At 72.1% G+C, this 55,580-nt stretch carries 55 protein-coding genes and 2 pseudogenes (1 of these 57 running past the window's edge); 28 read left to right on the top strand and 29 right to left on the bottom strand.

Going from position 1 to position 55,580, the window contains the following annotated elements; genetic code table 11:
- Positions 1-117: 117 nt before the first annotated feature.
- Positions 118-942 (bottom strand): purine-nucleoside phosphorylase, encoded by an 825-nt coding sequence (locus J7I94_RS01380; RefSeq protein WP_215164574.1) that lies wholly within the window; start codon positions 940-942, stop codon positions 118-120.
- Positions 943-1,050: 108 nt separating this feature from the next.
- Entirely contained in the window at positions 1,051-1,488 is a 438-nt protein-coding gene (locus J7I94_RS01385; protein WP_215164575.1) for a gamma-glutamylcyclotransferase, read from the bottom strand.
- Positions 1,489-1,572: 84 nt separating this feature from the next.
- On the opposite strand from J7I94_RS01385, the gene J7I94_RS01390 reads away from it, so the two are divergent.
- Together J7I94_RS01390 and J7I94_RS01395 are read left to right on the top strand one after the other, a co-directional pair.
- The gene (locus J7I94_RS01390; RefSeq protein ID WP_215164576.1) at positions 1,573-3,021 is read left to right on the top strand and encodes an NAD(P)H-quinone dehydrogenase; all 1,449 of its coding nucleotides are present in this window, start codon (positions 1,573-1,575) and stop codon (positions 3,019-3,021) included.
- A 145-nt stretch (positions 3,022-3,166) separates the two neighbouring features.
- Positions 3,167-4,141, top strand: coding sequence for a DeoR/GlpR family DNA-binding transcription regulator (locus tag J7I94_RS01395; RefSeq protein WP_215164577.1), 975 nt, complete (start codon positions 3,167-3,169; stop codon positions 4,139-4,141).
- A 260-nt stretch (positions 4,142-4,401) separates the two neighbouring features.
- On the opposite strand, the gene J7I94_RS01400 is transcribed toward J7I94_RS01395, so the two are convergent.
- The gene (locus J7I94_RS01400) at positions 4,402-6,177 is read right to left on the bottom strand and encodes a biotin carboxylase N-terminal domain-containing protein (RefSeq protein WP_215164578.1); all 1,776 of its coding nucleotides are present in this window, start codon (positions 6,175-6,177) and stop codon (positions 4,402-4,404) included.
- 377 nt (positions 6,178-6,554) lie between these two features.
- Here J7I94_RS01400 and J7I94_RS01405 point away from each other — a divergent pair, with 377 nt between their 5' ends.
- The gene (locus J7I94_RS01405) at positions 6,555-6,995 is read left to right on the top strand and encodes a hypothetical protein (RefSeq protein WP_215164673.1); all 441 of its coding nucleotides are present in this window, start codon (positions 6,555-6,557) and stop codon (positions 6,993-6,995) included.
- Here the strand turns inward: J7I94_RS01405 and J7I94_RS01410 are convergent.
- From J7I94_RS01410 to J7I94_RS01420, 4 genes are all read right to left on the bottom strand, one after another.
- Entirely contained in the window at positions 6,964-7,584 is a 621-nt protein-coding gene (locus J7I94_RS01410) for a nucleoside triphosphate pyrophosphatase (protein WP_215164579.1), read from the bottom strand. The genes J7I94_RS01405 and J7I94_RS01410 overlap by 32 nt on opposite strands.
- Positions 7,585-7,616: 32 nt before the next feature.
- Positions 7,617-7,745: a morphogenic membrane protein MmpB gene (gene mmpB / locus J7I94_RS38930; RefSeq protein WP_285442377.1), complete on the bottom strand. Its 129-nt coding sequence runs from the start codon at positions 7,743-7,745 to the stop codon at positions 7,617-7,619.
- A gap of 135 nt (positions 7,746-7,880) precedes the next feature.
- Positions 7,881-8,084 (bottom strand): acyl-CoA carboxylase epsilon subunit, encoded by a 204-nt coding sequence (locus J7I94_RS01415; protein ID WP_215164580.1) that lies wholly within the window; start codon positions 8,082-8,084, stop codon positions 7,881-7,883.
- Between the two features lie 18 nt (positions 8,085-8,102).
- Complete coding sequence (locus J7I94_RS01420) at positions 8,103-9,692, bottom strand: acyl-CoA carboxylase subunit beta (RefSeq protein ID WP_215164581.1); 1,590 nt, start codon at positions 9,690-9,692, stop codon at positions 8,103-8,105.
- Positions 9,693-9,801: 109 nt separating this feature from the next.
- On the opposite strand from J7I94_RS01420, the gene J7I94_RS01425 reads away from it, so the two are divergent.
- The 4 genes from J7I94_RS01425 (at position 9,802) to J7I94_RS01440 (ending at position 13,920) form a co-directional block, all read left to right on the top strand.
- Positions 9,802-10,665 (top strand): biotin--[acetyl-CoA-carboxylase] ligase, encoded by an 864-nt coding sequence (locus J7I94_RS01425; RefSeq protein WP_215164582.1) that lies wholly within the window; start codon positions 9,802-9,804, stop codon positions 10,663-10,665.
- Between the two features lie 108 nt (positions 10,666-10,773).
- Positions 10,774-11,892, top strand: a complete 1,119-nt coding sequence (locus J7I94_RS01430) for an adenylate/guanylate cyclase domain-containing protein (RefSeq protein ID WP_215164583.1) — start codon at positions 10,774-10,776, stop codon at positions 11,890-11,892.
- A 23-nt stretch (positions 11,893-11,915) separates the two neighbouring features.
- On the top strand, positions 11,916-12,716 hold the full coding sequence (locus tag J7I94_RS01435; RefSeq protein ID WP_215164584.1) for an enoyl-CoA hydratase/isomerase family protein: 801 nt from the start codon (positions 11,916-11,918) through the stop codon (positions 12,714-12,716).
- A gap of 52 nt (positions 12,717-12,768) precedes the next feature.
- Complete coding sequence (locus tag J7I94_RS01440) at positions 12,769-13,920, top strand: diguanylate cyclase domain-containing protein (protein WP_215164585.1); 1,152 nt, start codon at positions 12,769-12,771, stop codon at positions 13,918-13,920.
- Here J7I94_RS01440 and J7I94_RS01445 read toward each other — a convergent pair.
- Positions 13,917-15,164 carry a hypothetical protein gene (locus J7I94_RS01445; protein ID WP_215164586.1) on the bottom strand — a complete coding sequence of 416 codons (1,248 nt, stop codon included), beginning with the start codon at positions 15,162-15,164 and terminating at the stop codon, positions 13,917-13,919. The two genes, J7I94_RS01440 and J7I94_RS01445, sit on opposite strands and share 4 nt — an antisense overlap.
- Positions 15,165-15,297: 133 nt before the next feature.
- On the opposite strand from J7I94_RS01445, the gene hutH reads away from it, so the two are divergent.
- The gene (gene hutH / locus J7I94_RS01450) at positions 15,298-16,836 is read left to right on the top strand and encodes a histidine ammonia-lyase (RefSeq protein WP_215164674.1); all 1,539 of its coding nucleotides are present in this window, start codon (positions 15,298-15,300) and stop codon (positions 16,834-16,836) included.
- Between the two features lie 140 nt (positions 16,837-16,976).
- On the opposite strand, the gene J7I94_RS01455 is transcribed toward hutH, so the two are convergent.
- The gene (locus J7I94_RS01455; RefSeq protein WP_215164587.1) at positions 16,977-17,291 is read right to left on the bottom strand and encodes a hypothetical protein; all 315 of its coding nucleotides are present in this window, start codon (positions 17,289-17,291) and stop codon (positions 16,977-16,979) included.
- A 109-nt stretch (positions 17,292-17,400) separates the two neighbouring features.
- Between J7I94_RS01455 and J7I94_RS01460 the strand changes: the two genes are divergently transcribed.
- The 5 genes from J7I94_RS01460 (at position 17,401) to J7I94_RS01480 (ending at position 25,237) form a co-directional block, all read left to right on the top strand.
- Positions 17,401-17,808: a hypothetical protein gene (locus J7I94_RS01460; protein WP_215164588.1), complete on the top strand. Its 408-nt coding sequence runs from the start codon at positions 17,401-17,403 to the stop codon at positions 17,806-17,808.
- Positions 17,809-18,030: 222 nt separating this feature from the next.
- A complete protein-coding gene (locus tag J7I94_RS01465) occupies positions 18,031-19,278 on the top strand; it encodes an Ig-like domain-containing protein (RefSeq protein ID WP_215164589.1) in 1,248 nt (415 codons plus the stop codon).
- A gap of 153 nt (positions 19,279-19,431) precedes the next feature.
- A complete protein-coding gene (locus J7I94_RS01470; RefSeq protein WP_215164590.1) occupies positions 19,432-20,940 on the top strand; it encodes an ABC transporter permease in 1,509 nt (502 codons plus the stop codon).
- A 51-nt stretch (positions 20,941-20,991) separates the two neighbouring features.
- The gene (locus J7I94_RS01475; RefSeq protein ID WP_215164591.1) at positions 20,992-21,675 is read left to right on the top strand and encodes an ABC transporter ATP-binding protein; all 684 of its coding nucleotides are present in this window, start codon (positions 20,992-20,994) and stop codon (positions 21,673-21,675) included.
- A gap of 223 nt (positions 21,676-21,898) precedes the next feature.
- On the top strand, positions 21,899-25,237 hold the full coding sequence (locus tag J7I94_RS01480) for a S8 family serine peptidase (RefSeq protein WP_251074506.1): 3,339 nt from the start codon (positions 21,899-21,901) through the stop codon (positions 25,235-25,237).
- 81 nt (positions 25,238-25,318) lie between these two features.
- Here the strand turns inward: J7I94_RS01480 and J7I94_RS01485 are convergent, their stop codons facing one another.
- The 4 genes from J7I94_RS01485 to J7I94_RS01500 all read right to left on the bottom strand — a co-directional run bounded on the left by J7I94_RS01485 (position 25,319) and on the right by J7I94_RS01500 (position 27,412).
- Positions 25,319-26,191, bottom strand: a complete 873-nt coding sequence (locus J7I94_RS01485; protein ID WP_215164593.1) for an alpha/beta fold hydrolase — start codon at positions 26,189-26,191, stop codon at positions 25,319-25,321.
- A gap of 76 nt (positions 26,192-26,267) precedes the next feature.
- Complete coding sequence (locus J7I94_RS01490) at positions 26,268-26,756, bottom strand: hypothetical protein (RefSeq protein WP_215164594.1); 489 nt, start codon at positions 26,754-26,756, stop codon at positions 26,268-26,270.
- A gap of 45 nt (positions 26,757-26,801) precedes the next feature.
- Complete coding sequence (locus tag J7I94_RS01495) at positions 26,802-27,194, bottom strand: ATP-binding protein (protein WP_215164595.1); 393 nt, start codon at positions 27,192-27,194, stop codon at positions 26,802-26,804.
- Complete coding sequence (locus tag J7I94_RS01500; protein ID WP_215164596.1) at positions 27,191-27,412, bottom strand: hypothetical protein; 222 nt, start codon at positions 27,410-27,412, stop codon at positions 27,191-27,193. Before J7I94_RS01500 ends, J7I94_RS01495 begins: the two co-directional genes overlap by 4 nt.
- Before the next feature lie 117 nt (positions 27,413-27,529).
- Here J7I94_RS01500 and J7I94_RS01505 point away from each other — a divergent pair, with 117 nt between their 5' ends.
- Positions 27,530-28,378: a helix-turn-helix transcriptional regulator gene (locus J7I94_RS01505; protein ID WP_215164597.1), complete on the top strand. Its 849-nt coding sequence runs from the start codon at positions 27,530-27,532 to the stop codon at positions 28,376-28,378.
- A gap of 139 nt (positions 28,379-28,517) precedes the next feature.
- Here the strand turns inward: J7I94_RS01505 and J7I94_RS01515 are convergent, their stop codons facing one another.
- Positions 28,518-29,483 (bottom strand): hypothetical protein, encoded by a 966-nt coding sequence (locus J7I94_RS01515; RefSeq protein WP_215164599.1) that lies wholly within the window; start codon positions 29,481-29,483, stop codon positions 28,518-28,520.
- 128 nt (positions 29,484-29,611) lie between these two features.
- Between J7I94_RS01515 and J7I94_RS01520 the strand changes: the two genes are divergently transcribed.
- Entirely contained in the window at positions 29,612-30,448 is an 837-nt protein-coding gene (locus J7I94_RS01520; protein WP_215164600.1) for a helix-turn-helix domain-containing protein, read from the top strand.
- A gap of 73 nt (positions 30,449-30,521) precedes the next feature.
- On the opposite strand, the gene J7I94_RS01525 is transcribed toward J7I94_RS01520, so the two are convergent.
- Both J7I94_RS01525 and J7I94_RS01530 read right to left on the bottom strand, forming a co-directional pair.
- Positions 30,522-31,088 carry an ester cyclase gene (locus J7I94_RS01525; RefSeq protein ID WP_215164601.1) on the bottom strand — a complete coding sequence of 189 codons (567 nt, stop codon included), beginning with the start codon at positions 31,086-31,088 and terminating at the stop codon, positions 30,522-30,524.
- Between the two features lie 238 nt (positions 31,089-31,326).
- On the bottom strand, positions 31,327-32,190 hold the full coding sequence (locus J7I94_RS01530) for a helix-turn-helix transcriptional regulator (RefSeq protein WP_215164602.1): 864 nt from the start codon (positions 32,188-32,190) through the stop codon (positions 31,327-31,329).
- Positions 32,191-32,322: 132 nt separating this feature from the next.
- Here J7I94_RS01530 and J7I94_RS01535 point away from each other — a divergent pair, with 132 nt between their 5' ends.
- Entirely contained in the window at positions 32,323-33,228 is a 906-nt protein-coding gene (locus J7I94_RS01535) for an oxidoreductase (protein ID WP_215164603.1), read from the top strand.
- 41 nt (positions 33,229-33,269) lie between these two features.
- Here the strand turns inward: J7I94_RS01535 and J7I94_RS01540 are convergent, their stop codons facing one another.
- Both J7I94_RS01540 and J7I94_RS01545 read right to left on the bottom strand, forming a co-directional pair.
- Positions 33,270-34,175, bottom strand: coding sequence for a DUF5829 family protein (locus J7I94_RS01540; protein ID WP_215164675.1), 906 nt, complete (start codon positions 34,173-34,175; stop codon positions 33,270-33,272).
- 319 nt (positions 34,176-34,494) lie between these two features.
- On the bottom strand, positions 34,495-35,406 hold the full coding sequence (locus J7I94_RS01545; protein WP_215164604.1) for a helix-turn-helix domain-containing protein: 912 nt from the start codon (positions 35,404-35,406) through the stop codon (positions 34,495-34,497).
- 207 nt (positions 35,407-35,613) lie between these two features.
- Here J7I94_RS01545 and J7I94_RS01550 point away from each other — a divergent pair, with 207 nt between their 5' ends.
- Together J7I94_RS01550 and J7I94_RS01555 are read left to right on the top strand one after the other, a co-directional pair.
- Positions 35,614-36,654: an NAD(P)-dependent alcohol dehydrogenase gene (locus J7I94_RS01550; protein WP_215164605.1), complete on the top strand. Its 1,041-nt coding sequence runs from the start codon at positions 35,614-35,616 to the stop codon at positions 36,652-36,654.
- 281 nt (positions 36,655-36,935) lie between these two features.
- Positions 36,936-37,127: a hypothetical protein gene (locus J7I94_RS01555; RefSeq protein WP_374198345.1), complete on the top strand. Its 192-nt coding sequence runs from the start codon at positions 36,936-36,938 to the stop codon at positions 37,125-37,127.
- A 31-nt stretch (positions 37,128-37,158) separates the two neighbouring features.
- Here the strand turns inward: J7I94_RS01555 and J7I94_RS01560 are convergent, their stop codons facing one another.
- Positions 37,159-37,752: a DUF4291 domain-containing protein gene (locus J7I94_RS01560; protein ID WP_215164606.1), complete on the bottom strand. Its 594-nt coding sequence runs from the start codon at positions 37,750-37,752 to the stop codon at positions 37,159-37,161.
- Positions 37,753-37,947: 195 nt separating this feature from the next.
- Here J7I94_RS01560 and msrA point away from each other — a divergent pair, with 195 nt between their 5' ends.
- A complete protein-coding gene (msrA, locus tag J7I94_RS01565; RefSeq protein WP_215164607.1) occupies positions 37,948-38,460 on the top strand; it encodes a peptide-methionine (S)-S-oxide reductase MsrA in 513 nt (170 codons plus the stop codon).
- 20 nt (positions 38,461-38,480) lie between these two features.
- Here the strand turns inward: msrA and J7I94_RS01570 are convergent, their stop codons facing one another.
- The 4 genes and pseudogenes from J7I94_RS01570 to J7I94_RS01585 all read right to left on the bottom strand — a co-directional run bounded on the left by J7I94_RS01570 (position 38,481) and on the right by J7I94_RS01585 (position 41,798).
- A complete protein-coding gene (locus J7I94_RS01570; RefSeq protein WP_215164608.1) occupies positions 38,481-39,494 on the bottom strand; it encodes a MerR family transcriptional regulator in 1,014 nt (337 codons plus the stop codon).
- A 3-nt stretch (positions 39,495-39,497) separates the two neighbouring features.
- The gene (locus tag J7I94_RS01575; protein ID WP_215164609.1) at positions 39,498-40,172 is read right to left on the bottom strand and encodes a HEAT repeat domain-containing protein; all 675 of its coding nucleotides are present in this window, start codon (positions 40,170-40,172) and stop codon (positions 39,498-39,500) included.
- A 139-nt stretch (positions 40,173-40,311) separates the two neighbouring features.
- Positions 40,312-40,505 (bottom strand): annotated as a pseudogene (locus J7I94_RS01580) (DUF4291 family protein); the annotation flags it as partial.
- Between the two features lie 174 nt (positions 40,506-40,679).
- Complete coding sequence (locus tag J7I94_RS01585) at positions 40,680-41,798, bottom strand: hypothetical protein (protein WP_215164610.1); 1,119 nt, start codon at positions 41,796-41,798, stop codon at positions 40,680-40,682.
- A gap of 122 nt (positions 41,799-41,920) precedes the next feature.
- Between J7I94_RS01585 and J7I94_RS01590 the strand changes: the two genes are divergently transcribed.
- Positions 41,921-43,075 carry a cystathionine gamma-synthase gene (locus J7I94_RS01590; protein ID WP_215164611.1) on the top strand — a complete coding sequence of 385 codons (1,155 nt, stop codon included), beginning with the start codon at positions 41,921-41,923 and terminating at the stop codon, positions 43,073-43,075.
- Positions 43,076-43,079: 4 nt separating this feature from the next.
- Here the strand turns inward: J7I94_RS01590 and J7I94_RS01595 are convergent, their stop codons facing one another.
- From J7I94_RS01595 to J7I94_RS01605, 3 genes are all read right to left on the bottom strand, one after another.
- Positions 43,080-43,328: a hypothetical protein gene (locus tag J7I94_RS01595; protein ID WP_215164612.1), complete on the bottom strand. Its 249-nt coding sequence runs from the start codon at positions 43,326-43,328 to the stop codon at positions 43,080-43,082.
- Positions 43,329-43,395: 67 nt separating this feature from the next.
- A complete protein-coding gene (locus tag J7I94_RS01600) occupies positions 43,396-43,908 on the bottom strand; it encodes an RNA polymerase subunit sigma-70 (protein ID WP_215164613.1) in 513 nt (170 codons plus the stop codon).
- A 108-nt stretch (positions 43,909-44,016) separates the two neighbouring features.
- On the bottom strand, positions 44,017-44,541 hold the full coding sequence (locus tag J7I94_RS01605) for a MarR family winged helix-turn-helix transcriptional regulator (protein ID WP_215164614.1): 525 nt from the start codon (positions 44,539-44,541) through the stop codon (positions 44,017-44,019).
- Positions 44,542-44,687: 146 nt separating this feature from the next.
- Between J7I94_RS01605 and ilvA the strand changes: the two genes are divergently transcribed.
- The 5 genes and pseudogenes from ilvA (at position 44,688) to J7I94_RS01625 (ending at position 48,811) form a co-directional block, all read left to right on the top strand.
- The gene (ilvA, locus tag J7I94_RS01610) at positions 44,688-45,917 is read left to right on the top strand and encodes a threonine ammonia-lyase (protein WP_215164615.1); all 1,230 of its coding nucleotides are present in this window, start codon (positions 44,688-44,690) and stop codon (positions 45,915-45,917) included.
- Between the two features lie 235 nt (positions 45,918-46,152).
- The gene (locus J7I94_RS01615) at positions 46,153-47,136 is read left to right on the top strand and encodes an ATP-binding cassette domain-containing protein (RefSeq protein WP_215164616.1); all 984 of its coding nucleotides are present in this window, start codon (positions 46,153-46,155) and stop codon (positions 47,134-47,136) included.
- Positions 47,137-47,191: 55 nt separating this feature from the next.
- Positions 47,192-47,998: an ABC transporter permease gene (locus tag J7I94_RS01620; protein WP_215164617.1), complete on the top strand. Its 807-nt coding sequence runs from the start codon at positions 47,192-47,194 to the stop codon at positions 47,996-47,998.
- Positions 47,999-48,183: 185 nt separating this feature from the next.
- Positions 48,184-48,320 (top strand): annotated as a pseudogene (locus tag J7I94_RS38080) (ATP-grasp ribosomal peptide maturase); the annotation flags it as partial.
- Positions 48,321-48,565: 245 nt separating this feature from the next.
- Positions 48,566-48,811 (top strand): hypothetical protein, encoded by a 246-nt coding sequence (locus tag J7I94_RS01625; protein WP_215164618.1) that lies wholly within the window; start codon positions 48,566-48,568, stop codon positions 48,809-48,811.
- A gap of 91 nt (positions 48,812-48,902) precedes the next feature.
- Here J7I94_RS01625 and greA read toward each other — a convergent pair whose 3' ends face one another.
- Together greA and J7I94_RS01635 are read right to left on the bottom strand one after the other, a co-directional pair.
- The gene (gene greA / locus J7I94_RS01630) at positions 48,903-49,400 is read right to left on the bottom strand and encodes a transcription elongation factor GreA (RefSeq protein WP_215164619.1); all 498 of its coding nucleotides are present in this window, start codon (positions 49,398-49,400) and stop codon (positions 48,903-48,905) included.
- A 177-nt stretch (positions 49,401-49,577) separates the two neighbouring features.
- Positions 49,578-49,976, bottom strand: a complete 399-nt coding sequence (locus J7I94_RS01635; protein ID WP_215164620.1) for a DUF4307 domain-containing protein — start codon at positions 49,974-49,976, stop codon at positions 49,578-49,580.
- 203 nt (positions 49,977-50,179) lie between these two features.
- Here J7I94_RS01635 and mca point away from each other — a divergent pair, with 203 nt between their 5' ends.
- Both mca and J7I94_RS01645 read left to right on the top strand, forming a co-directional pair.
- Complete coding sequence (mca, locus tag J7I94_RS01640; RefSeq protein WP_215164621.1) at positions 50,180-51,061, top strand: mycothiol conjugate amidase Mca; 882 nt, start codon at positions 50,180-50,182, stop codon at positions 51,059-51,061.
- A complete protein-coding gene (locus tag J7I94_RS01645; protein ID WP_215164622.1) occupies positions 51,054-51,311 on the top strand; it encodes a hypothetical protein in 258 nt (85 codons plus the stop codon). The genes mca and J7I94_RS01645 overlap by 8 nt, the downstream gene beginning before the upstream one ends.
- A gap of 43 nt (positions 51,312-51,354) precedes the next feature.
- On the opposite strand, the gene J7I94_RS01650 is transcribed toward J7I94_RS01645, so the two are convergent.
- Entirely contained in the window at positions 51,355-54,558 is a 3,204-nt protein-coding gene (locus J7I94_RS01650) for a tetratricopeptide repeat protein (protein WP_215164623.1), read from the bottom strand.
- A gap of 167 nt (positions 54,559-54,725) precedes the next feature.
- Here J7I94_RS01650 and J7I94_RS01655 point away from each other — a divergent pair, with 167 nt between their 5' ends.
- On the top strand, positions 54,726-55,580 hold the start of the coding sequence (locus J7I94_RS01655) for a thioredoxin domain-containing protein (protein ID WP_215164624.1). Its footprint extends 1,152 nt past the window's final position; the window shows 855 of its 2,007 coding nt (coding positions 1-855); the start codon lies at positions 54,726-54,728; the stop codon falls past the right edge of the window.

Raw genomic sequence — 55,580 nt, forward strand, 5'->3', positions numbered from 1 at the left:
GGGGGACCCCCATCGCGTCGACTCCCTCCTCCGCCTTGCAGCTGCACGCACCAGACCCCGCTCACCGGCATGGACAAGTCCCGCCGGTGTCCTGCGTCCTGATCCAAACGACAGGCCCTAGAGCCGACCCAGCACCTGCGTCAGCAGCGACCCCATCCGCGCCGCCGAATCCCGCCCGGCCTGGAGTACTTCCTCATGGTTCAGCGGCTCCCCGGTCATCCCCGCGGCGAGGTTCGTCACCAGGGAGATCCCCAGCACCTCCGCCCCCGCCTCCCGCGCCGCGATGGCCTCCAGGACCGTCGACATGCCCACCAGGTCCGCCCCGATCACCCGGGCCATCCGGATCTCCGCAGGCGTCTCGTAGTGCGGGCCGGGGAACTGGGCGTACACGCCCTCCTCCAGCGTCGCGTCGACCTCCTTGCACAGCGCCCGCAGCCGCGGCGAGTACAGGTCGGTGAGGTCCACGAAGTTCGCCCCGACGATGGGGGAGGTCGCCGTGAGGTTGATGTGGTCGCTGATCAGGACCGGCTGGCCGGGGCGCATGCCCTCGCGCAGACCGCCGCAGCCGTTGGTCAGGATGACCGTCTTCGCGCCGGCCGAGACGGCGGTCCGCACGCCGTGCGCGACGGAGGCGACGCCGTGACCCTCGTAGTAGTGGGTGCGGCCCAGGAAGACCAGGGCGCGGCGGTCGCCGATGCGGTACGAGCGGATCTTGCCGCCGTGGCCCTCGACCGCCGGCGGCGGGAACCCGGGCAGGTCGGTGACCGGGAGCTCGGCCTCGGGGGCGCCCAGGGCGTCCACCGCCGGGGCCCAGCCGGAGCCCATCACGAGGGCGACGTCGTGGGTCTCGGCGCCCGTGAGCTCGCGCAGGCGGGCCGCGGCGGCGTCGGCGGCGGCGTAAGGGTCGCCCTGGATGTCGTCCGGAAGAAGAGATGCGTTCACGCGGACGAGGGTAGCCGGTCCGGGCCTACGCGCGTAGATGATGAGGTCGGCCGGTTTCCGATTGTTGCGCTGTCGTTTCTGACGTGGCACCCGCCGAGGGGACCGGCGTCAGCACGGCCGCTTGCGCAGTTCCATCACGTAGTCGTGCGGCGCCCCCGCCGACTCCGCGGCGTCGGCCAGTTCGCCCAGATAGCGAGCCGAGGGCAGGCCGCCCTCGTAGGCGTTGAGGACGTAGGTCCAGGCGCCCTCCTCGCCGTCCAGGGTGTGGGCCCGGACCCGGGTGCGGCGGTAGATGTCCAGGCCCGCGCCCTCCCAGCGGTCGAGCGCGTCCTCGTCCATCGGGGCGATGTCGTACAGCGCGACGAAGACCTGGCAGAGCGGGTCCTCGACAAGCGTGGCCAGCGCGCCCTCCCAGCCGAGCCGCTCGCCCCCGAAGGTCAGCCGCCACCCGTTCAGCCAGCCGGTGGCGCGCAGCGGCGAGTGGGGGGCGCGGCGGGACATCAGCCGCGCGTCGAGGTTGCCGGCGTACGCGGCGTAGAGCGACATGGGGAGAGGGTACGGGGTGTTCCGGATAACGGGGGCGCATCGGGCGGGGCCCCCGGGCGGTGTGCCGTTGAAGCGTGCGGGACAATGGAGTACGTGACTCGGATCGTGATCATCGGTGGCGGACCCGGCGGATACGAAGCGGCGCTGGTCGCCGCGCAGCTCGGCGCGGAGGTGACCGTCGTCGACTGCGACGGTCTGGGCGGGGCGTCGGTACTGACCGACTGCGTGCCGTCGAAGACCCTGATCGCCACGGCCGAGGTGATGACCACCTTCGACTCCTCCTACGAGGAGCTGGGCATCATCGTCGCCGACGACACCCCCCACATCGAGCAGGCCGCCCGGGTCGTGGGCGTGGACCTCGGCAAGGTCAACCGGCGCGTGAAGCGCCTCGCGCTCGCCCAGTCGCACGACATCACCGCCTCCGTGACGCGCGCCGGAGCGCGCGTCATGCGCGGGCGCGGGCGCCTGGAGGGCATGCAGGCCCTCGACGGGTCGCGCAAGGTCGTGGTGCGCGCCGCCGACGGCAGCGAGGAGACGCTGACCGCGGACGCGGTGCTGATCGCGACCGGCGGGCATCCTCGGGAGCTGCCGGACGCCCGCCCGGACGGCGAGCGCATCCTCAACTGGACCCAGGTCTACGACCTCGACGAGCTGCCCGAGGAGCTCATCGTGGTCGGGTCGGGCGTCACCGGCGCCGAGTTCGCCGGCGCCTACCAGGCGCTCGGCTCCCGGGTCACCCTCGTCTCCTCCCGCGACCGGGTGCTGCCCGGCGAGGACCCGGACGCCGCCGCCGTCCTGGAGGACGTCTTCCGGCGGCGCGGCATGAACGTCATGGCCCGCTCGCGCGCCCAGTCCGCCAAACGGGTCGGCGACCGGGTCGAGGTCACCCTCGCCGACGGCCGGGTCATCACCGGCTCGCACTGTCTGATGGCCGTCGGCGCCATCCCCAACACCGAGGGCATGGGCCTGGAGGAGGCCGGGGTCACGCTCAAGGACTCCGGGCACATCAAGACCGACAAGGTCTCCAGGACCTCCGCGCCGGGCGTGTACGCCGCCGGTGACGTGACCGGCGTCTTCGCGCTGGCGTCGGTCGCAGCCATGCAGGGCCGGATCGCCATGTACCACTTCCTGGGCGACGCGGTCACCCCGCTGAACCTGAAGACCGTCTCCTCCAACGTCTTCACCGACCCCGAGATCGCCACGGTCGGCTACACGCAGGCCGACGTCGACGCCGGGAAGATCGACGCCCGCGTCGTCAAGCTGCCGCTGCTGCGCAACCCGCGCGCCAAGATGCAGGGCATCCGGGACGGCTTCGTCAAGCTCTTCTGCCGGCCGGGCACCGGGATCGTGGTCGGCGGTGTGGTGGTCGCGCCGCGCGCCTCGGAACTGATCCACCCCATCTCGATCGCGGTCGACAACAATCTGACGGTCGAACAGATCGCGAACGCCTTCACCGTGTACCCGTCGCTTTCGGGCTCGATCGCCGAGGTGGCACGGCAGTTGCACACCCGGAAGAGCGGCGCGGAGGGCTGACCTGCGGAGCGATTACCCGCTGGTCACCGCTGGTCACAGGGCCGGTCGCGGGCTTATACCACTTCCAGTGGCGCAGTGCGAACAACTTCTGTTATTCGGCGCAAACTGCTGAAAGCAGACGGTCGCTGGGGTTACTGTCAGTTTCGTGTTCGCTGCAGAACGTCGCCAATTGATCCTCGAAATGGTGCGAGCGAACGGGGCCGTGTCGCTCCGTGAGCTCGCCCGCGTCGTCCAGACCTCCGAAGTGACCGTACGGCGGGACGTGCGCGCGCTGGAGGCAGAAGGACTCCTCGACCGCCGGCACGGCGGTGCGGTACTGCCGGGCGGTTTCACGCGGGAGTCCGGCTTCCCGCAGAAGTCCCATCTCGCGACCGCCGAGAAGACGGCCATCGCCGATCTCGCCGCGGGCCTCGTCGAGGAGGGCGAGGCCATCGTGGTGGGGGCGGGAACCACCACCCAGGAGCTGGCCCGCCGGCTCGCCCGGGTGCCCGGCCTGACCGTGGTCACCAACTCCCTGCTGGTCGCCCAGGCGCTCGCCCACGCCAACCGGGTGGAGGTCGTGATGACCGGCGGCACGCTGAGAGGGTCCAACTACGCCCTCGTCGGCAGCGGCGCCGAGCAGTCCCTCCAGGGGCTGCGGGTCTCCAAGGCCTTCATCTCGGGCAGTGGGCTGACCGCCGAGCGGGGGCTGTCCACCTCCAACATGCTGTCGGCCTCCGTCGACCGGGCGCTGGTGCAGGCCGCCGCCGAGGTCGTCGTCCTGGCCGACCACACCAAGCTGGGCACCGACACCATGTTCCAGACCGTGTCCACGGAGGAGATCACCCGCCTGGTGACGGACGAGCCGCCCGGTCAGGACGACCGCGCGGGCGCCGAACTCCAGGCCCTCGCCGACCAGGGCGTACAGATCGCCGTGGCCGGTGCCTCGGGGGGAGCGGCGGGCCGGCCAGGCCCGGGGGATGAGGCCGGTCCGGCGCGCCAGCAGCGCCGGGACGTGCCCCTGCCCGGCCCGCGCCGCCAGGTCCCCGGGGCGGGTCCGGGACTGCGTACGGCCGCGTCGCTGGACCAGGGCGCCGGGGCGGAACAGCGGGCCCGGGTCGCCGACCTGCGGCGGCGCTGAGCCGCCCGGACTCCGGTGAGGTGCGTGGGTCGCACGCCCCCCCCGGCTTCCGGGGTGAGGTCCGTCGGGTTGTACGCCTCGGACCTCGGGGTGAGGCCGTCGCGTCACATACGCCCCGGACCTCGGGGCGAGGCCGTCGCGTCATACGCCCCTGACCCCGAGGTGAGGTCCGTCGCGTCGCACGACAAGGCGTCCCACGACAGGGCGCCCGGCGGACCGGCCGTTGCGGTCCACCGGGCGCCCGGGTGCGTGCCGTGCCGTCAGTCCTTGATCTCGCAGATCGCCGCACCGGACGTGACCGACGCGCCGACCTCGGCGCCCAGGCCCTTGACGGTGCCGGACTTGTGGGCGTTGAGGGGCTGTTCCATCTTCATGGCCTCCAGGACGACGATCAGGTCGCCCTCCTTGACCTCCTGGCCCTCCTCCACCGCGACCTTCACGATGGTGCCCTGCATGGGCGAGGCGAGGGTGTCGCCGGAGGCCGCCGGGCCGGACTTCTTCGCCGCCCGGCGCTTGGGCTTGGCGCCCGCCGCAAGCCCCGTACGGGCCAGGGACATGCCCAGGGACGACGGCAGGGAGACCTCCAGGCGCTTGCCGCCGACCTCGACGACGACCGTCTCGCGGCCGGCCGTCTCCTCGTCGGTGTCCGCGCCGGCACCGGCCGCGAAGGGCTTGATCTCGTTGACGAACTCGGTCTCGATCCAGCGGGTGTGGACCGTGAACGGGTCGGTGGAGCCGGTCAGCTCCGGCGCGAACGCCGGGTCCCTGACGACCGCGCGGTGGAACGGGATGGCCGTCGCCATGCCCTCGACCTGGAACTCCTCCAGGGCGCGGGAGGCCCGCTCCAGCGCCTCCTTGCGGGTGCGGCCGGTGACGATCAGCTTGGCGAGCAGGGAGTCCCACGCCGGGCCGATGACCGAGCCGGACTCCACGCCCGCGTCCAGCCGGACACCGGGACCGGACGGCGGGGCGAAGGTGGTGACGGTGCCGGGCGCCGGGAGGAAGTTGCGCCCCGGGTCCTCGCCGTTGATCCGGAACTCGAAGGAGTGGCCGCGCAGCACCGGGTCGCCGTAGCCCAGCTCCTCGCCGTCGGCGATGCGGAACATCTCGCGGACCAGGTCGATGCCGGCGACCTCCTCGGTCACCGGGTGCTCCACCTGGAGCCGGGTGTTGACCTCCAGGAAGGAGATCGTGCCGTCCAGGCCGACCAGGAACTCGACCGTGCCGGCGCCGACGTAGCCGGCCTCCTTCAGGATCGCCTTGGAGGCGGAGTACAGCTGGTCGAGCTGGTCCTGGGAGAGGAACGGCGCCGGGGCCTCCTCGACCAGCTTCTGGTGCCGGCGCTGGAGGGAGCAGTCACGGGTGGAGACGACGACCACGTTGCCGTGCTGGTCGGCCAGGCACTGGGTCTCCACGTGCCGGGGCTTGTCCAGGTAGCGCTCTACGAAGCACTCGCCGCGCCCGAACGCCGCCACGGCCTCGCGGACCGCCGAGTCGTACAGCTCCGGGACCTCTTCGAGCGTGCGGGCCACCTTCAGGCCGCGTCCGCCGCCGCCGAAGGCCGCCTTGATGGCGATCGGCAGACCGTGCTCCTCGGCGAACGCGACGACCTCGTCGGCCCCGCTCACCGGGTCGGGCGTACCGGCGACCAGCGGGGCACCGGCGCGCTGGGCGATGTGCCGGGCGGCGACCTTGTCACCGAGGTCGCGGATGGCCTGCGGCGGCGGGCCGATCCAGATCAGGTCCGCGTCGAGGACGGCCTGGGCGAACTCGGCGTTCTCCGAGAGAAAACCGTAGCCGGGGTGGACGGCGTCCGCGCCGGACTCGCGCGCAGCCTTCAGCACCTTCCCGATGTCCAGGTAGCTGCTCGCCGGAGTGTCACCGCCCAGGGCGAACGCCTCATCCGCGGCGCGGACATGCAGAGCGTCCCGGTCCGGGTCGGCGTAGACGGCCACGCTCGCGATCCCGGCGTCCCGGCAGGCCCGGGCCACGCGGACAGCGATTTCGCCACGGTTGGCGATGAGCACCTTGCGCACGATTGAGGCTCCCTCCTTGAAACAAGCCGAGTTTAGGGACTGCCGACACGGGCCTTCGACCCGTCCCCAGTGGTGAGCTTGCCCACACGGAGTGTGATGCGAGGCTTGCTCGACCCGCGAAAGCCCTTGTCGCATCAGGGTGCGGCGGACTCCTCCGGCAAACCCTAGCCGCCCGATGTGGTCAAGGTCTCTGTGAGAGCGTGCTGCGCCCCACTCCGTTTCTTTGTCGAGTCCCTACGAATGGACCAATGATTCTTTGCCGCCGACACGACTCTTGCCCCTGGTTTTACCCTCCCCCAGGCCCTTAACGGGCTGGGGGGACCCCCGGTAGCGTCCGCGAAGTACCGAACGTACTCCGGGTGAGGGTGGCGATCGCGATGGTGCGCAGGCCGGTGGCGTGGGCGGTGGCGGTCGTGTTCTTCGCCGAGGCGCTCGGCGTCGCGGCGCTCAACTGGTTCCTGGGGGTCGTCGTCGACCGGCAGGAGATGTCCCTGGCCGGCCTGGACGCGGGCGCGATGGCGGTCTCCGCGAAGACCGGCGGTCTCGTCTTCGGGCTCTACTTCGCCCTGTGCGGCCTGGTCGCCCTGCTGGTGGCGGTGCGCGACCGCCCGCCGGCCGGCCTCGGCCGGGCCCTGCTGATCAGCGCGGCCGTGGTGCACGGGCTGCTCGGCGCCCTCTGCTGGGGGCTGGTGGGACCGGCGGCCTTCGTCCTCATGGTCCTGGTCCTCGGGCTGGTCGTGCTGCTGCTGATGACCCACGACGCGCCCGAGGAACCCCGCGACCGGGTCAGCTCTCCGCCGGCGCCCACAACTCCGTGATGCCGACGCCCAGTTCCGCGAGGAGCCTGCGCAGCAGCGGCAGGCTGAGGCCGATCACATTGCCGTGGTCGCCCTCGATGCCGTCGACGAACGGCGCCGAGCGGCCGTCCAGGGTGAACGCCCCGGCGACGTGCAGCGGCTCGCCGGAGGCGACGTAGGCGGCGATCTCCTCGTCGCTGGGGTCGCCGAAGCGGACGACGGTGGAGGCGGTGGCGGAGGTGTGGCGGCCGGTGGCCGTGTCCCAGACGCAGTGCCCGGTCTGCAGGGTGCCCGCCCGGCCGCGCATCGCCTTCCAGCGGGCGGTGGCCTCCTCGGCGTCGGCGGGCTTGCCGAGGGCCCGGCCGTCCAGGTCGAGGACCGAGTCGCAGCCGATCACCAGGGCGCCGTGCACCTCCGGCCGGGCGGCCACCACGGACGCCTTGGCCTCGGCGAGGGCGAGAGCCAGCTCGGCCGGGGTGGGGGCGGTGACGGCGTCCTCGTCGACACCGCTGACGATCACCTCGGGGGTGAGTCCGGCTTGGCGCAGCAGGCCCAGCCGGGCGGGGGACTGGGAGGCGAGGACGAGTCGGCGGCGGGGCTGATCAGTCATGCGGTCAGGTTAGTCACGCGGGGGCCTCCGGCTCACCTCGTGTAGATCACGATCATCGCCGCGATCATGGCCAGGGCCATGAGCAGACCGAGCCGCCGGAGCATGGCCTGCGCGTCGCGCAGTTCCTTGGGGGGCTTGTCGTCGGGGTCGGACCAGAGCATGCCACCAGCGTGGGGCCTGGGCGGGGAGGGCGCCTGAGTAGGGGTACTCAAATCGGCGCCCTCGGCATCGGCTCTGTGCGCCCACGCGACGGAGCCGCACATCGATACAGCCCCGCGCCCCTGGGTCTATGGCGTCTATGGCCAGTAGGTGCGTGTCCAGGCAGCCGGGCCCGGGTGGGGGAGCCTGGTCCTCGCTATGCGGGACGGGTCGGACCAGGCGTCGGCCGTCGGCTCCGGGGGCGGTTCGGGGGCCGGCGTCGCGGCGCGGGCCCTGACCACCGCCAGGGCGGCGGCCAGTTCCTCCGGGGACGGGTTGCCCCGTATGACCTTGATGGTCACAGCGGCTCCTTACAGGGCTCAGAGGGGGATGTTGCCGTGCTTCTTCGGCGGGAGGGACTCGCGCTTGGTGCGGAGCTGGCGCAGGCCGCGGACGACGTGGGCGCGGGTGTCGGACGGCATGATCACGGCGTCGACGTAGCCGCGCTCGGCGGCGGTGTAGGGGTTGAGGAGGGTGTCCTCGTACTCCCGCATCAGCCGGGCCCGGGTGGCCTCGGGGTCGTCGGCGTCGGCGATGGCGCGCCGGTGCAGGATGTTGACGGCGCCCTGCGCGCCCATCACGGCGATCTGGGCGGTGGGCCAGGCCAGGTTGAGGTCGGCGCCCAGGTGCTTGGAGCCCATCACGTCGTAGGCGCCGCCGAACGCCTTGCGGGTGATGACGGTGATCAGCGGGACCGTCGCCTCCGCGTAGGCGTAGATCAGCTTGGCGCCGCGCCGGATGATGCCGTCGTGCTCCTGGCCGACGCCGGGCAGGAAGCCGGGGACGTCGACGAAGGTCAGGACGGGCACGTTGAAGGCGTCGCAGGTGCGGACGAAGCGGGCCGCCTTCTCGCTCGCGGTGATGTCCAGGCACCCGGCGAACTGCATCGGCTGGTTGGCGACGATCCCGACCGGGCGGCCCTCGACGCGGCCGAAGCCGGTGAGGATGTTCGGCGCGTACATCGCCTGCGTCTCGAAGAACTCCGCGTCGTCGAGGACGTGCTCCACGACCGCGTGCATGTCGTAGGGCTGGTTGGCGGAGTCCGGGACGATGACGTCCAGCTCGCGGTCCTCGTCGGTGACCGTGAGGTCGGCCTCCTCGGGGAAGGCGGGCGGCTCGGAGAGGTTGTTGGACGGCAGGTACGACAGCAGCTGCTTGACGTACTCGATGGCGTCCTTCTCGTCGCCGGCCATGTGGTGGGCCACGCCGGAGGCGGTGTTGTGGGTGCGGGCGCCGCCCAGCTCCTCGAAGCCGACGTCCTCGCCGGTCACCGTCCTGATCACGTCGGGGCCGGTGATGAACATGTGGGACGTCTGGTCGACCATGACGGTGAAGTCGGTGATCGCCGGGGAGTACACCGCGCCGCCCGCGCAGGGGCCGACGACCAGCGAGATCTGCGGGATGACACCGCTGGCGTGGGTGTTGCGGCGGAAGATCTCGCCGTACGCGCCGAGCGAGGCCACGCCCTCCTGGATGCGGGCGCCGCCGGAGTCGTTGATGCCGATGACCGGGCAGCCGGTCTTCAGCGCGAAGTCCATCACCTTGCAGATCTTCTGGCCGTACGTCTCGCCGAGCGCGCCGCCGAAGACGGTGAAGTCCTGGGAGAAGACGGCGACCGGGCGGCCGTCGACCGTGCCGTAACCGGTGACGACGCCGTCGCCGTAGGGGCGGTTGTCCGCCAGGCCGAAGTTGGTGGAACGGTGCCGGGCGAACTCGTCCAGCTCGACGAAGCTGTCCTCGTCGAGGAGCAGGGCGATCCGCTCACGGGCCGTCAGCTTGCCTTTGGCGTGCTGCTTCTCGACGGCACGCTGCGAACCGGCGTGCGTCGCCTCGTCGACACGGCGTCGCAGGTCCGCGAGCTTGCCCGCGGTCGTGTGGATGTCGGGCTGCTGCCCTTCCGGCTCGGACATCGGGATGGGGCTCCCTGCCTGGTCAAATGAGCGGTCGGTTGTTCATCGCAGCGTAGTGGGGCGCCTACCGATCGGCAGTGCGGCGTTTGCCACACCTAGGGTGGCTTGCATGACTCCGCGAGATGACGCAGACCGCAGCCGCAGCCGGTGGTCCGACCTGGACCGGCCGCCCCTGAACGCCACCGCCCTGCGGCGCGGCCTGGTGCGGCCGGGCGGGCTGTGGCGCGAGGTGGACGTCGTGCAGCGCACCGGCTCCACCAACTCCGACCTGGTGGCGCGGGCCGCCGCCGGCCGGGCGACGGAGGGCACCGTCCTGGTCGCGGAGGAGCAGCACGCCGCCCGGGGCCGCCTGGACCGGCGGTGGACCGCACCGGCCCGCTCGGGCCTGTTCTGCTCCGTCCTGCTGACGCCCGCCGAGGTCCCGGTCGCCCGCTGGGGCTGGCTGCCGCTGCTCACCGGCGTCGCGGTGGCCACCGGCCTGTCCCGCGCGGCCGGCGTCGACACCGCCCTGAAGTGGCCCAACGACCTCCTCGTCACCGTCGGCGGCGAGGAACGCAAGGCCGGCGGCATCCTCGCGGAACGGGCCGGCGACGGCGTGGTCGTCGGCATCGGCGTCAACGTCACCCTGCGCGCCGATGAGCTGCCGGTCCCGCACGCCGGCTCGCTCGCCCTGGCCGGCGCGATCAGCACCGACCGCGACCCCCTGCTGCGCGCCGTGCTGCGGTCGCTGGAGGAGTGGTACGGGCGCTGGCGCGCGGCCGGCGGCGATCCGGGCCCCTCGGGGCTCCAGGAGGCGTACGCCGCCGGATGCGCGACGCTCGGCCGCACCGTACGGGCCGAGCTGCCGGGCGGCACCGACCTGGCCGGCGAGGCGGTGGCGGTGGACGGCGACGGACGGCTGGTGCTCGCCACCGAGGACGGGGTGCGCGCGCCGGTCGGCGCGGGGGACATCGTCCACCTGCGGCCCGCGTGAGTGTGCGCGGCCTGTGCGCCGACGGCTTGCGGGAGTGAGCTGGCCCACAGCTGTCGTAAAGTTGGGCCCGGTCGATATCTGACCGCGGCAGATCGGAAGGCAGCAGGCGTGACCGTCGACGACACGGGCTCCGGCACGGACGGGGACGGCGAGGTGGACTCCGCCGAACCCGGCGACGACCCGCTCGCGCTCCGTCTGGAACAGCTCATCCTGGGCGCCGGGCGCCGCTACACCCCCTTCCAGGCCGCCCGCAGCGCGGGCGTCTCCATGGAACTGGCCTCCCGTTTCTGGCGGGCCATGGGCTTCGCCGACATCGGGCAGGCCAAGGCGCTCACCGAGGCCGACGTACTGGCCCTGCGGCGGCTGGCCGGACTGGTGGAGGCCGGGCTGCTCAGCGAGGCGATGGCCGTGCAGGTGGCCCGGTCCACCGGGCAGACCACCGCCCGGCTGGCCGAGTGGCAGATGGACTCCTTCCTGGAGGGGCTGACCGAGCCGCCGGAGCCGGGGATGACCCGCACCGAGGTCACGTATCCGATCGTCGAGCTGCTGCTGCCGGAGCTGGAGGAGTTCCTCGTCTACGTCTGGCGGCGCCAGCTCGCCGCGTCGGCCGGGCGGGTCGTGCAGGCCACCGACGACGAGGAGATGGTCGACCGGCGCCTGGCCGTCGGCTTCGCCGACCTGGTCGGCTTCACCCGGCTGACCCGCCGGATGGAGGAGGAGGAACTCGGCGAGCTGGTCGAGGCCTTCGAGACCACCGCCGCCGACCTGATCGCCGCCCGCGGCGGACGCCTGGTCAAGACCCTGGGCGACGAGGTGCTGTACGCCGCCGACGACGCCGGTACGGCCGCCGAGATCGCGCTGCGGCTGATCGAGACCATGTCGGGTGACGAGACGATGCCGGAGCTGCGGGTCGGCATGGCCTTCGGCACGGTCACCACCCGGATGGGCGATGTCTTCGGCACCACCGTCAACCTGGCCTCCCGGCTCACCTCGATAGCTCCGCGCGACGCCGTCCTCGTCGACTCGGCCTTCGCGCAGGAGCTGATCCGCACCGGGGACGCGCCGGCCTCGGAGGCACAGGCGGCCCAGGAGGCCGAGGCGGCGGAGAAGGAGGGTGAGGAGCCGCCGGCGTACCGCTTCGTGCTCCAGCCGATGTGGCAGCGCCCGGTGCGCGGCCTCGGGGTCGTCGAACCCTGGCTGCTGACGCGGCGGGGGGAACCGTTGTAGACGTCTTCAACCGGAGGGGTGTCATGAGCGAGGAGCGGTACGGGGAGTCCGTGCTGGTACGGCGGCACGCGGACGGGCACGTCGCGGAGCTGGCGCTGGACCGGCCCAAGGCCATGAACGCCGTCTCGACCGGCATGGCCCGGTCCATCGGCGCGGCCTGCGCGGCGCTGGGCGCGGACCCGGGCGTACGGGTGGTGGTGCTGACCTCGACCCATGAGCGGGCGTTCTGCGTCGGCGCGGACCTCAAGGAGCGCAACTCCTTCACCGACGCCGACCTGCGGCGCCAGCGGCCGGTCACCCGGGGCGCGTACACGGGCGTACTGGAGCTGCCGGTGCCGACGGTCGCGGCCGTGCACGGGTACGCGCTGGGCGGCGGCTTCGAGCTGGCGCTCTCCTGCGACGTGATCGTCGCCGACCGTACGGCCGTGGTGGGGCTGCCCGAGGTGTCGGTCGGGGTGATCCCCGGAGGCGGCGGTACGCAGCTGCTGCCGCGCCGGGTGGGGGCGGCGCGCGCCGCCGAGCTGGTCTTCACGGCGCGGCGGGTGGAGGCGGCGGAGGCGCGCGAGCTGGGCCTGGTCGACCAGCTGGTGGACGAGGGACGGGACCGGGAGGAGGCGCTGGCCCTGGCCGGCCGGATCGCGGCCAACTCCCCGGTCGGCCTGCGCGCCGCCAAGCGGGCCCTGCGGCTCGGACAGGGGCTGGACCTGCGGGCCGGGCTGGAGGTGGAGGACGCGGCGTGGCGGACGGTGGCGTTCTCGGGGGACCGGGCGGAGGGCGTGGCGGCGTTCAACGAGAAGCGGAAGCCGCGGTGGCCGGGGGAGTAGCCGACAGGTGACCCCAGCGGCGGTCCGTCCCATATGTCCCTAACCTGATGAAATGGGTGAGGACAGACGTCTCGCGGCCGTCGTCGCGCTGGCGCAGGGGATGGCCGCCGCGCACGGCCTGCGGGAGGCGTGGCGGGCGGCGGCCGTCGGCGGCTGCCGGGCGCTGGGCGGCAGCTTCGCCGCGCTGTCGGTGTGGGAACGGGAGCTGGGCCGCCTGCGCGTGCTGGTGAACGTGGGGGAGCTGGCCGAGGGCGAGGAGGAGTTCCCGGAGGACGAGTCCTACCCGGTGCACCAGTTCGCGGAGATCACCGAGTTCCTGCACGAACGCTGGGCCGGCGGCGGCGAGCCCGACGCCTGGGTGGAGACGGCCCAGGGCCCGGCGGCCGGACGGCCGGGCTACGTCCATCAGCGTGTCGCCGCCCTGCGCCGCCGGGGCCGCGGCTGCTGCGTCGTCGCCCCGATCGTGCTGCACGGCCGCGCCTGGGGCGAGCTGTACGTGGCCCGGCCGGTGGGGGAGCCCGTCTTCGAACGGGCCGACGCCGACTTCGCCACCGTCCTGGCCTCCGTCGTCGCCGCCGGGATCGCGCAGACCGAGCGGCTGGAGGAGGTCCGGCGCCTGGCCTACACCGACGCGCTGACCGGCCTGGCCAACCGCCGCGCCGTCGACGCCCACCTGGACGAGGCCGTGGAACGCCACCGCCGCGACGGTGTGGTGGTCAGCCTCGTCGTCTGCGACCTCAACGGCCTCAAACGGGTCAACGACACCCACGGGCACGCGGTCGGCGACCGGCTGCTGGAACGGTTCGGCTCGGTGCTGTCGCTGTGCGGCGCGATGCTGCCGGGGGCGCTGGCGGCCCGGCTCGGCGGCGACGAGTTCTGCCTGCTGGCGGTCGGCCCGCCCGCCGACGCGGTGGTCGGGGCGGCCGGGGAGCTGTGCCGCCGGGCCGCCGTACTGGAGCTGGGCGACGGGGTGGCCTGCGGGGTGGCCTCCACCGGCGACCCGATCGGACCGGTCCGCTCCGCGCGCCGGCTCTTCCGGCTCGCGGACGCCGCGCAGTACCGCGCGAAGGCGGACCGCGCCGACTGCCCGGTCGTCGCCGGCCGCGAGGGCCCCGACGACCCGGTCGTCCGCCTGGCCGACCAGCCGTCCGGGGAGGAGCGCGACGGGGAGCGCCGCCGCTTCCGCGGGCGGCACGCGCCCTAACCCCTCCTGGCCAGCCGCCGCAGCCAGCCGCGCAGTCCGCCGGGACGCGTCTGCGGCCCGCCGCCGTCGGCCGCGGCGTGTGCGCGGAGGTGGTCGAGGGCGGCGTCATGGCCGAGTGCGGAGGCTTCCGCCACGGTGAGCGCGGCGAGCTCACAGCCATCCTGGTGCCGGCGCCTGTGGTGACAGGCGGGACAGAGGTCCGCCGGCGGCGGCCCGCCTCGCGGCACGGCGGTGCGGTACGCGTGGACGCGGGCGAGTGCGGCGTCGTGGCCGAGTGCGGCGGCGTCGTCCACCGGCAGTGGTTCCAGGGGGCAGCCCGGCTGGTGCCGGTACGTGTGGTGGCAGGCGGGGCAGGTCGCCGACGGGGGTGGCGGGGCGCCCGCTGCGGGGTGCCCGCCGCCGTGTGCGTGGACGCGGGCGAGTGCGGCGTCGTGGCCGAGTGCGGCGGCGTCGTCCACCGGCAGTGGTTCCAGGGGGCAGCCCGGCTGGTGCCGGTACGTGTGGTGGCAGGCGGGGCAGGTCGCCGACGGGGGCGGTGGGGCGCCGTACGCCTGCGGGTGTGCCGTCGGCGGCGCCGGCGGAGTGCCGCCGTCGGCGGACGCGGGCGGTGGTGCCGCCCCCTGGTTCTCGTAGTCGCCCCACCACTCCCGCGGATCGCGGCCCGTCATGCGTCCCCCCGAAGCAACCGGCGCCGCCGCGACCCGGCGCCTGACCGACGGATACGTGCTCCACACCGCCTCGCCCACCGCCGCGCAGGCCGCCACGGCCGCCGCCCAGCGGAACGGTGTGTCCAGGGAGGTACCCGGCGCGGGCGGTACCAGAACCAGGGACACGCCCAGCCACAGCATGATCAGGCCGCCGCTGTAGGCGACGTAGGTGCGGCGGCGCCAGCCGTCCCACAGTTCGAAGTCGTGGTTCTGCTCCTCGCGCAGCAGGTCACGCCGGTCCCGTACCTCCTCCTCGGTCCACCAGGCGGTGATGTCGGCGTACGAGTACAGGTGCCGGCGGGCGTGGAAGCCGAACTGCACGCAGGTGACGAAGAGCAGGGCCGCCAGGGTCAGGAACAGCAGGACGGGGCCGGGCCAGCGGAACTTGTCGCTGTCCGCGGCGACCACCCCGATCGCGGCGACGGCGAACCCGGCCGGCAGCGGCGCGGCGCCATTGCTCACCGCGTCCACGGCCACCCCGAAACCCAGCGGCGACGGCTTGCGCCACTGCGGCGGCGACGGCCTGTACGGGCTCAACGGGACCTCCGGAGACGGGTGTTCGGCGCAGCAACCTACCGGTCCGGCGGGCGGCCCCGCGCGATGTAAGGGGTGAACGGCCGCCCCAGGGGTGACACCATCGCATTCACTGCGTACGCTCCTGAATATGGATATGCATACTGTGGTGGTGGGGACGGCCGGGGTCACCGCGTCCGACGTCCTCGCCGTGGCGCGCGGCGGCGCCCGGGTCGAGCTCTGCGGGGAGGCGGTGGCGGCGCTGGCCGCGGCCCGCGCGACCGTGGACGCGCTGGCCGCCAAGCCGGACCCCGTCTACGGCGTCAGCACCGGCTTCGGCGCCCTGGCGACCCGGCACATCAGCCCGGAACTGAGGGCCCGGCTGCAGCGCAACATCGTCCGCTCGCACGCCGCCGGGATGGGGCCGAGGGTGGAGCGGGAGGTCGTACGGGCCCTGATGTTCCTGCGGCTGAAGACCGTCTGCTCCGGACGCACCGGCGTCCGCCCCGAGGTCGCCCGGACCATGGCGGACGTGCTGAACGCCGGGATCACCCCCGTCGTGCACGAGTACGGCTCCCTCGGCTGCTCCGGCGACCTCGCGCCCCTGTCCCACTGCGCGCTGACGCTGATGGGCGAGGGCGAGGCGGAGGGTCCCGACGGGACCGTACGGCCCGCCGGCGAGTTGCTCGCGGAGCACGGCATCACCCCCGTCGAGCTGCGCGAGAAGGAGGGCCTCGCCCTGCTCAACGGCACCGACGGCATGCTCGGCATGCTGGTCATGGCCCTCGCCGACCTCGACACCCTCTACACGTCGGCCGACGTCACCGCCGCCCTCACCCTGGAGGCGCTGCTCGGCACCGACAAGGTGCTCGCCCCCGAGCTGCACGCCATCCGCCCGCACCCCGGACAGGCCGCGTCCGCCGCCAACATGGCCGCCGTGCTGGCGGGCTCCGGCCTCACCGGCCACCACCAGGACGACGCCCCGCGCGTCCAGGACGCCTACTCGGTGCGCTGCGCCCCGCAGGTCGCCGGCGCCGGACGGGACACCCTCGCCCACGCCCGCCTGGTCGCGGAGCGGGAGCTGGCGGCGGCGGTGGACAACCCGGTGGTGCTGCCGGACGGGAGGGTGGAGAGCAACGGGAACTTCCACGGCGCCCCCGTCGCCTACGTCCTCGACTTCCTCGCCATCGCCGTCGCCGACCTCGCCTCCATCGCCGAGCGGCGCACCGACCGGCTGCTGGACAAGAACCGCAGCCACGGTCTGCCGCCGTTCCTCGCCGACGACCCCGGGGTGGACTCCGGGCTCATGATCGCCCAGTACACGCAGGCCGCGCTGGTCAGCGAGTTGAAGCGGCTCGCCGTACCGGCGTCGGCGGACTCCATCCCGTCCTCCGCCATGCAGGAGGACCACGTCTCCATGGGCTGGTCGGCGGCGCGCAAGCTGCGCACGGCCGTCGACAACCTCACCCGGGTGATCGCCGTCGAGCTGTACGCCGCCACCCGGGCGCTCCAGCTCCGCGAGGGCCTCACCCCGGCCCCGGCCTCCCGGGCCGTGATCGACGCCGTACGGCGGGCGGGGATCGAGGGCCCCGGTCCGGACCGCTTCCTGGCGCCCGACCTTGCCGCCGCGGACGCGTTCGTGCGGGACGGGCGGCTGGTCGAGGCGGCGGAGACGGTGACCGGACCGCTGCGCTAGCCGGACGAAAGCGCTGTGCCGGTGACACTTCACCGGCACAGCGCGTCAAGAAAAAGCCAAGAACACCAAAAGCTTTGAGAAACCCTCAGAAGTTCCTCGTGACACCCTCGCGAGATGTACGCGAGACCTTCGCGAGTTCCTCAGAAGCCCAGGCGTTCACGGCGCACCGAATAGACCACGAAACCGGCGCCCAGCCCCAGACAGGCGGTGCCGCCGATGACGTACGGAGTGCTGTCGAAGCTGCCGGTGTCGGCCAGCCGGGTGCTCCCGGTGACGGTCCCGGAGGCCGTGGCGGCGAGTCTCGCCTGCTCGGTGACCTGCGGAGACGGGCTGCTCGACGGGGTGTTTCCCGCAGCGGTCTCCGGGGTCGCGTTGGCGGACGGGACGAACCACAGGGCGCACAGCAGGGAGCCCGCGGCAGCGGCGGTCAGCAACGGACGGCGAGCGGATGACACTGAATATCGATCCCCTTGTGGCGCTGGTGAATTGGCCGTGTGGGGCGATGTTAGTGAAAGGCGCGGGTCACCGGAAAGCCGCGGGGGCCGTCGGCCGTACGCTCCGGACATGAGCGCTGATGAGACATCACGGTATGTACGGATTCGTGTCGACCTCGTCCTGGAGGTGGAGGACGACGAGGCGGTCACCCGGGCCGCGCTGCGGCGGATCGCCGGGGACGCCGCCCTGCCCGAGGCGGAGCGGACGGGCGCCGAGGGCGCTGTGACGGAGGACACCGCCGAGGCGCTGGCCCATCTCGTCGACCCGTTCGACCTGGTCAGCGAGGTGCCGGGGGTCGAACTCCAGCAGGCGTCCTGGAGCAGCGAGTGGATCGACTACGACCCCGATTCGCCGGACTGGGGTCTCGACGACGATGATGGCCCCCTGTACGACGAATACGGCGACGACGAAGACGGCGGAGACGGCGGCCACGAAGGCGGTGGCGGCGCGCGTGGCCCGGAAGTGACGGTCGGCTGACGCTCCTTGGGGAAACCGTGACCCCGGGCGGCAACCGCCACCCGGGGTTTCGCCGTCTCACCCGGCGCACGGACCGACACCGGCGCGAGAGCGTCCGTCCTGCGGACGTGGTGTGGCCCACACCTGGGGGCCATGTGGAACGGGACGAACCGGTCGTAGCGTTGAACAGGTTGACGGGGAATCTCGTGGTTTCCGGAATCGGTAGCGATGGAGAAGCGTGTGATGACGAACAGTAAGCGGCGCAAGGGCCTCGTGGCCGCGTCCGCGCTGCTCGGGGGTGTACTGGTGCTCTCGGCGTGTTCCGGCGGCGACGACGACGCGGCCGGCGGCGGGGGTGAGTCCTCGCAGGCCCAGGTCGACAAGGCGGCGGCCGAGAAGACCTCCGAGGCGCAGATCAAGATCAGGCCGAAGAACGGGTCCGACAACGCGTCCATCAACAACTCCGCGACCGTCTCCGTGACCAAGGGCACGCTCACCGAGGTCAAGATGACCACCTCGGACGGCACCGAGGTCAGCGGCGAGATATCCGCCGACAAGACCAGCTGGAAGCCCAGCGCGCAGCTGGAGCGGGCCACCACCTACAAGCTGACGGTCACCGCCGAGGACTCCGACGGCCGCGCGGCCCACGAGAACGCGTCGTTCACGACGGTCGCCCCGAACAACAGCTTCATCGGCACCTTCACGCCGGACGACGGCACCACTGTCGGCGTGGGCATGCCGGTCTCGATCAACTTCGACAAGGAGATCACCGACAAGGCCGCCGTCCAGAAGGGCATCACGGTCAACACCGACAGCGGCCAGGAGGTCGCCTGTCACTGGTTCAGCACCCAGCGCATGGACTGCCGCCCCGACGAGTACTGGAAGGAAGGCTCGACCGTCACCCTGAAGCTCGCGCTCGACGGCGTCGAGGGCGCCGACGGCGTCTTCGGTGTCCAGCAGAAGACGGTCACCTTCAAGATCGGCCGCAACCAGGTCTCCTACGTCGACGCGCAGACCAAGCAGATGAAGGTCACGCAGGACGGCAAGACCATCAAGACCATCCCGATCTCGGCCGGCTCCCCGGAGAACAAGACCTACGAGGGTCAGATGGTGATCTCCGAGAAGTACAAGGAGACCCGGATGGACGGCTCGACGGTCGGCTTCACCGACGACGACGGCAAGGGCGAGTACGACATCAAGGACGTACCGCACGCCATGCGGCTGAGCACTTCCGGCACCTTCATCCACGGCAACTACTGGGGCGCCAAGTCCATCTTCGGCAGCCAGAACACCAGCCACGGCTGTGTGGGCCTGTCGGACACCAAGGGCGCCAACGACTCCAGCACCCCGGCCGCCTGGTTCTACGACAACTCCCTCATCGGTGACGTGGTCGTGGTCCAGAACACCGGCGACGACACCATCGCCCCGGACAACGGCCTCAACGGCTGGAACATGGACTGGGCCGAGTGGAAGGCGGGCTCGGCGATCTGACGCCCCCGTAACTCACCGCTGCCGCACCGCCGTTCGCCCCTCAGGGGGTGGGCGGCGGTTCGCTTTGGTCACACATCGGCATCTCTCAGCCTTCTCATCCTCCTCTTATCGGAGGCTTATCCGCCCATCACGCGCCGTCCCTACTTTGCGGCCATGTTCTTCACCTACCTGAGGCGCGAACTGCGCCGCCGTAGAAAGGCGGCCCTCGTCGTCGCCTCCGGACTCGCGCTGGGCATCGCGCTGGTCATCGTCGTCAACTCCGTGTCCTCCGGCATGGGCAAGGCCCAGGAGAAGGTCCTGGAGTCGCTGTACGGCCTCGGCACCGACATGACCGTCACCAAGGCCGCCGCCGCGGCGGGCGACGACAGCGAGGGCGGCGAGGGCGGGCGCCCCAACTTCCGGTTCGACGCGCAGGACAGCGACTCCGACGAGGAGCAGTCCAGCGACCGCGTCATGGTGCAGGGCTTCCAGACGCTGGCCGGCTCCACCGTCGGCAAGGTCGCCGACCAGAGCGGCGTGGCCGACGCGGTGGGCGGGCTCAGCCTCCAAGTCATGAAGGTCAGCGGCCAGTTCACGCGCGGTCAGTTCCAGCAGGGCAGCGGCAGTGAGTCACAGGGCCAGGGCCAGGGCCAGGGCGGCGCCCCCAGCGGCGGCACCGGCAGCCAGCAGGGCGGCGAAGTCCAGGGCGGCGGCGCCAACTTCGACGTCAACAGCTACTCCGTCTACGGCACCGACGTCACCAAGACCGCGCTCGGCCCGCTGACCTCCTCCAAGATCACCAGCGGCCGGACCTTCAAGACGTCCGAGACCAACGCCAAGGTCGCCGTCGTCGACTCGGCGTACGCCAAGGAGAAGGAGCTGAAGAAGGGCTCCACCCTCACCATCAGCGACACCAAGTTCACGGTCATCGGCATCGCCACCGCCGACAGCGGGGACGCCGCGGCCAACGTCTACATCCCGCTGAAGCAGGCCCAGACGCTGGGTGACGCCAAGAACAAGGTCACCACCATCTACGTCCAGGCCTCCGACTCCCAGCAGATCGACAGCGTCAAGTCGGCCATCCAGAAGAACATCTCGGGGACCACGGTCACCACCTCCGCCGACCTCGCCGACACCGTCTCGGGCTCGCTGTCCACCGCCTCCTCGCTGGCCACCAGTGTCGGCAAGTGGCTCTCCATCCTGGTGCTGGTCGCCGCGTTCCTCGTGGCCGGTCTGCTCACCTCCTCCGCCGTCTCCCGCAGGGTGCGCGAGTTCGGCACCCTGAAGGCGCTCGGCTGGAAGTCCGGCCGGGTCACCCGGCAGGTCGTCGGTGAGGCCGTCGTCAACGGCCTGGTCGGCGGCGTCCTCGGCATCGCGCTCGGCCTGGCGGGCGCGTACGCCGTCACCGCGGTCAGCCCCAGCCTGGAGGCCCAGCTCGGCGCCACCGCCGGCGGCACGGGCGGCGGCCCCGGCGGCGGCATGGGCGGCGGTCCCGGTGGCGGCATGGGCGGCGGGCAGTCGGCGTCCAAGACCCTGGAGGTCGCCCTCACCGCGCCGGTCAGCCTCACCACCATCGCCCTGGCCGTCGTCCTCGCCGTGGCGGGCGGTCTGATCGCCGGCGGCTTCGGCGGCTGGCGCGCCTCCCGGCTGCGCCCGGCGGACGCCCTGCGCCGCGTCGAGTAGGACGCGCCCCGCCCCGCCCCTCCCCTCACGTTTTCCAGGAGTCGGACCACCATGTACGAACTCAGAGGCGTCACCAAGCGCTATACGCGCGGCAAGGACACCGTCAACGCCCTCGACGGCATCGACCTGACCATCCCCGACGGCGACCGGCTGGTCATCCAGGGCCCCACCGGCGGCGGCAAGTCCACGCTGCTTCAGATGCTGGGCGCGCTGGACCGGCCCACCGCCGGCGAGATCATTCTCGACGGCACCGACCTGGCCAAGCTGTCCGAGGCCCGGCTGACCCGGGTGCGCAGCGAAACCATCGGCATCGTCTTCCAGTCGTTCAACCTCATCCCCACGCTGACCGCGCAGGAGAACGTCGAGACCGCGCTCGTGCCGCTCGGCGTCAAGACCAAGGAACGGCGCGAACGCGCCGCCGAGGCACTGGCGTCGGTCGGCCTCGGCGAACGGCTCGGCCACCTGCCCAGCGAGATGTCCGGCGGCCAGCAGCAGCGGGTCGCGATCGCGCGGGCCCTGGTGAAGCAGCCCAAGGTGCTGCTCGCCGACGAACCCACCGGCAACCTCGACGAGTCGATGCGCGACGAGATCATGGACGTACTCGAACGGATGTGGAAGGAGCTGGGCCTGACCTTCGTGATGGTCACCCACGACTCCTCCATCGCCAAGAAGGCCCCGCGCCTGGCGACGATCCGCAAGGGCAGGATCACGATCCGGGAGAACGCCGAGGCGTGACCCGCGCGGCGCCTGTGACCGCGGGTAATCCATCGGTGAGGTAACGGAGTTCGGGCGTGCGCGTAACAGTCGTCCCGCAGTTCTCTCACCTTCCTCTCATCCGTTGAGGCGGATGATCGCCCCCCGGCATACTGCGTGCACCGGGGAGGTGCGCACTGGCGTACGAGACCACCCCCGGCCGGGTGAACCGAAGGGTTGGCCCGGACATCCGCTAGGGGGATCCTTGCGCAGACACAAGAACAGAGGGCACGCCGCCACGGTCGCCGTGGCGGCTGCCGTCGCCCTCGCCGCCGGACTGACCACCCCGGCCGGGGCGGCCGGAGCGGAGACACCGGGAACGGCCGACACGGCCGGGACCGCGCTCACCGCCAGCCACCACATCACCCTGATCACCGGCGACCGGGTCGTCGTCGACGCCCGGGGCCGGGTCACCGGCCTCAAGCGGGCCAAGGGCCGCGAGCACATACCCGTGCAGGTCCGCCGCGCCGATGGGCACACCTACGTCGTCCCGGCCGACGCCGCCCGCCTGGTGGCCACCGGCAAGCTCGACCGGCGCCTGTTCGACGTCACCGAGCTGAACAAGGCCACGACCCGCAAGGCCCAGAAGAAGGGCCTGAAGGTCATCGTCGGCTACAAGGGCGCCCCGGCGGCGACCAAGGCCGACGTCCGCGAGGCGGGCACCCTGCGCCGCAGCCTCAAGTCCCTGAACGCCGACGCCGTCCAGACCCCGCAGAAGGACGTTCCCGACCTGTGGAAGGCGGTCACGGACGGCGAGAAGACCGCCTCCGGCATCGCCCACGTCTGGCTGGACGGCGTCCGCAGGGCCAGCCTCGACACCTCCGTCCCGCAGATCGGCGCCCCGCAGGCGTGGGAGGCCGGCTACGACGGCAAGGGCGTCAAGATCGCCGTCCTGGACACCGGCGTCGACGCCACCCACCCCGACCTGAAGAGCCAGGTCGTCGCGGCGAAGAACTTCACCACCGCGGCCGACGCCACCGACAAGTTCGGCCACGGCACCCACGTCGCCTCCATCGCGGCCGGCACGGGCGCCAAGGGCGGCGGGACGTACAAGGGCGTCGCGCCCGGCGCCCAGCTCCTCAACGGCAAGGTGCTCGACGACAACGGCTACGGCGACGACTCCGGCATCCTGGCCGGCATGGAGTGGGCGGCCGAGCAGGGCGCCGACATCGTCAACCTCAGCCTCGGCGGCGGCGACACCCCCGAGATCGACCCGCTCGAGGCCGAGGTCAACAAGCTCTCCGCGGAGAAGGGCATCCTCTTCGCCATCGCCGCCGGCAACGACGGCGAGTTCGGCGACGAGACGATCGGCTCCCCGGGCAGCGCCGCCGCGGCCCTCACCGTCGGCGCCGTCGACGACAAGGACGCGCTCGCGAGCTTCTCCAGCACCGGTCCCGGCCTCGACGGCCAGATCAAGCCGGACGTCACCGCCCCCGGCGTCGACATCACCGCGGCCTCCGCGGCCGGCAGTGTCATCGCCCAGGAGGAGGGTGAGAACCCCGAGGGCTACGTCACCATCTCCGGTACGTCGATGGCGACCCCGCACGTCGCGGGCGCGGCCGCGATCCTCAAGCAGCAGCACCCGGACTGGACGTACACCGAGCTGAAGGCGGTCCTCACCGGCTCCGCCAAGGGCAACGGCGCCTACACGCCGTTCCAGCAGGGTTCGGGCCGCATCCAGGTCGACAAGGCGATCGACCAGACCGTGATCGCCGAGCAGTCCGCGCTCAGCTTCGCGCCGCAGCAGTGGCCGCACGCCGACGACCAGCCGGCCACCGAGAAGCTGACGTACCGCAACCTCGGCACCGAGGACGTCACCCTCAAGCTGTCCTCGACGGCCACCGACCCCAAGGGCAAGGCGGCCCCGGCCGGCTTCTTCACCCTGGACGCCGACACGGTCACCGTCCCCGCGGGCGGCACCGCCTCCGTCAACCTCACCGCCGACACCCGTCTCGGCGGCACCGTCGACGGCGCGTACTCGGCGTACGTGACGGCGACGGGCGGCGGCCAGAGCGTGCGGACCGCCGCGGCGGTCCAGCGCGAGGTGGAGTCCTACGACGTCACGCTGAAGGCCATCGGCCGGGACGGCAAGCCGACCGCCAACTACAACGTCGACCTGGCCGGCATCTCCGGCCTGGCCGCCGACGAGTTCTACAACCCGTACGAGACCGACGGCACCGTCACCGTGCGCGTGCCCAAGGGCGGTTACATCCTCAACTCCTCGCTCTACGTCAGCGCCGACCCGGAGAAGTACGAGGGCGCCGACTGGCTGGCCCAGCCCAAGCTGAGCATCACCAAGGACACCACGATCACGCTGGACGCGCGTACCGCGAAGCCGGTCGACATCACGGTGCCCGACAAGGCCGCCGAGCCGGTCCTCGGCTCCGCCGACTTCAGCGTGGACACCGCCGACGGCGGCTTCAGCTTCGGCTGGTTCCTGGACTCCTACGCCAACTTCCGCACCCGCCACCTCGGCCCGGAGATCACCGACGGTTCCGTGACCCAGCAGTGGGACGCGCACTGGGCCAAGGGCACCAAGGAGCAGTACGACACCGTCGCCGGCGGTGCGGTCAAGAAGCTCGCCACCGGCTACACCCGGCACTACAAGGCCGGCGAGCTGGCCACGGTGAAGGCGTCCCTGGGTGCCTCGGCCGCCGGCAAGACGGGCGACGTCAGCGCGGTCGGCTGGATCCCGGCCAGCGGCGGCGGCTCCGGCACCAGCGTCCCGCAGACCCTGCCCGGCGTTCACACCCTGCACCTGTCCACGACGTCGGACGTCCGGTGGAACCTGTCCTTCATGCAGTACGGCGGCAACGACGAAGAGGGCTTCCCGATCCCGGAGGCCTTCTACGCGCAGGACTTGGAGCAGATCTACAAGGCGGGCAAGAGCTACTCGACGACGTTCAACACGGGCGTCTTCTCCCCGCGCGTCACCTCCGAGTACGGCGTCTTCCGTGACGGCAACGGCATCAGCGGCCTCATCCCGCTGTTCGCCGACGGCAAGCGCCACGCGGGTTCGTCGGACTTCTCCGCGGTCACCACGACGCTCTACCGCAACGGCACCAAGGTCGGCTCCAACGATGACCCGCTGTTCGGCGAGAGGGAGTTCAAGGTCCCGTCCGGTGACGCGGCGTACAAGCTGACCACGTCGGTGAAGCGGTCCTCCAAGGTCGCCGCGGCGGCCAGCCGGATCGACGCGACCTGGACCTTCCGCTCCAAGAAGACCAGCGCCCGCACCCAGCTGCCCGCCTCCTCGGCCCGCTTCGGCGCGACCGTGACGCTGGACAGCAAGAAGACGGCCGGCCAGAAGGCGGTCATCCCGGTCACGGTGGAGGGCCCCGCCAAGGGCTCCAACCTGAAGTCGCTGGTGGTCTACGCCTCCTACGACACCGGCAAGACCTGGAAGAAGGTCACCGTCACCAAGGGCAAGATCACCGTCAAGAACCCGTCGAAGGGCAAGGGCATCTCGTTCCGCGCCAAGATCACCGACAAGAAGGGCAACACGTCGATGATCTCGCTGTACAACGCCTACTACGGCAAGTGAGCCGTTAGCCCGCAACGAACGCCGGGGCCCGCCGGAGTCACCGACTCCGGCGGGCCCCGGCCGTATCCCCGGACCGGCCGGTCAGACGACCGCCGTTTCCCGGCGGGAACGCCAGAAGCCGAGCAGCGCCGACGCCGTCTCGGCAGGCCGGTGGACGTTGGGTGAATGCCCACCGCCTTCGCTCCGGATGAACCGGGCCCCGAGTGCACGGGCCATTCGCTCGACCCCCTCGGGCGGCCACGTTTCATCAGGCGTACCCGAGATCACGAACTTCGGGACGGACAGGACCGCCAGCCGAGACGTCTCGTCCGTTTCGCTCAGCATCTGCTGCGCCGCGGCCGCCAACTGCTGTGGGCTGTTGCTCAGCCACCGCCGCTCCATGAATTCCTCCACGTCCGGAAGCGCGGTCACTTCCTTGTTTTTCACGAACGGCCACATATCGGCAAGCGTCATCGATCCGACGACGGAAAGCAGCAAGCGGAGCCGCTCCTGCTGCGCGGCCGAAACGCCGGCGGGACCGAAATTCATGAAGGTGACGGACGCCCAGAGGTCGGGATCTCCCTGGGTGGCGAGGACGGCCGCCCGGGCGAGCAGACCTCCGTACGAGTGACCCATCAGATGGACGGGTCCGGTACCGAGCGCTTTGACGACGGCCACGAGATCGCGTGCGAGGTCGTCCCGCGCGTACGAGGGTTCCGACGAGGCCGAACCGGTTTCGTACTGCCCGCGGTTGTCGATGGCCACTACGCGTATGCCCCCTTCGCTCAAGGGGGACAACAAGGGCAGGAAATCCTCCTTGCTGCCCATGAAGCCAGGAACCAGCAGGGCCGTCCCTGCGGAAGGAGAAACTCGTCCGTCAGGTCTGACATCGAGCCCAGCGAAGACGCCTCGCTCCGTGTGCAGGCGGACCGGACGCGCGTTGTCCGGGGCTTCCAGGGTCAGCAGCTGGCTCATGGAGCAGCATGATAGGGGCGGCGTCGAAGCCGTGCGCGACCCGCGCGACGGGTGTTCGCCGTACGAACTCCTGCGCTCAAGAGGTGGGTCGACCGTCAGGCCGAGGCTCGGCGTCGCCTCGCGGCTGCGGCACCCTCACACTCGGATCATCGCGGTGCCACCCGCCGATACGGCCGACCAACTTCCACGTCTTCTTCTCTCCGTTCCGGGCAACCTGCCTGCTGGATTCCCAGGAGAGGACCTCACGCCCGTAGGCGCTGCGAGCAAGGGTGTTCACGTCTTCTTCGATGAGACGCAGATGCCTGCCTACCCGCTGAATAGCGTCATTGCTGTCCCGCAGGTACCAATAAGCGACGACGACCACGGCCGACGTGATCACGATGCGCCAGTAACCCAGTTCACTGCCGAGCGTTGCCGCGATGGCAGTGGCCGCGCCCGCATATCCGGCCAACTGCTGCCGCGCGCCGATTCTCTGCACCACCTCGGACCGGAGGGAATCGTATTCCTTCATGCGCAGTTCGATGATCTTGCCGATGTTGTCATGGTCGCAGCTCGGCTCACTCATGGCATCTCCCCCCATTCGCAAGGATGATGCCCTGGCGTAAACCGCTCAACACCTCAGGAAAAGGGTGACCGGCTGCGGGGCGGACGGCTCGGCCGTCACCTCGCACCAGACCGTCTTGTGGTCCGCGCCCTGCTCCACACCCCACCGCGCCGCCACCGCGTCGACGAGGGCGAGTCCACGTCCGGACTCGCAGCTGTCCGACGCGGACCACAGGACCGGCAGGGCACGCGGGTCGGGGTCGGTGACCTCCACACGGACGCGGCCGGTCCCGGTGTCGTGGACGCGGACGGACACGGGGGTGCCCTCGCCGAGGTGGTCGATGACGTTCGTGAGCAGTTCGCTCGCGCAGAGCAGGACGTCGTAGGCGTGGTGGCGCAGCAGACGGCGCAGTTCGGGGACGGCCTTGGGCGTGGCGAGGAGGTGGACGTCGACGGTCACGCCGGTGCCGCCGTCCGGAGGGCCGTGGTGAGCGCGCGGGCCGTGGCGGTGTCGCAGCTCCCGAGCGCGATCAGTCCCGCGGAGGGCGCGTACGCCCCGGCGAAGGTCAACGGGTCCACGCGGAGGGAGGGGAGTGTGATGCCGTGCAGGGCGAGCGCGGCGCGGAGTTCGTCCACGCGGCGGGCCAAGTCGTCTTCCAGGGAGCGGGGCTGGAGCATGAGGGCGGCACCTTTCCGTGTGCGGGCAGTGACGAATCCCTCACAGGGTGACGTCGGGCGCCCTACCGTGAAAGGGGTCTCGCGTAGGCGGCACGGAATGCGGAAGAGGGCAGGGCCATGGCACGGCGCAAGGACATCGACGGCTCGATGAGCGTCCCGACCTTCTACGGCAAGGAGTTGCGGTGGAAGAGGGAGGCGGCGGGGCTGTCGCTGGAGGGGCTCCTCGAAGGGAGCTTCTACGGGAAGTCGTACCTCAGCGACATCGAGCACGGGGAACGCCGGATGCCGATGGATCTGGCCCGGCATGTGGATCGGGTGCTGGGGACGGACAAGTTCTTCGAGCGCAATTGCGAGGATGTGCGCAAGGCCCGGCGGGGCGGCCACGCCGAGTACTTCATCAACACCGTGGAGATGGAGGAACGCGCTCAGGAGATCGACGAGTGGGGCCCGGCTCTGATTCCGGGGCCGCTTCAACTGGAGCCGTACATCCGAGCTGTTGTCCTGGCGGCTCACCCGCAGGAGTCGGAGGAGGCGGTGGTGGCGAAGATCGAGGCCCGGCGGGCGCGGGCGTGGCTGCTCGAGGATCAACACGCACCCGACAGCTGGCTCGTGCTGCACGAGTCGATCCTGCGTGAGCCGATCGTCCCGCCCGACGCCATGGCCGACCAACTCGCGCACCTTGCCGAAGTCGCACGCAGGCGCCGGGTGATTCCGCAGATCCTGCCGCGGAACGGGGGTGCCCACCCGTTCATGATGGGCACCACACGGTTCATGACCTTTGCCGATGCGCCGCCGGTCATGTACACGGAGGGCATGTACAGCGGCCAGCTGGTCGATGACCCGGCCCTCGTGCGGCAGTATGCCAAGGCATACGGTCGGCTCAGGGCAGCCGCACTGTCTCCGGAGGTGTCCCTGAAGCTCATCGAACAAGCGGCAGAGGACTATCGCAAGGGCAGGCACTCGTAAGCCTCCGCCCTTCGGGCGTGGCGCAAGAGCAGCTAAAGCAACGGCGACGGCGGCCCAATGTTCCGGACGGACCGGTGCTGTTGGTCACCGCGTCCGCTTGGGGGGCCTTCGTCGGGGCGGTGCGGCTGGGGCCGGTTGCTCAGCGAGGTTGAGTGAGGCGGGCGGTCAGGAGGTTGGCGTCGCCGCCGGTGGTGAGGGCGCCGCTGGTGACGTAGGCGGTGGTGCCGGTGACGGCGACGGACGTGGTGTTCTGGAGTCCGTCGCGCGTGTCGAGGACGGTGCGGGCGGGGCGGCCGGGGGTGACGAGTACTACCTCGCTGGGGATGTTGAGGGCGGCCAGGAGCTGGTCTCCCCGGCCCGTGAAGGCGAAGTCGTCGACGCTGTCCAGTCCCGACGCCTTGATCTGGGGTCGGCCGGCCCCGCCCGTGACCGTGAGGGGGATGCGCAGGATCGTTCCGCGGTCGATGTTGGACACCCACACCGCGCCGTTGTGCACCTTCACGCCGTTGGCGCCGAAGAAGCCGGTCGGGGCGAGGGCAGGGCCGTCGGCCCAGACCGTGGCCGTGCCGCCGTGCGCTGGGACCCGCCACACCTTTCCCCGCGTGGAGTCGGTGATGTAGAAGTCCCCCGTGCGGTCGTCCCGGGCGAGCCCGTTGGCGAAGCTCGTCGCGGGGAGAGCCGCGACCCGCGTCGGCTCGCCGCCGCCGGGGGGCAGCTTCCACAGGCCGGTCAGGCCGCCGTCACCGGCGGAGTAGAGGAAGTAGAGGGTGCCGTCCGAAGTGCGCTCGATGCCGGTCACATTGGCGGTGCCGACGACGGGGGTGTTCACCCCTCCGTCCGCCGGCAGCGGCATGGTGGCCAGCACCTCGACGCGGCCGTCGAGGGATACGTGCGCGATCTGGCGGGACAGGACGAGGCCGACGTCGGCCGAACCGTCCGGCTCCACGACGACGCTCTCCGCCGCCTGCCCGGCGGGCCGGTCGAAGTGGGCCACGACGCGCGGGTGCGACAGGGGCGGCGTGGCCGCTCCCGCCGGTGCCGGGACCGTGGTGAGCCCCAGGGTCATGCCCGCCAGGGCAAGTCGGACGGCGAGGTGTGTGCGCATGGGTGACTCCGATCCGGTGGGGCGCTCGCGCCGAGCATCGATCGCCGCGCGCGGGCCGGCCAGTACCCGGCGTAACCCCCGAACCGCAGTACCAGGCTGCGGACGGCCCGGTGGGCGAGACTGGGCCCATGAGCGTGCCGGACAACTCCCTGGGCGAGGCGCTGCGTGCCTGGCGGGACCGCCTGACGACGGACGACGTCGGCCTGCCGGCCACGGGACGCCGGCGGACGGCCGGACTGCGCCGCGAGGAACTCGCCGCGCTCGCCGGGATCTCCGTCGACTACCTGCTGCGCCTCGAACAGGGCCGGGCCCGGCGCCCGTCCCGCCCGGTGGTCGCCTCGCTCGCCCGCGCGCTGCGGCTGACGGACGACGAGACGTGTCATCTGCACCTGGTCGCGGGGCTTCTCCCGCCGGCACCGGGGCGGATTCCGCAGGAGGTGCCGCGGAGCGTCGACCGGCTGATCAGCCGTTGGGGAGACATCCCGGTGGGCGTGTTCTCGGCCTCGTGGACCCTGCTGTCCTGGACCCGGTCCTGGGCGGCCCTGCTGGGTGACCCGGCATCCCGGCCACCGAGGGAACGGAACCTGGTGCGCGCGGTCTTCGCCGAACCGCCGGCCGAGACCGGCCGCGCCCCGCTCTTCCCCTTCGCCGCCGACGGGGCGGCCCTCGTCGCCGATCTGCGGCTCGCTCGCGCCGCGTACCCGGGGGAGCGGGAACTCGACGAGCTGGTGCGGGAGACCTGGCGGGCCAGCGCCGGCTTCCGGGAGCTGTGGGCCACCGCGACGCTGGGCTCGCGACTCGGCGGCGACCAGCGGATCCGGCACCCGCTCGTCGGGGAGATCGTGCTGGACAGCGATGTGCTGAAGGTGCCGGACCACGACGTGCGGATCATGACGTTCACGGCCGAACCCGGCACCCCGGACGCGCAGAAGCTGGACCGCCTGCGGGCCACCGCCGCCGGATAGGGCACCGGAAAACGGATGACACTTCGGCCTCAAGTGTTCACTGTTTTCCGAGGTACCTCCCCGGACCGCTCCGTCACCCCCGCAGGTCGGCCGGAACGGTGGTGGACAGCAGGCGCGGATCGGGTTCGCGGGTCATCGATGCCAGGCCCTTCACCGCCTTGGCGAGCTTGAGCAGGTCGCGCGGGTTCTTGAAGTCGAGCGCCTTGAGGAGCTGACGGAGCATGGAGAGGGTGTCGAAGTAGACCCGCTCGCATATCAGGCGCTCGTCCTCGTCGAAGAGGAAGTACGCGGTCATACGGACCCGGAAGCGACCGCCGGTGGGCGGGATCCTGCCGAGCGGTCCGCGGTGGGTGCCCAGCAGCCAGAACTCGACGATGACGGCGTCCGCGCTGTGCCGCAGCTCGATGATCTCGTGGTCCTGGTCGGGGAAGGCGACGCGGGTCTCGTGGTAGTAGCCGCGGACCGCGGAGTCGCCGTCGTGCACGGTCATGGTCGGGACGAGTTCGTAGTGCGGGTGCGGGAAGGTCGACAGCACGTCGTCCCACGCGTGGACGACCTCGTCGTGGAAGTGGTCGAGGACCAGCTTCTGCCGGGCCTGGAGGACGTCACGGTCGGGGATGTCGAAACGCGTGCGGGTCATCGCTGGTCTCCCTGGGGCTGGTTGGTGGTCGGGCGGGGCGGGTGAGTATCCGCGCGTGCGTCGCAGCGTAGGGGGTGGCTGTCGCACGTAGACCTCCGCCCTGGAGGCGGCGGATACCGGCCGGAGAGAGAGGGGGTGCCGAAAACGGTGAACACTTCGGCCCCAAGTGTTCACCGTTTTCGAGGATGGGGTCCGGGCCCGCCCCAGGACGCGGCTCGCCCGCCGCCGTCCGCCGTCGCTACTCCGCGCCGGGCGAGCGGGTGGCGCGCAGCGACGCCAGCAGGCGCAGCCGGTCCGCGTCGGGGCTGCCCGGCTCGGCGGTGAAGACGAGCAGGAACGGGCCGGGAGCGCCGGGCAGCGGGTACGTGTCCCAGTCCAGGACGAGGTCGCCGACCTCGGGGACCCGGAAGGTCTTGGTTCCGCTGACCGACGTGCGTACGTCGTGCCGGGCCCACAGCCGGCGGAACTCCGCGCTGCGGATGGACAGTTCGCCGACGATCGCGGTGGCGCGCGGATGGGTGGGGTCGGTGGCGACGGCGGCGCGCATCATGCCGATGTACTCCAGGGCCTGCCGCTCCCAGTCCGGACAGCTCCGTTCGCCGGTCAGCGTGTCGTCGAACATCAGCAGGAGCATGTTGAGCCGGTCGCGCGGACGGTCCCCCGGGCTGCCGAGCAGCGCCTCGGCCAGCGGGTTCCAGGCGAGCAGGTCGAGGTGCCGGCCGAGCACGACCGCCGGGGTGTCCAGCACCCGCAGCAGCCGCCGGGTGCCGTCCGGCACCCGCTCCGGACCGTGGTCACCGCGGGCGGGAACGGGCCGGCGGGCGGCGCGGGCCAGGCCGAACAGATGGCGGCGCTCCGCGTCGTCGAGGCCGAGCGCGCCGGCCAGCGCGTCCAGGACGTCGTCGGACGGACGTACCTCCCGGCCCTGCTCCATCCGCTGGTAGTAGTCGGTGCTCAGCCCGGCCAGCAGGGCCAGTTCCTCCCGCCGCAGCCCGGTGACCTTGCGCCGGCCGCCCGGTTCCAGGCCGACGTCCTGCGGCCGCAGCCTGCCGCGCCGGGCCCGCAGGAAGTCGCCGAGTTCACGGGCGTACGGATGCGTCATGCCGCCAGTGTGCCGTCCGGCCGGGCGCCGAAGGTAGGTCCCGCAGACCTAGGCAGACGGGAACGACGGAACCAGCGCGCGGCGCTCCTAGCGTGGTCGCCCCACGGCACCACCACACCCCAGGAGCAGCGGATGACCGAATGGACCGCCGACCACATCCCCGACCAGCACGGCCGGACCGCCGTCGTGACCGGCGCCAACTCGGGGCTCGGCCTGGTCACCGCGGCCGAACTGGCCCGCCGCGGCGCCTACGTCGTGCTCGCCGTACGGAACACCGCGGCCGGCGAGGAGGCCGCCCGCCGGATCGGCGGCGACACCGAGGTCCGCGAACTGGACCTGGCCTCCCTCGCCTCGGTCCGGGCGTTCGCGGAGCGGCTGGCCGCCGACCACCCGGTGATCGACCTGCTGGTCAACAACGCGGGCGTGGTGCTGCTCGGCCCGCGCCGCACCACCGCCGACGGCTTCGAACTGCACCTCGGCACCAACCTGCTGGGCCAGTTCGCGCTGACCGGCCTGCTGCTCGGCCCGCTGGCCGCCGCGCCCGCGGCCCGGGTGGTCAGTCTCAGCTCGATCACCCACAAGACCGCGCACCTCGACTTCGACGACCTCATGTTCGAGCGGGGGTACCGGCCCGCCACCGCCTACGGCCGCTCCAAGCTCGCCACCACGGTCTTCGGCGTCGAGCTGGACCGCCGGCTGCGCGCCGCCGGCTCGCCGGTCGTCAGCGTGCTGGCCCACCCCGGTCTCACCCGCACCAACCTGACCCCCCGGGCGTGGGAACACCGCGGCCGGCTGGGGCGGCTGATCGCGTCGGCCGGTCTGCTGGCCACCCAGCCGGTGGAGCGGGGCGCGCTGCCGCAGTTGCGCGCGGCGACCGAGCCCGGTGTGCGGGGCGGCCGGTTCTTCGGGCCGGCCGGGCTGTGGGAGACCCGGGGCCGGGTCACCGACGCCCGGCTCAGCGAGGAGGCGGCCGATCCGGCCGTCGGCGCACGGCTGTGGGCGGTGGCCGAGAAGCTGACCGGCGTCAGCTGCCTGTGAACCCGGCCGGCCCGGCAACACCGCTGGCGAACCGGTCGTCGCTACTCCTCGCCGCTCGTGAAACTCCACCCGGCCCGGGCCCCCGGCCCGACCACGAGCGTGGAGTTCCCGATCCGCTCCACGTGCCGCTCGGCCACCGGCCGGTCGAGGGCGAAACCGAGGGACCGCAGCCCCGCCTGATCGCGGGCGACGGCGTCCAGCCGGATCCTCGTGGTGCCGTCGTCCGCGACGACGCCACCGCCCGCCACCGTCCGCACCGCGAACCCGCCCGCGCGCAGCAGCGGCACCGTGTCGGCCAGGTCCCCCTCCGTCACCCCGAGGCGGACGGACGTCACGTTCCGCATCAGGTGATCCCGGTAGCCGTCGGAGAGGTACCGCTCCCGGCCGACGTCCCCCGGTCCGCTCGCCGGCTCCGTGTTGCCGCGCGGGTCGGCGAAGTATTCGGGCCGGTACTCCATCCCCCACGCCCCGAAGGCGTCGTACCGCGTGTCGGTGAACACCGCGTCGAACCACGGCACCGGCACCCCGTCCCCGAAGTCACGGGTCTGCTGGAACTCGACCGGCTCGGGGACGCCGTACTCCGGCAGCCGCTCGACGACCTTCGCCAGGTCACCGGCGCGTTCGACGGACACCCCGAGCCCGGCGGAGCCCAGCGTGCCGTCCTGGCCGGGCAGGTCGCCCACCCCGAACAGCTCGACGTACGTCTCGCGCCCCATCAGATAACGCCCGGTCCACGTCCGCCCGTCCGCCCCGGTCGTGGTCCGCACCTGGAAGTCGGCGAACTCCCGCAGATACGCCGAGCCCTCGATCGCGTCGGCGGTCTCCCGGTCGAGCACCCCGTACGCGTGGTTGAAGTACAGCAACGGCTCCTCGCCCGCCCGCGCCGTCACACCACTCGCGACTACCCCCGTCAGTGCCACGGCGAATATCATGACTACTCGTAACATTCCGCGAAGCAGCATGAACGCGAGGGTAGTTGAACGACAGCCGGCGCATCGAAGACATCCGGGATTCCCCGTCCACCTACGGCCTCACCGGCCGGTACTACCCGACGGTCATGCTGCTGAACGGCATGGACGTGGCCACGTCCCGCAGCATGCTGCGGGGTTTCGACGTATCGGGAGGCCTTGACCTATAGGTGCGCGACCGGCACCTCGCGCTGTCCTGCATGCACGCGGACTACCTGGCGCTGTGGAGCACGCTGCCGGCGAACGCGAGGGACGTCTGAGCGGCGGGGACCGGCGCCGGCCGGGACGGAGCGACGCGTCAGGCCGGCCGTGCCGCGGTCGTCTCCGCGCTCCAGCTCGCCAGCAGGCGCAGCGCGTCCGCCGACGGGGAGCCCGGCTCCGCGTGGTACGTGATCAGGGACTGGTCCGCGTCGTCCACCAGGCGGAACGTCTCGAAGGACAGGGTCAGCTCCCCGACCAGCGGATGCCGCATCCGCTTGACGCCGTGGCTCTTCTCCTTCACATCGTGCGCGGCCCACAGCCGCCGGAACGTCCCGCTCTTCATCGACAGCTCCCCGACCAGTGAGGCCAGCAGCGGGTCGTCGGTGTGGCAGCCGGCGTCCATCCGGAGGTAGCCGACGATGTCGGAGGCCTTCCCGTCCCACTCCACGAACAGCTCGCGGTAGTCCGGCCGCAGGAACACCAGCCGGGCCCAGTTCCGCTCCCGGGCCGGCATCCGGTCCCAGTCGCCGAAGAGGGCCGAGGCCAGCGAGTTGTAGGCGAGGACGTCGGTGCGCCGGCCGGTGATGTACGCCGGGACCGTGTCGATCGAGTCCAGCAGTTGCCGCAGCTCCGGCCGCACCTGCTGGGCCCGCACCGCGTGCCTGCCCCGCTGCTGCTTCGGCTTGGCCAGGTGCGTCAGGTGGGCGCGCTCGGCGTCGGTCAGCCGCAGCGCGCGGGCGATGGCCTCCAGGACCTCCGCCGACACGTTCCGCCCGTTGCCCTGCTCCAGGCGGGTGTAGTACGCCACGGACACCCCGGCGAGCTGCGCCAGCTCCTCCCGGCGCAGCCCCGGCACCCGGCGGGCCCGCCCGTACGAGGGCAGCCCGACGTCCTCCGGCTTCAGCCGGGCCCGCCGGGTGCGCAGGAACTCGCTCAGCTCGGCGCGCTGGTCCAGGCCCGGGCCGGCGCCGGGTGCGGGCGAGGATGCGGATGCGGGCGGTACGTCCATGCTCTCCAGTATCCCCGTCCGTATTCCTGGACACAGGCGGTCGTACGCACAGGAGCCTGATCCTGTCAGTGGTACGCACGGCGGACGTACGCAAAACCGTGGTCTGGGTGGCAGCCCGCCCGGACGGCACGCTGGATGACGCGCCCCGGCCGACCGGCCGGCCGGCGCTTCGCAAGACCCCGCTACGAAGATTCCGGAGAACCCGGCATGACCACTGTCGCCGCGTACGCCGCCCCCGCCGCCAAGGCTCCGCTGGAGCGCACCACCATCGAGCGGCGGGACGTCCGCGAGCACGACGTCCTGATCGACATCCAGTACGCCGGTATCTGCCACTCCGACATCCACCAGGCCCGTGAGGGCTGGGGCGAGGCCATCTTCCCGATGGTCCCCGGCCACGAGATCGCCGGTGTCGTCTCGGAGGTCGGCCCCGGTGTGACGAAGTTCAAGGTCGGCGACCGCGTCGGCGTCGGCTGCATGGTCGACTCCTGCCGCGAGTGCGAGAACTGCAAGGCGGGCCAGGAGCAGTACTGCGTCCGCGGCCAGATCGGCACGTACAACGCCATCGGCCGCGACGGTGAGCCCACCTACGGCGGCTACTCGCAGAAGATCGTCGTCGACGAGGCGTTCACGGTCCGCATCCCGGACGGCCTGTCCCTCGACGAGGCCGCGCCGCTGCTCTGCGCCGGCATCACCACGTACTCCCCGCTGAAGCGCTTCGGCGCCGGCCCCGGCAAGAAGGTCGCCGTCGTCGGCCTGGGCGGTCTCGGCCACATGGCCGTCAAGATCGCGCACGCCCTCGGCGCCGAGGTGACCGTCCTGTCGCAGTCGCTGCGCAAGAAGGACGACGGTCTCAAGCTGGGCGCCGACCACTACTACGCCACCAGCGACCCGGCGACCTTCACCGAGCTGGCCGGCACCTTCGACCTGATCGTCTCCACGGTCTCGGCGCCCCTGGACTTCGGCGCGTACCTGAGCCTGCTGACGGCGCGGGGCACCCTGGCCAACGTCGGCGCCCCCGAGGAGCCGATCTCGCTGAACCTCTTCTCCCTCATCGGCGGCGGCAAGAACCTGGCCGGTTCGATGATCGGCGGCATCGCCGAGACGCAGGAGATGCTGGACTTCTGCGCCGCGCACGGCATCGGCGCGGAGATCGAGCTGATCGAGGCGAGCCAGATCAACGAGGCCTACGAGCGGGTGCTCGCCAGCGACGTGCGCTACCGCTTCGTGATCGACACGGCGACGATCTGATCGACGCGACGACCCCCCCGCAGCTGTTCCCCTCATGGGGACCGGCGGCGGGGGAGCGGCCGTATGCCACGCTCTCGGCCAGGTGCCTCCCCGCGCTCCGGCCGTTCACAGGCCCGCCGAGGACCTGAGCCGTTCGACGCCGTCACCCCGGAGGGTGTCCAGGCAGGCGGCGGTGCGTCCGGTCGAGAGCAGCGGCAGGGACAGGGCGGGGCCGGAGATTCGGCAAGCAGACCCCCGGGTCGATCGTCGACCAGCTCGAACGGGCCGGCTACGCCCGACGGGTGCCCGACCCGCGCGACGCCCGGGCCCGCCTGGTCACCCTCACCGCCCGCGGCCATGAACGCGTCGGACTGAGCCTGCCCGTCGTCCGCGACGTCCAGGAGCAGTGGACGGCCCACCTGGGCCCCGCGCGCACCCGGCAGCTGAGGCAGGCCCTGGAAGCGCTGCGCGAGATCACCGACCCGCACCGCTGACGCCGCCCGGCGCGGCGGCCCGCGGCTCCGATCAGGAGTGCAGGTGCGCGAGGAGGCCGTCCGCGGCGGGGTAGGGCCGCTCCTCGGGCAGCAGCCGGTGCGCGGCGTCCGGATCACCGGCGGCGAGGTGCTCACGGATCGTGCGGGCGAGCGGGGTCACGTCACGGACGGAGACCGTCCACTCGTCCGCGTAACGCGGTACGGCCTCACCGGAGAGCCCGAGCTGCAGCGACCGGTACGGCAGCGGCCGCGAACGCAGGTCCCGCTCGGGGTCCCACTGCACCCGGGCCGGCGAGCGCTTCAGCTCGCTCCGCCAGGCGTCGGGGCCGGCGTGCAGCCCGCGTACGTAGCTCGACAGGCACGCGTTGCGCAGCGCCCACTCGAACCCGTCCCGCGTGATCTCGACGGCGAGCACGGTCTCCTGCCCGGGCTTCGTGGCCCAGCCGCAGCGGTACATCATCCACAGGAACGACGGCTTGATCCATGTCATGCGGTCGCGCTTCCACGCGGCGGGAAACCTCCCGTCCCGGGCGGCGGGCAGGCCCAGTTCCGGCGGGTAGGCCTGGTAGACGGTGATCGTCGACGGCCCGTAGGCCGCCCGGATCTCGCGCTGCGGTCGTTCCATGGGGTACAGCGTCGACGCGTCCCGCGCCGGTGGCCACCGGTTTTCTTCACACCCGGGCGCACGTCCCAGTGGGCGGGCGCGGAATCGCGCGGGGTGCTCGTGCGTTGTGACGGGTGGCCGTGGGCGCCCGTGGTGTGTGAGCCGAGGGGCCCGAGTGATTCAGTGACACTGAAGTGACAGAGAGTGGAGGCCGCGATGGCCGCGCAGACGCAGAGGGCCGTGCTGGCGGGCGGATGCTTCTGGGGGATGCAGGACCTGATCCGCAAGCTCCCGGGCGTGACGGCGACCAGGGTCGGCTACACCGGGGGTGACGTGCCGAACGCGACGTACCGCGACCACGGGACGCACGCGGAGGCCATCGAGATCCTCTTCGACCCGGAGCAGACCGACTACCGGGCGCTCCTGGAGTTCTTCTTCCAGATCCACGACCCGAGCACCAAGAACCGCCAGGGCAACGACATCGGCATGAGCTACCGCTCGGCGATCTACTACGTGGACGACGAGCAGAAGCGCATCGCGGAGGACACCATCGCGGACGTGGACGCCTCCGGGCTGTGGCCGGGCAAGGTCGTCACCGAGGTAGAGCCGGTCGGCCCCTTCTGGGAGGCCGAGCCCGAGCACCAGGACTACCTGGAGCGTTACCCCGACGGCTACACCTGCCACTTCCCGCGCCCGGGCTGGCGGCTGCCGGCCCGCGCCGAGGGCTGACGCCGCGGGCTGCGCGACCGTCACCGCGCGTCGCGCAGCCGCAGCAGATACGTCGCCGTGAGCGAGACCGCGCGGTCCGGGTCGGACGACAGCTCCACGAGGGCGCGGGACGCCGTGGGCCCCGGTATGTCGGCCAGCGCCTGGGTCAGCCGTACCCGGGCGGGCGCGGTGGAGGCGTCCCGGGCGAGGCGGTCGGCCAGCGCGGCGGCGATCCGCTCCGCCGTCGCCGCGTCGCCCGCCAGCACGCTCAGCGCGTCGGCCGCGTCGGTGTCGTTCCGGCCGTCCGCGATCATGTCGACGAGCGTGGGGACCGTGTCCGCCGACCCCCGCGTCCCGAGCGCCAGGGCGGCCTGGCCGCGGACCACGGCATCGGGGTGGGCGAGGGCCTCCCGCAGCCGGGCGGCGGCCCGGTCGCCGGGCAGCGCGGCGAGGGAGCGGACGGCCCGTTCCCGCACCGCCGCCACCGGTGAGCCGAGGGCGTCGGCCAGCAGCGCCGTACCGCCGTCGCCGCCCTCGCCCGACCGTGCCAGCGCCCAGCGCAGGGCTCCGGCGACGTTCGGGTCCGTCTCGCTCAGTACCGCCTCGACCAGGGCCTCCACCGGCACCGGAACCTCGTCGCCCGAGGACAGGGCCGCGCGCTGACGGTCGACGGCGCTCTTCGAACCCAGCGCCTGGAGGACCGCGACGACCTGGAGGACCTCCTCCCAGTCGGCGGGCTCCGCGGCGTCGATCCGGCGCAGCCGCGTCAGCAGCTCGGTCTCGGCCGCGATGCGCCGGCGCGTCTGCCGGATGAGGTCGTCGACGAGCGCCGAGGGCGTGAAGCCGGAATCGTCGAGCGCGCGCCCGATCTCGCGCAGTGACAGCCCCAGCGACCGCAGGCTCTCGATGTGGAAGATCCGCCGGATGTCCTCGCCGGAGTACTCCCGGTAACCGGAGCCCGTACGTCCCGAAGGCCGCAGCAGGCCCAGCGACTCGTAATGCCTGAGCATGCGGGCGCTGACCCCGGACCGCCGCGCCACCTCACCGATCAACACGCCCTATCGTCCCTCCTGACGGCCGGCCCCGCCGAGGGCCACGACGCGCTTCGCCTCCTCGATCGCGAACTCGAACCCCGCGTCCGGGTCGCGCAGCAGCCGTTCCGTGGCGAGCGCGTGCGCCTGTGCCTCCCGGTCGGCGCCGGCTGCCACGGCACGCAGCAGCGGCGTCACCGCCTCCCCCAGCGCGACCAACGCCCGGCTGAGACTGAGCCGTGTCTCCCGCCCGCCCCGCCCGAGCTGCGTCGCCAGCACCGCGGCCAGCCCCGGTTCCGCACCCTCCGGCACCAGCAGGACCGCGGTCCGCCAGGCGCTGCGCGCCACCTCGTCGTCGGCGTCGGTCAGCAGTTCCCGGGTGATCGCCGGCCACGCCCGCCGGTCCCCGATCTTGGACAGCGTGTGCAACGCCTGACTCCGCGCCCGCGCCCGCGCGGAGCGGACCTCACGGAGCAGCGCGGGAAGCGTCAGGGACACCGGGTGCCGGGTGAGCGCCCAGGTCAGCATGTCGCGGACGAAGAACTCGGGCTCGACCGCGCAGCGCTCGACGAGCGCGTCGACGTAACGCGGATCCGGTGCCGTACCGACCGCGAGAGCCGCGCTCAGCCGTACGGAGGCGCGGTCGTCCTCCAGCGCTCGGAGGGCACGCGGCGCCTCCGTTTCCGGTTCTGTCATGGCCATCGGGAACGCCTCCTCGGCAAGCGGTGACAGGTGACAGCAGTGAACGCCCTGTCACCGTGTCAAGGTCAACGGGGACCCGCTGCCGATGGCCACAACCCGTCGAACAGCCCCTTCGGCCTCTGACGGAGCGCGGCTCCGGTCATGGGCGCAGGTGGGCCGTCAGTTCGTCCGCGACGGGGTAGGCCCGCTCTTCGGGCAGCGACCGGGCCGCGGCGTCCGGATCGCCGCCGCTCACGCGTGCGTGGATCTCGTGGGCGAGCGGAGTCACGTCGCGATGGAGACCGTCCACCCGTCCGCGTACCGCCGGACAGCCTCGCCGGAGAGCCCGAGCTGTGCGGCCGGTGGAGCTCCGTCCGCCATTGATCCACGGATGCGGCAGCTACCCCAGGGCAGGGTGCGACCACCGCAGAACACCGCCTTCGACTCGTGCCGGACACGTGCCATCGGGCGGGACGCCGGTCGGACAGGAGACACCCGGCCCAGCCCACCGCGAGGAGTCGGCCGCAATCAGTGCGGCAGCGTCGCCGGGCTGCCCCCGTTGGCCTCGTAGCCCGCCACCGCCAGGGCCCGGTAGACCGCGAACTCGGCCGCCGGGTCGGCGGACAGGGTCCAGGGGAGGGCGCCGACGTGGCCGTCTATGTGCACCAGCTGGTTCATGGCCTCGGCCCAGCGCTCGCCGCGGACCAGGAAGAACAGCAGCAGATGGCGGACGTGCGCCGACATCGGGTCGTCGGGGCGGGCGCCGTGGACCGCGTGCAGGGCGCCGTGGACCGCCTTGGTGACGACCTCGCTCTGGTGGAACCCGCTGACCAGGTTGACCTCGGGCAGGTGCTCGAACACCGCGAACAGGGGCATCGCGGCGAGCAGGGAGCCCCGGGGCGCGCGGGCCGCCGCGGCCTCGGCGAAGGAGTAGGCCAGATCCCGGGAGCCGTGCCACTTCTCGCACCAGTAGTGCAGCGCGGCCAGGTGCGCCCCCATGTGCGCCGGCGCGCGGTCGAGGATCTTCAGCCAGAGCTGCTCGAACTCCGCCCGCTCGTAGCCCAGGCCGCGGGCCACCGACAACTCGATGATGTACGGCACCGGATCACCGGGGGCCAGCAGCGCCGCGTCGCCGCACGCCGCCCGCGCCTCCTCCATGATGATCCGGAACTCGTCCGTGCCCGGCGTCGACGTCCGCCACGCCTGCTGCACCAGGAACTCGGCGTGCACCGCCGCGCCGCCCGCTTCCTTGGGGTTCTCCGCCCGCCACACCCGCAGCCACTGGCCGCCCGGCGGCTCCGCGACCCCGCCCGGCCGCTGCTGCAACTCCAGTGCCGCCGCGCCCGCGAACGCCTGCACGCGCTGCCAACGCCGCTCGCCCTCCGCCTCCGTACCGGCGAGGAGCTGCTGTGCCGCGCGGTAGTCCTGGGTGCGCTGCACCAGGTCGAGAACGTCGATCAGGTCCTGGTCGGGGCCGGGCATCCGGATGTCCAGCTCCTCCTCCAGGACGAAGCCGTAGTGCGCGGGGTCCGCGGCGTCGGGATGACCGGGCGGCACCTGCTCGATCATGCCGCGCCGGCGCCGGAAGACGGGGAGCAGCACGAAGCCGATCATGACCAGCGCCAGCAGGACCCAGAGAATCTCCATGCCTCAAGCGAACCAGACCACGCCGACAATTGGCCAACCTGTCCCCGAGCCTGTGGAAAACCCGCCCGGCCGTACGTCCTCGCGAACGTCGTGGACGCTCGCGGCGCACTACGCTCAGCCCCATGAGCGACAGGCACTTCAGTCAGCACTTCGAGACCCTCGCGATCCACGCGGGCAACACCGCCGACCCCCTGACGGGCGCGGTCGTCCCGCCGATCTACCAGGTCTCCACCTACAAGCAGGACGGCGTCGGCGGCCTGCGCGGCGGCTACGAGTACAGCCGCAGCGCCAATCCGACCCGGACCGCGCTGGAGGAGAACCTCGCCGCTCTGGAGGGCGGCCGCCGCGGCCTCGCCTTCGCCTCCGGACTGGCCGCCGAGGACTGCCTGCTGCGTACGCTGCTGCGCCCCGGCGACCACGTGGTCATCCCCAACGACGCCTACGGCGGCACCTTCCGGCTCTTCGCCAAGGTCGCCACCGGCTGGGGCGTGGAGTGGTCGGTGGCCGACAGCTCCGACCCCGCCGCCGTACGGGCCGCGCTCACCCCGAAGACCAAGGCCGTCTGGGTGGAGACGCCCTCCAACCCGCTGCTCGGCATCACCGACATCGCCGCCGTCGCCCAGGTGGCCCGGGACGCCGGGGCCAGGCTCGTCGTCGACAACACCTTCGCCACGCCCTACCTCCAGCAGCCGCTGGCCCTCGGCGCGGACGTCGTCGTGCACTCCCTCACCAAGTACATGGGCGGCCACTCCGACGTCGTCGGCGGCGCGCTGGTGGTCAGCGACCCCGAGCTGGGCGAGGAGCTGGCGTTCCACCAGAACGCGATGGGCGCGATCGCCGGGCCCTTCGACTCCTGGCTGGTGCTGCGCGGCGCCAAGACGCTCGCGGTGCGCATGGACCGGCACAGCGAGAACGCCACCAAGGTCGCCGACCTGCTCACCCGGCACGCGCGCGTGACGAGCGTCCTGTACCCGGGCCTGCCGGACCACCCCGGGCACGAGGTGGCCGCCAAGCAGATGCGGGCGTTCGGCGGGATGGTCTCCTTCCGGGTGCGGGGCGGCGAGGAGGCGGCCGTCGAGGTCTGCAACCGCGCGAAGGTGTTCACGCTGGGCGAGTCCCTGGGCGGCGTCGAGTCGCTGATCGAGCACCCGGGGCGGATGACACACGCCTCCGCGGCCGGTTCCGCCCTGGAGGTCCCGGCCGATCTGGTGCGCCTGTCGGTGGGCATCGAGAACGCCGACGACCTGCTGGAGGACCTCCAGCAGGCCCTGGGCTGACCGGTCACCAGCCCGTCAGCGGCGGCGTCGTCCCGGACGGCGGCGCCACCCACGGCCGGGCGGTCAGCGCCCAGACCGTGAAGGCCACGGCGGCGGTGAGGAGCAGCAGCCACAGCAGGCGGCGGGCGGCGGTCCGGCGGCGCAGCGCGCGGTCGCCGAGCCGGACGGCGTCGGCGTACAGGCCGGGCGGTACCCGGGGCGGCGACTGCTCCATGATCCGCCGTACCGCAGCCTCCCGTTCGGGCCGGTTCACGGCCGCCTCCCTCCGCCGCCGGTGCCCCCGGCGGCCCCGGCGGGAATCCGCCGTACGCGCGCGTGGCTCATGACGTCGCCCGCGCGCGGGGCCGCTCCGGTGCCGCCGCCCGGGCCGGCCGTGCCGCTGCGCGCAGCAGGGTCGCCGTGGCCCGGTCGCAGACCGCGCGGACCCGGTCCCGGTCCAGGCCCAGCAGGGCCGCGGCCTGCTCCTCGGCGACGCCCTCGTACAGCCGCAGGACCAGGATCAGGCGCTCCAGAGGGCTCAGCACGGCCAGCGGACCGGCCGGCCGCGGACGGGCGCGTCCGGGGAGGCGGTGGCGGTGCCAGGACTCGCGCGCGAAGCGGGTGGCGAGGTACTGGCGGGCGAGGTCGTACGGGTCATCGCCGCGCAGCCGGTCCCAGCGCGCGTAGGTGTGGGCGAGGGAGAGCGTCAGGAGGTGCCGGGCGTGCGGATTGTCGTCCGGGGCCTCGGCCGTGAACAGGGTGGCGGCATGCAGCAGCCGCCCCGCCGCGCCCGCGACGAACGCCTCGAACTCCCGGGCCCGGCGGGCACCCCGCGCCGCATGCCGTTCGCGCACCGCGCCTCCCGCCTACGGGCGACCCCGCCGGTCTCATCTGAGGACAGGGCGGCCCGGCGGTCAAGGGCCGGGAACGCATCAGCCGTACGCGGCCGTACCGAGCGGTGCTCAGGAGACCGGCGGTGTCTCCGCGCCGGCGCTCGCCTGGGGGGCCATACGGGCGGACAGGGCGCCGTTGAAGCGCGTGAGGAGCGCGCAGAACGTCTCGCGCTCCTCCGGCGCCCAGTCCTGGGTGAGTTCGGCCATCAGTTGACGGCGGGAGGAACGCACCTCGTCCAGCCGGGACACCCCGCGCTGGGAGAGCTGGAGCACGACCGCGCGGCCGTCCTCGGGGTGCGAGGTGCGCTTGACGAGGCCGGTGTCGACGAGCGGGGCGACCTGCCGGGTGACCGTCGAGGAGTCGATCCCCATGCTCGCGGCGAGCGCCTTGACGCCCATCGGGCCTTCCTTGTCGAGGCGGTTGAGCAGCAGGTACGCGGCGCGGTCCATGGTGTTGCGCACCTGCCCGACGCCGCCGAGCCGGGTCTGTTCGGCACGACGGGCGAACACCGCGACCTCGTGCTGCAACGTGTCGAGGAGACCGGGGTCACCGGCGGTCGTCATGTCCATCGACATTTCAGGTGTTGTGGGCATGGCCGGAGGCTCACTTCGTGAAGGGCTGCTGGGTTGGGGGACAGGGTACGCGGCCCGGGCCCGGGGCGTGGGGGCGCTGCGCAAAGCCGGTCTCGGACGGTGGTCACGAAGACGGGCGTGGCCCGTGAACTGCGATGCTGGATGTCATGAGCTACAGCACGGCTGACCTTTCGCGCCCCGTCACCCTCGACGATGTGCGCGGGGCCCAGAAGATGCTCTCGGGCGTGGCGCGGATGACGGCGATGGAAGGCAGCAGGCACCTGTCCCAGCTGGTCGGCGCGCCCGTGCACTTCAAGTGCGAGAACCTCCAGCGGACCGGCTCCTTCAAACTGCGCGGCGCCTACGTGCGGATCGCCGGCCTGCTGCCGGAGCAGCGAGCCGCCGGCGTGGTCGCCGCCAGCGCCGGGAACCACGCGCAGGGCGTGGCCCTCGCCTCGTCGCTGCTGGGCGTGACCTCGACCGTGTTCATGCCGAAGGGCGCCCCGCTGCCCAAGATCAGCGCCACCCAGGAGTACGGCGCCGAGGTGCGCCTGCACGGCCAGGTCGTCGACGAGACGCTGGCCGCCGCCCAGGAGTACGCGCGGGAGACGGGGGCGGTGTTCATCCACCCCTTCGACCACCCCGACGTCATCGCGGGCCAGGGCACGGTCGGCCTGGAGATCCTGGAGCAGTGCCCCGAGGTCCGCACGATCGTGGTGGGCGTCGGCGGCGGCGGGCTGGCGGCCGGGATCGCGGTCGCGGTGAAGGAGGTGCGGCCCGAGGTGCGGATCGTGGGCGTGCAGGCCGAGGGCGCGGCGGCGTACCCGCCGTCGCTGGCGGCCGGGCGTCCGCTCTCCCTCGCCCAGCCGGTGACGATGGCCGACGGCATCCGGGTGGGGCGGCCCGGTGACGTGCCGTTCGGGATCGTCGGGGACCTGGTGGACGAGGTGCGCACGGTCACCGAGGACCAGCTGTCGGCGGCGCTGCTGCTGTGTCTGGAGCGGGCCAAGCTGGTGGTGGAACCGGCCGGGGCGAGTCCGGTCGCGGCGCTGCTGGCCGAGCCGGGGTCGTTCGAGGGCCCGGTCGTGGCGGTGCTGTCCGGGGGCAATGTAGACCCGGTGCTGATGCAGGGCGTGCTGCGGCACGGCATGGCGGCGCAGGGCCGCTACCTGGCGGTCCGGCTGCGGCTGACGGACCGGCCGGGCGCCCTCGCCACCCTGCTGGGAGTGTTGTCAGCGGTCGACGCCAATGTCCTGGACGTCAGCCATGTGCGGACCGATCCGCGGCTCGGACTCACGGAGGCGGAGGTCGAACTGCATCTGGAGACGAAGGGCCCCGAGCACTGCGTCGAGGTCGGCCACGCGCTGCGCGACGCGGGCTACACGGTCATGCGGTAGGGCCGCGAGGAGGTTCGCCGGGGGCCCAGGCCCCCGCACCCGGTCACTCGTCCGGGTGAGCCCATTGTGGGACGCGATACATCGCGATAGCGTGTGTCCGTGCCGCCGGTGCTCGTGGCACACGGTCCCGTGAGAACGCACGCGCGGAAGCGAAAGAACGCATACATACAGAAAAGCGGGACCAGAACGGCAAATCTAGGCTTTCCGAAGAATCCCCGACGACGTGGAGACTCATATGCCTGGCGCCATCTACGCCGAGGGCCTGGTGAAGACCTTCGGCACTGTAAGGGCTCTGGACGGCGTCGACCTCGATGTTCCCGAGGGCACGGTCCTGGGCCTGCTCGGGCCGAACGGCGCGGGCAAGACCACCGCCGTCCGCTGCCTGACGACCCTGTTGCGCCCGGACCGCGGCAGGGCGGTCGTGGCCGGTCTCGACGTGCTGAAACAGCCCGACGCCGTACGTCGCTCCATCGGCCTGTCCGGCCAGTTCGCGGCGGTGGACGAATACCTGACCGGCCGGGAGAACCTCCAGATGGTCGGTCAGCTGTACCAGATGCGCGCGAAGGAGGCGAAGCGCCGCGCGACCGAGCTGCTGGAGCAGTTCCACCTCTCCGACGCCGCCGACCGGACCACCAAGACCTACTCCGGCGGCATGCGCCGCCGGCTCGACCTCGCCGCCGCCCTCGTCGTCTCGCCGCCCGTGATGTTCATGGACGAGCCGACCACCGGCCTCGACCCCCGCAACCGCCAGCAACTGTGGGAGGTCATCAAGCAGTTGGTCTCCGGCGGTACGACGCTGCTGCTCACCACCCAGTATCTGGAGGAGGCCGACCACCTCGCCCACGACATCGCGGTGGTGGACCACGGCCGGGTGATCGCCCAGGGCACCTCCGACCAGCTGAAGGCACGCACCGGCGGTGAGCGCGTCGAGGTCGTGGTGCACGAGCGCGAGCACCTCCCGGCCGCCTCGGAGGTGCTGCGCGGCTTCGGCAAGGGCGACACCACGGTCGAGGAGCACATGCGCAAGCTCACCGTCCCCGTCACCGGCGGCGCGAAGCTGCTCTCCGAGATCATCCGCGAGCTGGACACCCGCGGCATAGAGATCGACGACATCGGCCTGCGCCGCCCCACCTTGGACGACGTCTTCCTCTCCCTCACCGGTCACGTGGCCGAGTCCGGGGGAGCCGGCCAGGAGAGCGAACAGGAGACCGCCCAGTGAGTGCCGTCACCGACACAGTCCGCACGCGCCCGGGCCGAGGGAAGGGGTGCCCCGCATGAGCATGGTCGCCGACTCGCTGGTCATCGCCCGCAGGAACCTGATCCGGATGACCAGGATTCCCGAGATGCTCCTTTTCGGGGTCATCCAGCCCGTCATGTTCGTCATCCTCTTCACCTACGTCTTCGGCGGCTCGATGAGCGTCGGCGGGACCACCGACCCGGACATCTACAAGGACTTCCTGATGGCGGGGATCTTCGCCCAGACGGTCACCTTCGCCACCGCCGGCTCGGCCGCCGGCATCGCGGACGACATGCAGAAGGGGCTGGTCGACCGCTTCCGGTCGCTCCCGATGGCGCGCGGTGCCGTGCTGACCGGCCGGACCGTCGCCGACCTCGTCCAGACGTGCATCACGCTGATCGTCCTCGCGGTCGTGGCGCTGATCGTCGGCTGGCGCACGGGCTCGGCCGAGCCGACCAACGCCGGGAAGATCCTCGGCGCCTTCGGTCTGCTCCTCCTGCTCGGATACGCCTTCACCTGGATCGGCGCCCTGATCGGCCTGTCCGTCCGTACCCCCGAGGCGGCGACCTCGGGCGGGCTCATCTGGCTGTTCCCGGTGACCTTCATCTCGAACGCGTTCGTCGACTCCAGCCAGATGACTCCCTGGCTGCGGCACATAGCCGAGTGGAACCCGTTCAGCGCGACCGTGCAGGCGGCGCGCGAACTGTTCGGGAACCCCGGCGTCGTGCAGTCCGACGCATGGCCCATGCAGCATCCCGTCTGGGCCTCGCTGATCTGGTCCGTCCTGATCATCGCGGTCTTCCGGACGCTCGCGGTGCGCAAGTACCGCTCGGCTGACGGGTGAGGGCTCGTCCACTGTTTGGCCGGTGAGGTCCGGAGCTGGTTCTCTACCCCCGCTCCGGGCCTCGATATTTCGTTCGTGAAGTCCTTTGGGCGCGTTCGGACCTGCGTTCGGACCTGCGTTCGGGCACGGGTGTCCCAGTGGGATGAGTGACTCGCCGGCAGGGGGGACACGAGCGTGCGTGTGAGCCCCACCTCTTCCAGGCCCGCATACAGAAGACGGCCGACGTGCGGGTCCTCGTCGTCGGCGGGCGCCTGTCGCGGTCCGGATCGAGTCCGGCCTGCTGGACTGGCGCAAGGACTGCTCCGCCCTGTCCAACAGCGTGATCGGTCGTGGACGAGGACGGCGACGCCGAGGGCGGCATCATCGGGGAGTCCTCGTTCAGCAGGGCCGGGCGCAGGCCGTGCGGCCGGTGTCCGGCAACCTGTCCGCCCGTACGGCCTACGCGGACGGCGAGCGGCGGACCGAGGCGGCCCCGGCCCTCCTGGAGGAGTGGATGCCCGCCTTCCTCGCCCAGCTCGCCGCCCCCGGTGCGCAACTCGTCCGCGCCCTCACGAGCGGCGGCACCCCTTGCTGTACGTGTTCGACCCCGACCAGGAGTCGTTCGCCGAGTCCGCCGTCACCGGGGACGGCGGCTGGACCGTGCGCCAGAGCGGTCCCGTCCCGCTGTGGGACGACATCGAGAAGGCCCTGACCGTCTGGGAGGCCGCAGGGCGCCCGGGCATCGACGCAGTACAGCTCCGCCTCAGTCAGGCGTCGCACCTGTACTGGATCGAGGGCTCCTCGGCCTTGCGCTGGGAACACCGACTCGACTGACCGCACGCGCCGCACGACCATGACGAGGCCCCGCCGTCACCAGGACGCCGGGGCCGGTCAGCGATCAAGGGCCAGGGGCCGTGGGGCGGGGTCAGCCGTTGTACGGCTCGGCCTTGAGGATCTTCACGGAGGCCTTCTTGCCGTTCGGCAGCTCGTACTCCGCGTCGTCACCGACCTTGTGGCCGGTCACGCCGGAGCCCAGCGGGGACTGCGGCGAGTAGGTCTCGATGTCGGCGCTCGCGTACTCGCGGGAGGCGAGCAGGAACGTCAGGGTGTCGTCCTCGTCGCCGTCGAAGGCGATGGTGACGACCATGCCGGGCGCCACGGCACCGTTGGCCGCGGGCGCCTCACCCACCTTGGCGGTCTCCAGGAGCTGGGTCAGCTGGCGAACGCGGAGCTCCTGCTTGCCCTGCTCCTCCTTCGCCGCGTGGTACCCGCCGTTCTCGCGCAGGTCCCCCTCCTCACGCGCCGCGGCGATCTTGGCAGAGATCTCCGTGCGCGCAGGACCAGTAAGGTAGTCAAGCTCTTCCTTGAGCTTGTTGTACGCCTCCTGGGTCAGCCAGGTGACGTTCTCGCTGGTCTGGGTCACAGGTGCTCCTCGTCCGTACTGGGAATACAAAGCATCGCCCTACCCAGGAACATGTTCCTCCACGGAAGGGCGAAACCACGAGCCTAACAATTGAGTGGCCAAAGGGGGAGGACATAAGCCACCAGTTTCCCGTCGGCGCAGGTCAGCCACGACGGAATCCGGCGAAGACCGGTCGGGTCAGTCCGCGTGGCAGCCGAGCAGCTCCGCCGTCGAGCCCGGGGCCTTGGTACGCAGGGTGACGACCTTGTCGAAGCGGGTCTCGTCGCCGGTGAAGCGGAAGTCGGCCCGGCCGACCTCGGCGCCGTCCTCGGCCTGGGACCGCACGGTGCAGTAGCCGCTGACGCCGGCGTCCTTGTGGACCTCGAGGTGGACCTTGACCGACTTCTCGCCGGTCTCGAAGGTGATCACCTCGCCGCTGATCTCGTTCTGCGCCACGTAGTGGTAGCCGAACCAGCCGATCAGCGCGAGCAGGGCGACCCCGAGAACGGCGCCGACGATCTTGAGCGTGCGGTCGGCCTGAGCGTCCGAGGAGCGGCCGTAGCGGCTCTCGGGCGGGCGCGTCGTCGCCGTACTCATGATCGTCCTCTCGGCAGGAGCGGGACGGACGTCCCGGTAGGGCCCCGGAGCCGGACCCCGGAATTATTCGCCCCCCGATTCGGTCACTATAGAAGCCCCCACTCGCCACCCGACCGCCGCCCCTCACGGACGCCCCTGTGGGGCGGCACCTATTGGACCGCGCCTGAAGACACCGGGGCGCCGACTAAACCGAGGATCGAGTCTTGACTGATCAGCTGCGACTGATGGCCGTCCACGCCCACCCCGACGACGAGTCGAGCAAGGGCGCGGCCACCATGGCGAAGTACGTGTCCGAGGGGGTGGACGTGCTCGTGGTGACCTGCACGGGCGGGGAACGCGGCTCCATCCTCAACCCCAAGCTCCAGGGTGACCCGTACATCGAGGAGAACATCCACGAGGTGCGCAGGAAGGAGATGGACGAGGCCCGCGAGATCCTGGGCATCAAGCAGGAGTGGCTCGGCTTCGTCGACTCCGGGCTGCCCGAGGGCGACCCGCTGCCGCCGCTGCCGGAGGGCTGCTTCGCCCTGGAGGACGTCGACAAGGCGGCCGGCGAGCTGGTGCGCAAGATCCGCTCCTTCCGGCCCCAGGTGATCACCACCTACGACGAGAACGGCGGCTACCCGCACCCCGACCACATCATGACCCACAAGATCACGATGGTGGCGTTCGAGGGGGCGACGGACACCGAGAAGTACCCGGAGAGCGAGTACGGACCGGCGTACCAGCCGCTGAAGGTGTACTACAACCAGGGCTTCAACCGGCCCCGCACCGAGGCCCTGCACCAGGCGATGCTGGACCGCGGCCTGGAGTCGCCCTACGGGGACTGGCTCAAGCGCTGGAACGAGATCGAGCGGGTGGAGCGCACGCTCACCACGCACGTGCCGTGCGCCGAGTTCTTCGAGATCCGCGACAAGGCGCTGATCGCGCACGCCACGCAGATCGACCCCGACGGCGGGTGGTTCCGGGTGCCGATGGACCTCCAGAAGGAGGTCTGGCCCACCGAGGAGTACGAGCTCGCGAAGTCGCTCGTGGACACTTCCCTCCCCGAGGACGACCTCTTCGCGGGCATCCGGGACAATGCCTGACATGAGCGCAAGCGCAAGCCTGGCAATGACGCACCTCATCACCCTCGCCGAGGTGGACGAGGACAAGGTCACCCCCGGCGTCCTCGGCTTCATCGTCTTCGCGGTGATGGCCGTGGCGGTGTGGTTCCTGATGCGGTCCATGAACCGGCACATGGGCAAGGTCGACTTCAAGGAGGCTCCCGACGCGGAGCCGGAGGCGTCCGGCAAGGGCGCCCCGGGTTCCGGCCGGGTCGAGCCGCAGCAGGGCTGAGGGGCGCGGTGGACGGCCGGGCGGCGACGCGTCGCCGGGCCGCTCACCCCTGCCTGATCTCCACCTCCACCCCCATGACCTCCCGGGCGTGCCGGTTCGGGACCATGCCCAGGCGCCAGGCCTGCCAGCCGGACTCCAGCTGGACGCCCCGTTCCAGCAGGAGCTGATAGGCGCCCAGGCCCTCCTCCAGACGGGGGTCACGGGCCGGGTGGCCCGCGCGGGAGAGCTGGGCCAGCTCCTCCTGCGCCACCGCCGTGCCGACCTCCACCCCGCCGGGGGCGGCGTACGGCAGCAGGGTGCAGCGCAGGAAGCGGGCCCAGTCGTCGCCGCGCCGGTCGCCGTACGAGGCGAACAGGGTGACCGCCTCGTCGCACAGGGCCAGCGCCTGCGCCGTGCGGCCGTTGCCCGCGTCGACCACCGCCAGCTCCAGACAGGTCCACGCCTCGCCGTGCGCGACGCCGATGCGGTGGAAGTCGGCGCGGGCGTCGACCAGCAACTGACGGGCGAAACCGGAGTTGCGCAGCGAGCCGGTCTGCGCGGCGCGCTGGTCGCGGGTGACGCGGGCCGAGTGGTGCCGGGCGCAGGCCAGGCCGTACACGTCGCGCATCCGGGAGAACATCGTGCGGGACCGTTCCAGCTCGCGCACCGACCGGTCCAGGTCACCGGTCTCCTCCAGTGCCTGCCCCAGGTAGTACAGCGTCCACGCCTCGCCGCGCGCGTCCTCGTTGTCCCGGTGCCGGCCGACCGCGCGGCGCAGTTCCTCCGCCGCGCGGGACGCCTCGCCCGCGACCAGCCGGGCCCGCGCCAGCTGGGTCAGCGCCCACGCCTCGCCGCGCACGTCCTGGGTCCGGCCGTACAGGCCAAGGGCCGCCCGCAGCTCGGCCTCCGCGCGCGGTACGTCGCCCCGGCGCAGGTGCAGCTGGCCGAGCTGGAAGTGGGCCCACGCCTGGCCGTGCACCGACTCGCCCGCGCGGTGGAGGACCAGCGACTCCTCCAGCAGCCCCAGGGCCTCGGCCAGCCGGGAACGGTCCCGTTGCACCGCCGCCAGGGCGTGCAGCGTCCACGCCCGGTCGGTGGCCAGCTCGGGGGAGGCCTGGAGGTCCAGCGCCTCGTGCAGCTTGGCCGCCGCCCCGGTCAGGTCGCCCTGGTGGTGCAGGGTGATGCCGAGCGAGGTCAGCGCCCGCGCCGCGCCCGCGTCGTGCTGGGCCTCCAGATACAGGTCGACCACGGAGGTCAGCGTGGTCCGCGCCTTGTCCAGCTCGCCGAGCTGCCGGGCCGCGATACCGGTGCGCCACTGCACCGAGCGCAGCAGCAGCCCCTGGTCGACGGCCTGCGCCAGGTCGCTGATCTCACCGAGCCGGTACAGGTCGCCGCGGAGCAGGCAGTAGTCGCACAGCGCGCCCAGCAGATTGAGCACCGCGCGCTGGTCGACGCCCTCCGCGTACCGCAGCGTCGCGGTGATGAAGCTGGACTCGTCGTCCAGCCAGCGCAGCGCCTCGTCCAGCGAGGTGAAGCCGTGCGGCCCGAACCGGTCCGAGCGGGTCGACATGTTGCCGTCGACCAGGCGCAGCACGGAGTCGGCCAGTTCGGCGTAGTTGGCGATCAGCCGTTCCTGCGCCGCCGCCCGCTCGGCCGCCTCCTCCTCGTCGAGGAGCCGGGCCTGCGCGAAGGCCCGCACCACGTCGTGCAGGCGGTACCGGCTGCCGCGCACGTGGTCGATGAGCCCGGCCCGGGACAGTGCCGTCAGGTGTTTGGCCGCCTCCGGCTCGCCGGTGGCCAGCAGCGCGGCAGCGGCGGCGGTTCCCAGCGAGGTACGGCCGGCCAGCGCGAGCCGGCGCAGCAGCCTGCGGGCGGGTTCCGGCTGGTCGGTGTAGCGCAGCCACAGCGCCCGCTCGACCGGCTCCACCGGACCGTAGGCGCCCAGGTCGCCGGCGAGGGCGCGCGGCGAGCGCGGTCCGAGGGCGGAACCGGCGATCCGCAGCGCCAGCGGCAGCCCGCCGCACAGCTCCCGGACCAGGTCGGCGGAGTCGGCGTCGTAGGGCCCCGACGCGTCCTGCGCGGCGGACGTCAGCAGCTCCTCCGCGCCCGCCGCGTCCAGCGGTTCCACCGGCAGGTGGTGCACCCGGGCGGGCAGGTCCGCGGGCAACTGGAGCGGCCGGCGCGCGGTGACCAGGACCAGGCTGTCGGACCGTTCCGGAATGAGTGTGCGCACCTGTTCCGCGTCGCTGGCGTCGTCCAGGACGACGACGACCGGGACGCCCGTCAGATGCTGGTGGTACAGCTCGCTCAGCCGTCTGACCTGCTGGTCCGCCGAGGACCGCTCCCGGAACAGCAGTTGCTCCCGGGGCGCGCCGAGCCGGTTGAGCAGGTGCAGCAGGGCGTCCCGGGTGGGCAGCGGCGACTCCCCGGGGGTGTCACCGCGCAGGTCGACGAGGCAGGCGCCGCGGAAATGGTCCCGCAGGTCGTGGGCGGCGCGCACCGCGAGCGTCGTACGGCCGCTGCCGGGTGCCCCGTGCAGCACCACCACCGTCGGCTTGGTCTCCGTGCTCGCGCGGGCCGCCCGCACCCACTGCCGCAGCCGGGCCGTCTCCTGCCGCCGGCCCGCGAAGGCGCCCGGCGGCTCCGGGAGCTGCCCGAACGACTGCTCCAGCACCGTCCGCCCCCGCGCCGCCGCGCTCTTGTCCGCGCCGCGCAGTTTCGGCCCCGGCTTGCCGCCGCCGGTGGAGGCGGCGAGCACCCGCTGCTGGTCCAGGAACGGCCGGATGCCCCGTACCTCCAGCGCCGTCAGCCACTGCAGCCGCAACTGCTCGGGCCCGCCCGGCTGGTTGACCGCGCCGGCCCGGTGATGGGCGGCGGGCAGATGCACGCCGACCACCTTCACCACCGTCGCCGCGGCGCCCACCACCCCGACCGCCAGGCCCGCGCCCACCGCGGTGCCCGTGCCGGTGCCCAGCGCGACGTCGGCGACCACCGCCGCGACCGCCGCGACGGCAGCCACCGCGAGCGGTGTGCCCGCGCCCTCGCGGGCGTAGCGCTGGCGGAACGTGAGCTGACCGGCCCCGGCCTCGTCCAGGGCCCGGGTGTAGGCGTCGTACTCCTCGGCGGCCGAGCGCGCCATCGAGTCCAGCGCGCCACGCGCCCGGGACAGCAGGACCCCGCCGTCCACCCGCCCGCCGGTGCGCCGCACCTCCTCCTCCACGGCCCGCACCAGCAGCCGTTCGGCCTCCACCCGATGACTGTCCCGCATGTCCCCTCCCCCTCCGAGGGCCCCGGTCGTCCCCTGCGTCGCCCGCCCGTCTACGGGTCCTTCCCCGCCGGACCCGCGGTCAAGTGTCCCGCCGTGTGAACTCCCTGGGGAGAGGTCCGGCGGTGTGCTGTCCGGCGCGGTGCGGGTACTGGGGCAGGATGGACCCCATGGCGAACCGACTGGCCCGCGAGACGTCCCCCTACCTGCTCCAGCACGCCGACAACCCCGTCGACTGGTGGCCCTGGTCCGAGGCGGCGTTCGAGGAGGCGCGGCGGCGGGACGTGCCCGTGCTGCTGAGCGTCGGGTACAGCAGCTGCCACTGGTGCCACGTCATGGCCCACGAGTCCTTCGAGGACCGGGCCACCGCCGACTTCCTCAACTCCCACTTCGTCAGCGTCAAGGTCGACCGCGAGGAGCGGCCGGACGTCGACGCCGTCTACATGGAGGCGGTCCAGGCGGCGACCGGGCAGGGCGGCTGGCCGATGACGGTGTTCCTGACGCCGGACGCCGAGCCGTTCTACTTCGGTACGTACTTCCCGCCCGCGCCCCGCCAGGGCATGCCCTCCTTCCGGCAGGTCCTGGCCGGCGTCCAGCAGGCGTGGACCGAGCGGCGCGGGGAGGTCACCGACGTCGCCGGCAAGATCGTCCGGGACCTGGCCGGACGGGAGATCTCCTACGGCGACGCCCAGGTGCCCGGCGAGGAGGAACTCGCGGCGGCGCTGCTCGGACTCACCCGGGAGTACGACCCGCGGCGCGGCGGATTCGGCGGGGCGCCGAAGTTCCCGCCGTCGATGGTGCTGGAGTTCCTGCTGCGCCACCACGCCCGCACCGGCGCCGAGGGCGCCCTCCAGATGGCGTCCGACACCTGCGAGCGGATGGCGCGCGGCGGCATCTACGACCAGCTGGGCGGGGGTTTCGCGCGCTACTCGGTCGACCGCGAGTGGGTCGTGCCCCACTTCGAGAAGATGCTCTACGACAACGCGCTGCTGTGCCGCGTGTACGCCCACCTGTGGCGCTCCACC

It is taken from the genome of Streptomyces sp. ISL-12 (assembly GCF_018614415.1).
Taxonomy (GTDB): Bacteria; Actinomycetota; Actinomycetes; order Streptomycetales; family Streptomycetaceae; genus Streptomyces.

Coding starts and splice junctions, on each gene's coding strand:
- J7I94_RS01385 (WP_215164575.1), bottom strand. CDS start 1,488: ATGTCGCTCTACGCCGCGTACGCCGGCAACCTCGACGCGCGGCTGATG.
- J7I94_RS01390 (WP_215164576.1), top strand. CDS start 1,573: ATGGAGTACGTGACTCGGATCGTGATCATCGGTGGCGGACCCGGCGGA.
- J7I94_RS01405 (WP_215164673.1), top strand. CDS start 6,555: ATGGTGCGCAGGCCGGTGGCGTGGGCGGTGGCGGTCGTGTTCTTCGCC.
- J7I94_RS01410 (WP_215164579.1), bottom strand. CDS start 7,584: ATGACTGATCAGCCCCGCCGCCGACTCGTCCTCGCCTCCCAGTCCCCC.
- mmpB (WP_285442377.1), bottom strand. CDS start 7,745: ATGCTCTGGTCCGACCCCGACGACAAGCCCCCCAAGGAACTGCGCGAC.
- J7I94_RS01420 (WP_215164581.1), bottom strand. CDS start 9,692: ATGTCCGAGCCGGAAGGGCAGCAGCCCGACATCCACACGACCGCGGGC.
- J7I94_RS01425 (WP_215164582.1), top strand. CDS start 9,802: ATGACTCCGCGAGATGACGCAGACCGCAGCCGCAGCCGGTGGTCCGAC.
- J7I94_RS01435 (WP_215164584.1), top strand. CDS start 11,916: ATGAGCGAGGAGCGGTACGGGGAGTCCGTGCTGGTACGGCGGCACGCG.
- J7I94_RS01440 (WP_215164585.1), top strand. CDS start 12,769: ATGGGTGAGGACAGACGTCTCGCGGCCGTCGTCGCGCTGGCGCAGGGG.
- hutH (WP_215164674.1), top strand. CDS start 15,298: ATGCATACTGTGGTGGTGGGGACGGCCGGGGTCACCGCGTCCGACGTC.
- J7I94_RS01460 (WP_215164588.1), top strand. CDS start 17,401: ATGAGCGCTGATGAGACATCACGGTATGTACGGATTCGTGTCGACCTC.
- J7I94_RS01465 (WP_215164589.1), top strand. CDS start 18,031: ATGACGAACAGTAAGCGGCGCAAGGGCCTCGTGGCCGCGTCCGCGCTG.
- J7I94_RS01470 (WP_215164590.1), top strand. CDS start 19,432: ATGTTCTTCACCTACCTGAGGCGCGAACTGCGCCGCCGTAGAAAGGCG.
- J7I94_RS01475 (WP_215164591.1), top strand. CDS start 20,992: ATGTACGAACTCAGAGGCGTCACCAAGCGCTATACGCGCGGCAAGGAC.
- J7I94_RS01485 (WP_215164593.1), bottom strand. CDS start 26,191: ATGAGCCAGCTGCTGACCCTGGAAGCCCCGGACAACGCGCGTCCGGTC.
- J7I94_RS01490 (WP_215164594.1), bottom strand. CDS start 26,756: ATGAGTGAGCCGAGCTGCGACCATGACAACATCGGCAAGATCATCGAA.
- J7I94_RS01500 (WP_215164596.1), bottom strand. CDS start 27,412: ATGCTCCAGCCCCGCTCCCTGGAAGACGACTTGGCCCGCCGCGTGGAC.
- J7I94_RS01505 (WP_215164597.1), top strand. CDS start 27,530: ATGGCACGGCGCAAGGACATCGACGGCTCGATGAGCGTCCCGACCTTC.
- J7I94_RS01515 (WP_215164599.1), bottom strand. CDS start 29,483: ATGCGCACACACCTCGCCGTCCGACTTGCCCTGGCGGGCATGACCCTG.
- J7I94_RS01520 (WP_215164600.1), top strand. CDS start 29,612: ATGAGCGTGCCGGACAACTCCCTGGGCGAGGCGCTGCGTGCCTGGCGG.
- J7I94_RS01525 (WP_215164601.1), bottom strand. CDS start 31,088: ATGACCCGCACGCGTTTCGACATCCCCGACCGTGACGTCCTCCAGGCC.
- J7I94_RS01530 (WP_215164602.1), bottom strand. CDS start 32,190: ATGACGCATCCGTACGCCCGTGAACTCGGCGACTTCCTGCGGGCCCGG.
- J7I94_RS01535 (WP_215164603.1), top strand. CDS start 32,323: ATGACCGAATGGACCGCCGACCACATCCCCGACCAGCACGGCCGGACC.
- J7I94_RS01540 (WP_215164675.1), bottom strand. CDS start 34,175: ATGTTACGAGTAGTCATGATATTCGCCGTGGCACTGACGGGGGTAGTC.
- J7I94_RS01545 (WP_215164604.1), bottom strand. CDS start 35,406: ATGGACGTACCGCCCGCATCCGCATCCTCGCCCGCACCCGGCGCCGGC.
- J7I94_RS01550 (WP_215164605.1), top strand. CDS start 35,614: ATGACCACTGTCGCCGCGTACGCCGCCCCCGCCGCCAAGGCTCCGCTG.
- J7I94_RS01560 (WP_215164606.1), bottom strand. CDS start 37,752: ATGGAACGACCGCAGCGCGAGATCCGGGCGGCCTACGGGCCGTCGACG.
- msrA (WP_215164607.1), top strand. CDS start 37,948: ATGGCCGCGCAGACGCAGAGGGCCGTGCTGGCGGGCGGATGCTTCTGG.
- J7I94_RS01575 (WP_215164609.1), bottom strand. CDS start 40,172: ATGGCCATGACAGAACCGGAAACGGAGGCGCCGCGTGCCCTCCGAGCG.
- J7I94_RS01585 (WP_215164610.1), bottom strand. CDS start 41,798: ATGGAGATTCTCTGGGTCCTGCTGGCGCTGGTCATGATCGGCTTCGTG.
- J7I94_RS01590 (WP_215164611.1), top strand. CDS start 41,921: ATGAGCGACAGGCACTTCAGTCAGCACTTCGAGACCCTCGCGATCCAC.
- J7I94_RS01605 (WP_215164614.1), bottom strand. CDS start 44,541: ATGCCCACAACACCTGAAATGTCGATGGACATGACGACCGCCGGTGAC.
- ilvA (WP_215164615.1), top strand. CDS start 44,688: ATGAGCTACAGCACGGCTGACCTTTCGCGCCCCGTCACCCTCGACGAT.
- J7I94_RS01615 (WP_215164616.1), top strand. CDS start 46,153: ATGCCTGGCGCCATCTACGCCGAGGGCCTGGTGAAGACCTTCGGCACT.
- J7I94_RS01620 (WP_215164617.1), top strand. CDS start 47,192: ATGAGCATGGTCGCCGACTCGCTGGTCATCGCCCGCAGGAACCTGATC.
- J7I94_RS01635 (WP_215164620.1), bottom strand. CDS start 49,976: ATGAGTACGGCGACGACGCGCCCGCCCGAGAGCCGCTACGGCCGCTCC.
- J7I94_RS01645 (WP_215164622.1), top strand. CDS start 51,054: ATGCCTGACATGAGCGCAAGCGCAAGCCTGGCAATGACGCACCTCATC.
- J7I94_RS01650 (WP_215164623.1), bottom strand. CDS start 54,558: ATGCGGGACAGTCATCGGGTGGAGGCCGAACGGCTGCTGGTGCGGGCC.